The 57,671-nt window shown below is 49.5% G+C and carries 43 protein-coding genes, 3 tRNA genes, 3 rRNA genes and 1 pseudogene (2 of these 50 cut by a window edge); 16 read left to right on the top strand and 34 right to left on the bottom strand.

Translation table 11 applies throughout. From position 1 onward, the window contains the following. Both dnaK and grpE read right to left on the bottom strand, forming a co-directional pair. Nucleotides 1–1,006, bottom strand: partial view of a molecular chaperone DnaK gene (dnaK, locus tag FOC66_RS05650; RefSeq protein ID WP_003747505.1) — the 5' portion only. Its footprint begins 923 nt before the window's first position; the window shows 1,006 of its 1,929 coding nt (coding positions 1–1,006); its start codon is at nucleotides 1,004–1,006; the stop codon falls past the left edge of the window. A gap of 302 nt (nucleotides 1,007–1,308) precedes the next feature. Further along, on the bottom strand, nucleotides 1,309–1,869 hold the full coding sequence (gene grpE, locus FOC66_RS05655) for a nucleotide exchange factor GrpE (protein WP_003747507.1): 561 nt from the start codon (nucleotides 1,867–1,869) through the stop codon (nucleotides 1,309–1,311). A 150-nt stretch (nucleotides 1,870–2,019) separates the two neighbouring features. On the opposite strand from grpE, the gene cysE reads away from it, so the two are divergent. Further along, entirely contained in the window at nucleotides 2,020–2,838 is an 819-nt protein-coding gene (gene cysE, locus FOC66_RS05660; RefSeq protein ID WP_003747509.1) for a serine O-acetyltransferase, read from the top strand. Nucleotides 2,839–2,912: 74 nt separating this feature from the next. Here the strand turns inward: cysE and FOC66_RS05665 are convergent. Beyond that, nucleotides 2,913–3,502: pseudogene (locus FOC66_RS05665) on the bottom strand (tyrosine-protein phosphatase). A gap of 124 nt (nucleotides 3,503–3,626) precedes the next feature. Here FOC66_RS05665 and mnmC point away from each other — a divergent pair. Next, nucleotides 3,627–5,237 (top strand): FAD-dependent 5-carboxymethylaminomethyl-2-thiouridine(34) oxidoreductase MnmC, encoded by a 1,611-nt coding sequence (gene mnmC, locus FOC66_RS05670; RefSeq protein WP_003747515.1) that lies wholly within the window; start codon nucleotides 3,627–3,629, stop codon nucleotides 5,235–5,237. Between the two features lie 77 nt (nucleotides 5,238–5,314). Here mnmC and FOC66_RS05675 read toward each other — a convergent pair whose 3' ends face one another. Then, nucleotides 5,315–7,687, bottom strand: a complete 2,373-nt coding sequence (locus FOC66_RS05675; protein ID WP_003747517.1) for a TonB-dependent hemoglobin/transferrin/lactoferrin family receptor — start codon at nucleotides 7,685–7,687, stop codon at nucleotides 5,315–5,317. 168 nt (nucleotides 7,688–7,855) lie between these two features. Beyond that, nucleotides 7,856–8,479: a biliverdin-producing heme oxygenase gene (locus FOC66_RS05680; protein WP_003747519.1), complete on the bottom strand. Its 624-nt coding sequence runs from the start codon at nucleotides 8,477–8,479 to the stop codon at nucleotides 7,856–7,858. A 393-nt stretch (nucleotides 8,480–8,872) separates the two neighbouring features. On the opposite strand from FOC66_RS05680, the gene FOC66_RS05685 reads away from it, so the two are divergent. Genes FOC66_RS05685 through FOC66_RS05695 form a run of 3 tightly spaced genes read left to right on the top strand, consistent with a single transcriptional unit; the run spans nucleotide 8,873 to nucleotide 12,359 of the window. Further along, a complete protein-coding gene (locus FOC66_RS05685; protein ID WP_003747521.1) occupies nucleotides 8,873–10,183 on the top strand; it encodes a paraquat-inducible protein A in 1,311 nt (436 codons plus the stop codon). Then, nucleotides 10,180–11,841, top strand: a complete 1,662-nt coding sequence (gene pqiB / locus FOC66_RS05690) for an intermembrane transport protein PqiB (RefSeq protein ID WP_003747523.1) — start codon at nucleotides 10,180–10,182, stop codon at nucleotides 11,839–11,841. Before FOC66_RS05685 ends, pqiB begins: the two co-directional genes overlap by 4 nt. Further along, complete coding sequence (locus FOC66_RS05695; RefSeq protein WP_003747525.1) at nucleotides 11,841–12,359, top strand: PqiC family protein; 519 nt, start codon at nucleotides 11,841–11,843, stop codon at nucleotides 12,357–12,359. The genes pqiB and FOC66_RS05695 overlap by 1 nt, the downstream gene beginning before the upstream one ends. Nucleotides 12,360–12,415: 56 nt before the next feature. On the opposite strand, the gene grxB is transcribed toward FOC66_RS05695, so the two are convergent. Next, complete coding sequence (gene grxB / locus FOC66_RS05700) at nucleotides 12,416–13,126, bottom strand: GrxB family glutaredoxin (RefSeq protein ID WP_003747527.1); 711 nt, start codon at nucleotides 13,124–13,126, stop codon at nucleotides 12,416–12,418. Nucleotides 13,127–13,214: 88 nt separating this feature from the next. Here grxB and FOC66_RS05705 point away from each other — a divergent pair, with 88 nt between their 5' ends. The 4 genes from FOC66_RS05705 (at nucleotide 13,215) to putA (ending at nucleotide 22,229) form a co-directional block, all read left to right on the top strand. Continuing rightward, nucleotides 13,215–15,428: a RelA/SpoT family protein gene (locus tag FOC66_RS05705; RefSeq protein ID WP_003747529.1), complete on the top strand. Its 2,214-nt coding sequence runs from the start codon at nucleotides 13,215–13,217 to the stop codon at nucleotides 15,426–15,428. 198 nt (nucleotides 15,429–15,626) lie between these two features. Continuing rightward, on the top strand, nucleotides 15,627–16,421 hold the full coding sequence (locus tag FOC66_RS05710) for a formate/nitrite transporter family protein (protein ID WP_003747533.1): 795 nt from the start codon (nucleotides 15,627–15,629) through the stop codon (nucleotides 16,419–16,421). A 453-nt stretch (nucleotides 16,422–16,874) separates the two neighbouring features. Continuing rightward, nucleotides 16,875–18,401 (top strand): sodium/proline symporter PutP, encoded by a 1,527-nt coding sequence (gene putP, locus FOC66_RS05715; protein WP_003747535.1) that lies wholly within the window; start codon nucleotides 16,875–16,877, stop codon nucleotides 18,399–18,401. Between the two features lie 222 nt (nucleotides 18,402–18,623). Further along, nucleotides 18,624–22,229, top strand: a complete 3,606-nt coding sequence (gene putA / locus FOC66_RS05720; protein WP_003747536.1) for a bifunctional proline dehydrogenase/L-glutamate gamma-semialdehyde dehydrogenase PutA — start codon at nucleotides 18,624–18,626, stop codon at nucleotides 22,227–22,229. 57 nt (nucleotides 22,230–22,286) lie between these two features. On the opposite strand, the gene nth is transcribed toward putA, so the two are convergent. From nth to FOC66_RS05740, 4 genes are all read right to left on the bottom strand, one after another. Then, entirely contained in the window at nucleotides 22,287–22,916 is a 630-nt protein-coding gene (gene nth, locus FOC66_RS05725; protein WP_003747538.1) for an endonuclease III, read from the bottom strand. A 111-nt stretch (nucleotides 22,917–23,027) separates the two neighbouring features. Further along, entirely contained in the window at nucleotides 23,028–24,407 is a 1,380-nt protein-coding gene (nhaC, locus tag FOC66_RS05730) for a Na+/H+ antiporter NhaC (RefSeq protein ID WP_003747540.1), read from the bottom strand. A 180-nt stretch (nucleotides 24,408–24,587) separates the two neighbouring features. Beyond that, the gene (locus tag FOC66_RS05735) at nucleotides 24,588–25,211 is read right to left on the bottom strand and encodes an alpha/beta fold hydrolase (protein WP_003747542.1); all 624 of its coding nucleotides are present in this window, start codon (nucleotides 25,209–25,211) and stop codon (nucleotides 24,588–24,590) included. Between the two features lie 92 nt (nucleotides 25,212–25,303). Further along, entirely contained in the window at nucleotides 25,304–26,527 is a 1,224-nt protein-coding gene (locus tag FOC66_RS05740) for a sugar MFS transporter (RefSeq protein WP_003747544.1), read from the bottom strand. Between the two features lie 274 nt (nucleotides 26,528–26,801). On the opposite strand from FOC66_RS05740, the gene FOC66_RS05745 reads away from it, so the two are divergent. Then, nucleotides 26,802–27,215, top strand: a complete 414-nt coding sequence (locus tag FOC66_RS05745; RefSeq protein WP_003747545.1) for a YqaA family protein — start codon at nucleotides 26,802–26,804, stop codon at nucleotides 27,213–27,215. A gap of 64 nt (nucleotides 27,216–27,279) precedes the next feature. Here the strand turns inward: FOC66_RS05745 and FOC66_RS05750 are convergent, their stop codons facing one another. From FOC66_RS05750 to FOC66_RS05765, 4 genes are all read right to left on the bottom strand, one after another. Beyond that, nucleotides 27,280–28,473 (bottom strand): amino acid aminotransferase, encoded by a 1,194-nt coding sequence (locus tag FOC66_RS05750; RefSeq protein ID WP_003747548.1) that lies wholly within the window; start codon nucleotides 28,471–28,473, stop codon nucleotides 27,280–27,282. A 98-nt stretch (nucleotides 28,474–28,571) separates the two neighbouring features. Further along, complete coding sequence (locus FOC66_RS05755; RefSeq protein ID WP_003747550.1) at nucleotides 28,572–29,222, bottom strand: HAD family hydrolase; 651 nt, start codon at nucleotides 29,220–29,222, stop codon at nucleotides 28,572–28,574. Nucleotides 29,223–29,291: 69 nt separating this feature from the next. Then, nucleotides 29,292–30,236 carry a cation diffusion facilitator family transporter gene (locus FOC66_RS05760; RefSeq protein WP_003747552.1) on the bottom strand — a complete coding sequence of 315 codons (945 nt, stop codon included), beginning with the start codon at nucleotides 30,234–30,236 and terminating at the stop codon, nucleotides 29,292–29,294. 15 nt (nucleotides 30,237–30,251) lie between these two features. After that, complete coding sequence (locus FOC66_RS05765; protein WP_003747554.1) at nucleotides 30,252–31,082, bottom strand: ferritin-like domain-containing protein; 831 nt, start codon at nucleotides 31,080–31,082, stop codon at nucleotides 30,252–30,254. A gap of 289 nt (nucleotides 31,083–31,371) precedes the next feature. On the opposite strand from FOC66_RS05765, the gene lolA reads away from it, so the two are divergent. After that, nucleotides 31,372–31,992: an outer membrane lipoprotein chaperone LolA gene (gene lolA, locus FOC66_RS05770; RefSeq protein ID WP_003747555.1), complete on the top strand. Its 621-nt coding sequence runs from the start codon at nucleotides 31,372–31,374 to the stop codon at nucleotides 31,990–31,992. Nucleotides 31,993–32,068: 76 nt separating this feature from the next. On the opposite strand, the gene glmM is transcribed toward lolA, so the two are convergent. Next, complete coding sequence (gene glmM / locus FOC66_RS05775) at nucleotides 32,069–33,406, bottom strand: phosphoglucosamine mutase (RefSeq protein ID WP_003747557.1); 1,338 nt, start codon at nucleotides 33,404–33,406, stop codon at nucleotides 32,069–32,071. Between the two features lie 216 nt (nucleotides 33,407–33,622). Further along, nucleotides 33,623–34,489: a c-type cytochrome gene (locus FOC66_RS05780; protein ID WP_003747559.1), complete on the bottom strand. Its 867-nt coding sequence runs from the start codon at nucleotides 34,487–34,489 to the stop codon at nucleotides 33,623–33,625. Between the two features lie 285 nt (nucleotides 34,490–34,774). Between FOC66_RS05780 and FOC66_RS05785 the strand changes: the two genes are divergently transcribed. Continuing rightward, nucleotides 34,775–34,850: transfer RNA gene (locus FOC66_RS05785), tRNA-Arg, on the top strand. A gap of 91 nt (nucleotides 34,851–34,941) precedes the next feature. On the opposite strand, the gene FOC66_RS05790 is transcribed toward FOC66_RS05785, so the two are convergent. Further along, nucleotides 34,942–36,135, bottom strand: a complete 1,194-nt coding sequence (locus tag FOC66_RS05790; RefSeq protein ID WP_003747563.1) for an aromatic amino acid transaminase — start codon at nucleotides 36,133–36,135, stop codon at nucleotides 34,942–34,944. Between the two features lie 110 nt (nucleotides 36,136–36,245). After that, nucleotides 36,246–37,019 carry a FadR/GntR family transcriptional regulator gene (locus tag FOC66_RS05795; protein ID WP_003747565.1) on the bottom strand — a complete coding sequence of 258 codons (774 nt, stop codon included), beginning with the start codon at nucleotides 37,017–37,019 and terminating at the stop codon, nucleotides 36,246–36,248. Between the two features lie 339 nt (nucleotides 37,020–37,358). Here FOC66_RS05795 and FOC66_RS05800 point away from each other — a divergent pair, with 339 nt between their 5' ends. Further along, on the top strand, nucleotides 37,359–39,335 hold the full coding sequence (locus tag FOC66_RS05800) for a TonB-dependent copper receptor (RefSeq protein WP_003747567.1): 1,977 nt from the start codon (nucleotides 37,359–37,361) through the stop codon (nucleotides 39,333–39,335). 127 nt (nucleotides 39,336–39,462) lie between these two features. On the opposite strand, the gene FOC66_RS05805 is transcribed toward FOC66_RS05800, so the two are convergent. The 4 genes from FOC66_RS05805 to FOC66_RS05820 form a co-directional block, all read right to left on the bottom strand. Next, on the bottom strand, nucleotides 39,463–40,800 hold the full coding sequence (locus FOC66_RS05805; RefSeq protein ID WP_003747569.1) for a sodium-dependent transporter: 1,338 nt from the start codon (nucleotides 40,798–40,800) through the stop codon (nucleotides 39,463–39,465). Between the two features lie 266 nt (nucleotides 40,801–41,066). After that, nucleotides 41,067–41,972 (bottom strand): metal ABC transporter solute-binding protein, Zn/Mn family, encoded by a 906-nt coding sequence (locus FOC66_RS05810; protein WP_141745645.1) that lies wholly within the window; start codon nucleotides 41,970–41,972, stop codon nucleotides 41,067–41,069. Between the two features lie 79 nt (nucleotides 41,973–42,051). Then, nucleotides 42,052–42,927: a metal ABC transporter permease gene (locus FOC66_RS05815; protein WP_003747573.1), complete on the bottom strand. Its 876-nt coding sequence runs from the start codon at nucleotides 42,925–42,927 to the stop codon at nucleotides 42,052–42,054. Nucleotides 42,928–43,003: 76 nt separating this feature from the next. After that, on the bottom strand, nucleotides 43,004–43,729 hold the full coding sequence (locus FOC66_RS05820) for a metal ABC transporter ATP-binding protein (protein ID WP_172884834.1): 726 nt from the start codon (nucleotides 43,727–43,729) through the stop codon (nucleotides 43,004–43,006). A 269-nt stretch (nucleotides 43,730–43,998) separates the two neighbouring features. Here FOC66_RS05820 and FOC66_RS05830 point away from each other — a divergent pair, with 269 nt between their 5' ends. Further along, nucleotides 43,999–44,295 carry a DUF2288 domain-containing protein gene (locus FOC66_RS05830; RefSeq protein WP_003747577.1) on the top strand — a complete coding sequence of 99 codons (297 nt, stop codon included), beginning with the start codon at nucleotides 43,999–44,001 and terminating at the stop codon, nucleotides 44,293–44,295. A 66-nt stretch (nucleotides 44,296–44,361) separates the two neighbouring features. Here the strand turns inward: FOC66_RS05830 and apaG are convergent, their stop codons facing one another. The 12 genes from apaG to FOC66_RS05890 all read right to left on the bottom strand — a co-directional run bounded on the left by apaG (nucleotide 44,362) and on the right by FOC66_RS05890 (nucleotide 55,834). Continuing rightward, nucleotides 44,362–44,730: a Co2+/Mg2+ efflux protein ApaG gene (gene apaG, locus FOC66_RS05835; RefSeq protein ID WP_003682575.1), complete on the bottom strand. Its 369-nt coding sequence runs from the start codon at nucleotides 44,728–44,730 to the stop codon at nucleotides 44,362–44,364. 92 nt (nucleotides 44,731–44,822) lie between these two features. Next, complete coding sequence (locus FOC66_RS05840) at nucleotides 44,823–45,311, bottom strand: phosphatidylglycerophosphatase A family protein (protein ID WP_003747579.1); 489 nt, start codon at nucleotides 45,309–45,311, stop codon at nucleotides 44,823–44,825. Then, nucleotides 45,304–46,260 (bottom strand): thiamine-phosphate kinase, encoded by a 957-nt coding sequence (gene thiL, locus FOC66_RS05845; protein ID WP_003747582.1) that lies wholly within the window; start codon nucleotides 46,258–46,260, stop codon nucleotides 45,304–45,306. The genes FOC66_RS05840 and thiL overlap by 8 nt, the downstream gene beginning before the upstream one ends. A gap of 187 nt (nucleotides 46,261–46,447) precedes the next feature. After that, a complete protein-coding gene (locus FOC66_RS05850) occupies nucleotides 46,448–47,167 on the bottom strand; it encodes an SDR family oxidoreductase (RefSeq protein ID WP_003747583.1) in 720 nt (239 codons plus the stop codon). A 95-nt stretch (nucleotides 47,168–47,262) separates the two neighbouring features. Next, nucleotides 47,263–48,570 carry a hydroxysqualene dehydroxylase HpnE gene (gene hpnE, locus FOC66_RS05855; RefSeq protein WP_003747585.1) on the bottom strand — a complete coding sequence of 436 codons (1,308 nt, stop codon included), beginning with the start codon at nucleotides 48,568–48,570 and terminating at the stop codon, nucleotides 47,263–47,265. After that, a complete protein-coding gene (gene hpnD, locus FOC66_RS05860) occupies nucleotides 48,567–49,415 on the bottom strand; it encodes a presqualene diphosphate synthase HpnD (RefSeq protein ID WP_003747587.1) in 849 nt (282 codons plus the stop codon). Before hpnD ends, hpnE begins: the two co-directional genes overlap by 4 nt. A 501-nt stretch (nucleotides 49,416–49,916) precedes the next feature. Beyond that, a complete protein-coding gene (locus FOC66_RS05865) occupies nucleotides 49,917–50,204 on the bottom strand; it encodes a ComEA family DNA-binding protein (protein WP_003747589.1) in 288 nt (95 codons plus the stop codon). 381 nt (nucleotides 50,205–50,585) lie between these two features. Beyond that, nucleotides 50,586–50,699 (bottom strand): 5S ribosomal RNA (rrf, locus tag FOC66_RS05870). 96 nt (nucleotides 50,700–50,795) lie between these two features. Then, nucleotides 50,796–53,684, bottom strand: a 23S ribosomal RNA gene (locus FOC66_RS05875). A gap of 347 nt (nucleotides 53,685–54,031) precedes the next feature. Continuing rightward, a tRNA-Ala gene (locus FOC66_RS05880) sits at nucleotides 54,032–54,107 on the bottom strand. Between the two features lie 5 nt (nucleotides 54,108–54,112). Further along, a tRNA-Ile gene (locus tag FOC66_RS05885) sits at nucleotides 54,113–54,189 on the bottom strand. Nucleotides 54,190–54,293: 104 nt separating this feature from the next. Next, nucleotides 54,294–55,834 (bottom strand): 16S ribosomal RNA (locus FOC66_RS05890). The 16S, 23S and 5S rRNA genes sit together here with 2 tRNA genes alongside, the layout of an rRNA operon. A 524-nt stretch (nucleotides 55,835–56,358) precedes the next feature. Between FOC66_RS05890 and FOC66_RS05895 the strand changes: the two genes are divergently transcribed. Further along, a complete protein-coding gene (locus tag FOC66_RS05895) occupies nucleotides 56,359–57,588 on the top strand; it encodes a tetratricopeptide repeat protein (RefSeq protein WP_003748551.1) in 1,230 nt (409 codons plus the stop codon). A 34-nt stretch (nucleotides 57,589–57,622) separates the two neighbouring features. Further along, nucleotides 57,623–57,671 carry the start of a bifunctional phosphopantothenoylcysteine decarboxylase/phosphopantothenate--cysteine ligase CoaBC gene (coaBC, locus tag FOC66_RS05900; protein WP_003748552.1) on the top strand. Its footprint extends 1,130 nt past the window's final position, so 49 of the gene's 1,179 nt are visible here — the first part of the coding sequence; it begins with the start codon at nucleotides 57,623–57,625; the stop codon falls past the right edge of the window.

Genomic DNA, 57,671 nt, shown 5'->3' on the forward strand with positions numbered 1-57,671 from the left:
CGATGTCGCTGGTGCTCAAGCCGGCATCTTTCAATGCGATTTTGCAAGGCTCGATAGAACGTTGAATCAAATCTTCAACCAGGCTTTCGAATTTGGCACGGGTAATTTTCATGGCCAAGTGTTTCGGACCGGTTGCGTCCATAGTAATGTACGGCAGGTTGATTTCGGTTTGCTGACCGCTGGACAATTCAATTTTGGCTTTCTCGGCAGCTTCTTTCAGGCGTTGCAGAGCCATGACGTCTTGTTTCAAATCAATGCCTTGTTCTTTTTTGAACTCGTCAATGATGTAGTCGATCAAGCGTTGGTCGAAGTCTTCGCCGCCCAAGAAGGTGTCGCCGTTGGTTGCCAATACTTCGAATTGTTTGTCGCCGTCGATGTTGGCAATTTCGATGATGGAAATATCGAAAGTACCGCCACCCAAGTCATACACGGCAATTTTACGGTCTTTGCTGTCGCCTTTGTCCATACCGAATGCCAAAGCGGCTGCAGTCGGTTCGTTGATGATGCGTTTTACTTCCAAACCTGCGATGCGGCCTGCGTCTTTAGTTGCTTGACGTTGGCTGTCGTTGAAGTAGGCAGGAACGGTAATCACGGCTTCGGTTACTTTTTCGCCCAAGTAAGCTTCGGCTGCTTCTTTCATTTTACGCAAAACTTCTGCGGAAATTTGAGGAGGAGACAGCTCTTTGCCTTGTGCTTTTACCCATGCGTCGCCGTTGTTGGCTTTGATGATTTCGAAAGGCATGGACTCGATGTCGCGTTGTACTTCTTTGTCTTCAAATTTGTGGCCGATCAAACGTTTGGCCGCGTAAATAGTGTTTTTAGCGTTGGTTACCGCTTGGCGTTTTGCAGGTGCGCCGACGAGGATTTCGCCGCCGTCCAAATAAGCGATAACGGAAGGAGTGGTGCGTGCGCCTTCTGCGTTTTCGATTACTTTGGTTTGACCGTTTTCAGAAATGGCCAAACAAGAGTTGGTTGTACCTAAGTCAATACCGATTACTTTTGCCATATTATGTTGCTCCTAAATAAACTTTTCTTAATTAATAATCCTGTGGAACATTTCGTTCCGATGGCTTGTAAATAAGGTTGCTTCATTTTTTTTCAAGGCCTATTTTGAATTTTTTTTAAGATTAAATTCAAGTGCTTGATTTATTTATCCACAAGCCGTTTATTCTTTTTTCAGACGGCCCGGTTTTCATTTTCCGATTCCGGTTTATCGGAATGATTTTCCAATAGCGGAACATCGGGTTTTGAAACCGGATAAGGCCGTCTGAAGATTTTATGCTTGATAAACTGTATCAAGCGATGCCTTCAATCTTCTTTTTTCGCCACGACAACCATTGCAGGACGCAGCACGCGGTCGGCCAATGTATAGCCTTTTTTCATCACGCTGACGATGGTATTCGGCTCTTGCTCGCTGACGACTGCCTGCATCGCTTGATGTTGGTGCGGATCGAGTTTGTCGCCCGGCTGCGGGTTGATTTCTTTAATATGTGTGGCATCAAATGCTTTTTGCAGCTCGTTCAAAGTCATTTGCACGCCCATTTTCAGCGCATCGAAATTGCCGCTTTGGTCCAGCAGCGCCATTTCGAGATAATCTTTAACCGGCAACATTTCTGCTGCAAATTTTTGTCCGGCGAATTTATGGGTGTCGGCGATTTCCTGCTGATGGCGGCGGCGCAGGTTTTGCTCGTTTGCCAGACCGCGCAATTCGCTGTCTTTGAGCTGGCCTTCCAACTCGGCGACACGCGCCTGAAGCTCTTCGTAAGTCGGTTCGGCCTGTTCGGTTTCAACGGTTTCGGCAGTTTCTACGGCTGCCGCTTCTTCTGCTTCGTGTTGATGTTGTTCGTTATGCTCCGTCATTTCTGACATCCTTTTAGCGTGTTGATATTCGATGTTTCATATATAAGGCCGTCTGAAAAAACTTCAAGCATTTGAATGCCGATTATCAAATGCCTTGTTAAAATACGTTGGAAAACGGTAAGATAACCATCTGATTGTATTCTTCAGACGGCCTCAAACATGAAAAAAGACCATTTGAATTCAACTGATTTTAATCTGTGGCACACCATCCGCGAAGAAACCGAAGCCGCCGCCGCGGCCGAGCCGATGCTGGCGAGCTTCCTGCATCAAACCGTATTGCGCCACCAGTCTCTCGATTCGGTATTGGCCTACCATCTTTCCAGCAAGCTCGGCAGTCCGATTATGGACGTACGTGCACTGTTTGAAATTTATCAGCAGGCTTTAAGTGCGGACACCCGCATCAGCAAATGTGTCGAGGCCGACTTGAAAGCCATTTACGAGCGCGACCCGGCTTGTGATGAATATTCGCTGCCGCTGTTGTATTTCAAAGGTTTTCACGCCGTACAGGCGCACCGCATCAACCACTGGCTTTATCAAAACGGCCGCAAAACGCTGGCGTATTTCCTGCAAAACCGCATGTCGGAAGTGTTCGGCGTCGACATTCACCCGGCTGCGCGTTTCGGTCATGGTTTAATGCTCGACCATGCCACCGGTTTTGTGGCCGGTGAAACCGCCGTCTTGGGCAACAATATTTCCATCCTCCACGGCGTAACGCTGGGCGGCTCGGGCAAAGAAAGCGGCGACCGCCACCCGAAAATCGGCGACGGCGTGATGATTGGTGCGAACGCTTCGATTTTGGGCAACATCCGCATCGGCAAAAATGCCAAAATCGGCGCAGGCAGCGTGGTGGTTGCCGACGTACCGTCTTCGATTACCGTTGTCGGCGTACCGGCCAAACCGGTCGGCCGCTCTTCCAAAACCCCGTCTGCCGATATGGATCAAAGCATTCAATTATCATCTACGGATTTTGTGATTTAAACCGTCTGTCATTAAAAAGGCCGTCTGAAAAAACAAATCTTTCAGACGGCCTTTTTATGTTTTGAATCTTGGCGTCAACCGCGTTTGCGCAAGGCTTCCAAATGCGTTTTAACCTGCTTGACTTTCTCCTCGGTAAACAGCTTGGCAATGTTTTTCCAAATGCTGTGATAACCGTAAGGCCCGTGTTGCATTTCGGCTTTTGCCTCTTCCACCGGCCAGCCTTGATAGATGATGCGGTACATTCCGGCAATCAAACCGGTACGGTCCGCGCCATGATAACAATGGATAAGCACTGCGCCGTTTTGCTGTTGTTTTTCAATCAGGTATAGGATTTCCGCAATCTCTTTCGGCTTAATGCTCCATGACAGCAACGGACGGTTTAGCAATTCAAACCATACGCCTTCAAATGGTCGTCATCGTTGCGGTCGAAAAAGCGCAGGTTGATCACGCTTTGAATGCCCAGCTTGACAATGGCTTCGCCATCTTCGGCAACGGGCTGCTCGCTGCGGTAAAGCTTGTCATCGATGCGATAAAGGTTGGCATCGTGTTTAATGGGTGTTGCCCACCGTTTGGACTGAAAGGCTTTGCCGCCGTTATCCGGCGGCGCGGATAAACAGGCAACGGGCAAGCCGGAAGCGAGAAGGCACAATAAAAGACGGCGCATAAAATTCCTGTATGAAAATCAATGGGAAAACAAATATCGAAAGATTTTATCAAAACCCGTCCGGATATTCTATCCGCGCAAACCGCGTTACAATAAAGCCTCTTTTTTCAGACGGCCTTTCATCATGACCTGCCTTGCTTGGAACACCACACCTTCCCTTGCTACCCTTTGCCGCGCCATCGAACAACATACCGCGCCGCTTTATTTGATTGTCTGCCTGCCTGAAAACCATATTCCCGATTTTCCATTATCGAATCGGCCATCCGAGCTTGAAGGCCGTCTGAACAGCCGCCTCGTTCAAGCCATGAAATGCCTTCAGTTCAACAGCGTCAATGTTTTGGAAAACCTCTTGCCTGACGTGCACCTTTGGCTGGTTCCGCCACACCGCGCCGACTGCTTGCACGAACATTTCCCTCATATCGAATGGCAAACCGAAGCCATACCCCAATCCATCCCAACTCCTCTAAAACCTTGGTTCAGACGGCCTGAACATCAAGCCGCGCCCGAACACGTCCTGATTATCGGCGCAGGCATTGCCGGCGCAGCGACCGCACGCAAACTGGCGGAACACGGCGTACGCGTTACCGTTTTAGAGGCCGGAAAAGCGGCGCAGGCAGGCAGCGGCAACCGCCAAGGCTTGCTCTACGCCAAAATCTCGCCGCACGATACCGAACAAACCGAGCTGCTGCTGACAGGCTACGGCTACACGCGCCGATTACTGGAAAACTTGCTGCCCAACTCCGACGCATGGGGAGGCGACGGCGTATTGCATTTGAATTTTGACGACAGCGAACGCAAACGCAATCAAGCCTTGGGTTTGCAACACCAGCATAAGCACCTTTACCGCAGCGTATCCGCCGAAGAGGCTGCGTCCATCGCAGGCATAGACGTATTTTCAGACGGCCTTTACTGGCCGCAAGGCGTATGGCTGAATCCGCCTGCCGTCGTGCATGCCTTATTGAACCATCCGCTGATCGAGTTACACGAACACTCGCCGCTGACCGCCGTATCACATAACGGCGCACAATGGACGGCACACACGCCAAACGCGCATTTCAACGCCAGCCATATCGTTTACTGCATGGGTGCGCACAGCCCGACTGCTGCCGACACCAATGTCTCCGCCCTGCCTTTCCGCCAAATCCGCGGCCAAACCGGCGTTGTGTCCGCCAGCCCGTTTTCACAAAAGCTGCATTGCGCTATTTCCGGCGAAAGCTACATCAGCCCGAGCTGGCAAGGCAGCCACTGCTACGGCGCAACATTTGTCCTCAACAGCAACGATGAAACTTGGTATCCGCACGAAGAAGCCGACAACCGTGCCGCCCTGCACCAGCTCAATCCGCCATTGGCACAATCCCTGTTTGAGCAAAATTCGTTTTCAGACGGCCTTCAAGACACACAAGGCCATGCCGCCCTGCGTTGCGACAGCTTCGACCACTTGCCCGTTGTCGGCGCACTCGGCGACATCGCCGCCATGCAGTCCGCCTACGCCAAACTGGCATTGGACAAGAACTACCGCCTCGACAATATTCCCTGCCCTTACCTGCCCCATGCCTACATCAATACGGCACACGGCACACGCGGCCTGGCGACAGCCCCCATCTGCGCCGCTGCCATTGCAGCCGAAATACTCGGCTTGCCGCATCCGCTATCACAAAGGCTGAGAACCGCACTACACCCCAACCGCGCCATCATCCGCGCGATTGTTCGGCAGCAACCGTTGTTATCCGATTAAGGATTTCGTTTTAACTAAAAAAGGCCGTCTGAAAGTCATCAAAACTTTCAGACGGCCTTTAGCTATCCGTTAACTGCTTAGAATTTCCATTCCAGCGATACGGCGTAATTGCGGCCGGGTGCGCGGTAGCGGTCTAAGCCTTTGCCATCGCGGTCAACCCCGTTGGTGGTGCTGTAGCTGTACAGACCGCGCAGAGAGTCCCAAGTAGTGTATTTTCGGTTGAACACATTATACACGCCCGCGCGCAGGGTCAGGTTTTTCACTGGTTTGTAGAAGCCGTACATATCAAACACATAAGCCGATTTGTTCAGCCATGGGTAATCTACTACTTTTTCTTGCAAAGGCGTACCCCAACCAGTGTTTTCAAACACGGTATATTGAGCGTCTTTGGCCTTTTTCGCTCCCAGATAGGTCAAGCGGGAGAACACACCCCATTTTTCGCTCGGGCTTTCGTAATCGACACCGGCAATCACTTTCAGAGGCTGGGTGGACAGCAGGCTGTTGTTGCCTGACAGTTTGCTCTTCGCGTAACCGACAGAACCAAACAATTTCCAGCCTTCAGGTACAAAAGAAACCACTTGACCTAAATTCAGACGGCCTGTCAGCTCAAGACCACGGATTCGGGCCTTGTCGATGTTTTGCATCTGCCATTCCAGTTTTTCGGAATAAGGATTGCTACAAATACCATAGTAGTAATTCATCTGAGTACAGCCGACATCGCCACTGGTGGTCAGCTTCTGCTCTTCAGACAAGAAGTTGCGGTAATTGCTTTGATACAGGTTCGCATCCAAAGTGCCTTTTTCGCTGCGGCCTTGCAGAGAAAGGGTATGGGTGGTGCTGCGCTCGGCTTTCAGGTTCGGATTAGGCAACCAGGTACCTGAGCCGTGGTTGTAAGTGAAATACACTTCAGACGCATTCGGCACGCGGAAACCGGAAGTTACATCGTAACCCAAACGCCATGTCTGACTCAGCTGTGCAGCCAAGCCGACAAAACCGCTCCAGCCTTTATAAGTGTTGGCTGCAGGTGGTGTTTTGTCACAAGCATGACACTCGGCATTCAGTTGCTGCGGCGTCATTTTGGTGTAGTCGTAACGGATACCTGCGCGGCTGCTGAACACGTCGTTCCATTGGATTTGGTCAGACAGCGAGAAACCATAGTTGTTGGTTTTCACCGGATGCTGAATCGTGCTGGTCGTGCGTAAAATACGGCCGCTGAAGTAGTAGTCGTCGCGGTTTAAGTTTTCAAAATCACGTTGGCTGGCAAACGTTTTGAGGGACAAACGATGTTGACCGCCGAATTGGAACGGCTGGCTGTCCATACGCAATGTAATGCGTTTGAAGGTTGTATCCATGCTGCGGTTGTAGATTTCGTCCAAATCCTTCTGATTGTAGTTGCGCGTCCAGGTAGAATAATCTATCGGGAACGAGCCTTTGTTGTTAACCGCCGCTACTTTGGTTTTCTGATAATCGAAGTCCGCTTTCAACAACGACAACCAATTCGAATCGGGCGTCCACTCGTAAAACAGGTTGGCATTGCGCCGTCTGTTTACGTCATCGGCTTCTCGCCAAGAAGAAGCGGTCAGGTTATAAGACTCTTCGATCGTGTAATTGTGGCCCTGCTGACCGTTGAGAGATGCGCCGATACGGTGGTTGTCGTTGATTTGGTAAGCAATCTTACCCAAAAAGCTGTGGTATTTATGTTTGGACGGGTCAGGAATACCGCGCGCAGAACCACGGATATTCGCTCCGCTGCCGGCGCCCTCTACCGGATAACCACGCTCGCCCGCGCTTTCAGTCTCATGACCGCGACGTTGCGAATACAGCAAAGCGGCATCCACGCGGTCGTTGTTCAAACCGAACCCAAGTGTATTTGTCCATTCGCGGTTGCGGCTGCTGTAACCGTTTTTCATCATCACGCCGAACTGACGCTCAGGCAACAGCAAATCATGGCCTTGCAGGGTTTGGTAATTCACGCCGCCACCCAATGCGCCGCTGCCGGTATTGAAAGAGTCAGCGCCCTTCACGATTTCGATGTTGCGTACGAGTTCGGGGTCGATGGACAGGCGCGAACTGTTGAAGTTGCCATAACGGGCATACAGTGAGTTTTCTTCCGAATCAGGCAGGCTCACGCCGTCAATACTGACACCGACACGGTTGCCTTCCACACCGCGCACGGCAAAGCCTTTTTGATGGCGGCCGCTGTCGCTCAGGCCGACGTCGGTGGAGTAACGCACCAAGTCTTTGTTGTCGCGTATCATTTCCTGTTGAATGCGGCCGAGGTTGACACGTTCCACGGTTGCAGGCGCATTACGCTGGCCTTTAACGCGGACTTCTTTTATCTCTGCTTTAATGGGTGTGGTTTCGGTTGCAGCTTCATCCGCTGCCAAGACTGGATTGCCGAAAATACTGCCGACCAGCGCGGCAATAGGGAGCATTTGTAATGGTTTCATATTATCAACTCAAGATGTAATGGATTGTTCATCCATCAGTTAATGCATAAAAAATTTCTGATAATCATTAATGATTAATAAGACAGCAACCCGTACAACTAAATCTGTGTCGTGTAATTAAAGGTCTCTGCAAACATCCATGCCGAGACCTTGTTTGTTTCATTATTTTTAATGTCTGTGCGGCGTCATGCCTTCGGGGGCTTCTGTGCCTTCCGGCAAACCGAAAGTTTCACGCAGAATCACTTTATAGAAGGCAAACGCTTCCTGCGCGCCTTGAATGGCTTCTGCTTCGGCTTCCGGAGTTAAGTTCAGGGCATTCAGGTGCTCGACGAAGGCGCGCCAGTGTTTGCCGCGGCCGTTGGGATGCGGGGCCAGGTGGCGTGCGCCGTGTTCGCCGTTGTATTCGAGTTTTTGAGCGTGTTTGAACAAGAAAGCGGCGCCCAAATTTGAACCTTCGGCGCAATAGAGCCAGCCGATGGCTTTATTGCCTGTTTCATGCGGCAATTCTTTGTCGAATTTGTAAGGCTCTTCGCCCAAGTCTTTTAGGTCTTGGGTTACGGCATCGTAACGCGCCATGTATTCGAGTTCGGGAATGGCTTTGTTTAATTCGGCATCTTTATAGATGTGATCGACAGCTTTGTGGAAAACTGATTGGAGTTTCAAAAATTTGATGTAGTTTTCTTTGCTGACGAAAGGCTGGACAAACATAACCAAGTTATCAACGCTGTCGTGTGTAACTGTGGTTTGCTCTTTCAAGCGTTTGGCGAAAGTCAGCTCTTGGGTTTCACTCATGATGTTTCCTTTGAATAGGGGACAAACGGCTCCAGACGGCCTCTATTGTGTTGAAATGCCGTCTTCTTTGAAAAAATCGTTTTAAAAATAAAGAATGTAACTTTTTAAATGCTTCCGGCTCAGTGTTGGCGTGCCTTTTGCAATTCAATAAGTCTCATCTTTTTTAAATATAATATATATCATTTCTATTTCAATGACAATAAATTCAATTGGGTCTTATTAATAAAATCTAACGGCCCATAGCCAGCGTCTTCTGAAACCTTTGCTGCCTTTTCAGACGGCCTTCTTATGAAGCAGCCGCCATTCAACCAAATATCTGCTAAATTTGGGCTATCCTGCTGTTTTCCTTTATAATGCGACACTCTTTGCACCTTCTTTATCCCCTGCCGAACCATGAAACGGATTCCTGCCTACCATCGCTGGTGGCGCTACAAGTCTTATCTTCCTGATGCGACGCTGCCTGCACATACGGTGGAATGCCCCGATTGCGGCTGCCGTATGGATATTCCGCGCCTGCGTCAGGGGCAGGAAGCGCATTGTCCGGTGTGCAACCATGAAATCGTGGAGGTGGAAAACAATCCGTATATCGCGCCGATCGCCTATGCGCTGACAACCTTGATTCTGATGGCGTTTGCGTACAATATGGTGTATATCCGCGTCGATTTGTTCGGCGTGACATCGATTTTGTCGCTACCACAAATGATGCGGCTTTTAATTTCGCTGGATTACGGTTTTCTGGCGGAAGTGATGTTTATCCTTACTTTCGGCGCGCCTTTACTGTTTTTGCTGCTCTGCCTTTATGTTTATACGGCTTTGATACGCGAAAAGGCCTACCCTGCGCTGCGCTTTGCGACGCGTGTATTGGTGCGGCTGCGTCATTGGATTATGGTGGATGTGTTTTTCATTTCCACTTTGGTGGCGTATATCAAACTCTCGTCCGTTGCTACGGTAGAGTTCGGCTCGGCGTTTTATCTGATGTTTCCGCTGTCGGTCATGCTGATTCGGACTTCGGTATCGATTCCGCAGCATTGGGTTTATTATAAGATTCATCGTTTAACCGGCGGCCATGCGGTTCAGACGGCCTCTGAAGACAAAATCTGTTGCAGCCGCTGCCTGTATTTCCGCGATAAAGACGAGCAGCCTTGCGGCGTTTGCGGTGCGGACTTATACCGCCGCCGCCCGAAAAGCCTGAGCATTTCGCTGGCGTTTTTAGTGGCGGCGTTTATCCTGTATTTCCCTGCCAACATCCTGCCGATTATGATTTCGTCCAACCCGACGGCTTTGGAGATCAATACGATTTTCAACGGCATTGTTTATATGTGGGACGACGGCGACCGGTTGATTGCGGTGATTATTTTCAGCGCGAGCATTATGGTGCCGGTATTGAAGATTATCGCGATGGCGGTTTTGATTTATTCCGCATACTTCAAGCCTGTAATGAGCGCGGACAAAATGTCGGTTTTGTATCGGATTACCGAATCCATCGGCCGCTGGTCGATGATTGATATTTTTGTGATTATTATTTTGATGAGTTCGTTCCACACCAATATGGCGCGCGTCGTGCCGGGTGGTGCGGCGGTTTACTTCTGCCTGGTCGTTATTTTGACCATGCTTTCGGCCTATTATTTCGATCCCCGTCTGATTTGGGACAAACAACAGCAGCTTTCAGACGGCCTTGATTCTGACCAGACCTTAAAACAATGAAAAAACACGATTCTTCACCCAATTATCACGCCCCGGCGCGTGTCAAGAAAACCAATGTCTTCACTTCTGTCGTGTGGCTGATTCCGCTGATTGCGCTGATTGCCGGCGGCTGGCTTTTGGTTAAAGACATCCGCAACCGCGGCCCTGTCGTTACGCTGTTGATGGATAGCGCCGAAGGCATCGAAGTCAACAACACCGTTATTAAGGTATTGAACGTCGATGTCGGACGCGTTACCCGCATCAAATTGCGCGACGACCAAAAAGGCGTGGAAGTTACCGCCCAACTCAGCGCCGATGCCAAAGACCTTATCCGCAGCGATACCCAATTTTGGGTGGTCAAACCGCGTATCGACCAAAGCGGCGTTACCGGCTTGGGAACCTTGCTTTCCGGCTCTTATATCGCATTTACACCTGGCAAAAGCCAAGAAACCAAAGATGTATTTGTCGTCCAAGACATTCCGCCGATTGCCGCCATCGGTCAAAGCGGCCTGCGCCTGAATTTGATCGGCAAAAACGACCGCATCCTCAATGCCAGCAGCCCGATTTTGTATGAAAACTTTATGGTCGGCCAAGTAGAAAGCGCGCATTTCGACCCGTCCGACCAAAGTGTGCATTACACCATTTTCATCCAAAGCCCCAACGACAAACTGATTAATTCGGAAAGCCGTTTCTGGTTGGAGAACGGCATCAATATCGAAACCACAGGCAGCGGCGTCAAACTCAACTCCGCTCCTCTGCCTGCCCTGCTGTCGGGCGCGATTTCGTTTGATTCGCCGAAAACCAAAAACAGTAAAAACGTCAAAAGCGAAGACAGCTTCACGCTTTATGACAGCCGCAGCGAAGTGGCCAATCTGCCTGACAACCGCTCGCTGTATTACACCGCATTCTTCAAACAATCCGTACGCGGCCTGACTGCCGGTTCGCCCGTCGAATACAAAGGCCTGAATGTCGGCGTGGTTTCCGACGTTCCCTATTTCGACCGCAACGACAGCCTGCATTTGTTTGAAAACGGCTGGATTCCCGTGCGCATCCGCATTGAGCCTTCCCGTTTGGAAATCAATGCCGACGAGCAAAGCAAAGAGCATTGGAAACAACAATTTCAGACGGCCTTAAACAAAGGTCTGACTGCCACCATCTCCAGCAACAACCTGCTGACCGGCAGCAAAATGATTGAGTTGAACGATCAGCCTTCCGCCTCGCCCAAGCTGCGACCGCATACCGTTTATGCCGGCGATACCGTTATCGCCACACAAGGCGGTGGTTTGGACGATTTGCAGGCAAAAGTGGCCGATTTGTTAGACAAGTTCAACAACCTGCCATTGGATAAAACCGTTGCCGGCTTGAACGGCTCGCTTGCCGAGCTCAAGTCCACACTCAAATCTGCCAATGCCGCCCTAAGCTCTATTGACAAACTGGTCGGTAAACCGCAGACACAAAACATTCCGAACGAGCTGAACCAAACCCTGAAAGAATTGCGTCAAACCCTGCAAGGTGTATCGCCGCAATCGCCTATCTACGGCGACGTGCAAAATACGCTGCAAAGTTTGGACAAAACCTTAAAAGACGTTCAACCCGTGATTAATACTTTGAAAGAAAAACCCAATGCGCTGATTTTCAACAGCAGCAGCAAAGACCCCATCCCGAAAGGAAGCCGATAATGCGCCTCTTCCCGATTGCCGTCGCCCTGACGCTTGCCGCCTGCGGCACCGCGCAAAGCACACAATATTTCGTCCTGCCCGACAGCCAGTACATCCGTCCGGCTGCACAAGGCAACGAAATCGCGGTCAAAGTCAACCTTGCCGAACCGCTTGCCAACGGCGGCCTCGTTTACCAAACCGACGCCTATCATGTGAATCTGGCGAAAAACCACCTTTGGGCGGCGCCACTCGATGGCGCGTTGGCGGCCAACCTCAGCAACAAGCTCAACCGCCTCAATCCGCGCTATACTTTCGTCCCTGCTTCACGCAGCCAAAGCAGCCAAACCCTGAAAGTCTATATCGAAGCCTTCCAAGGCAGCTATCAGGGGCAGACCACCATCAGCGGTTATGCACAATGGCCGGACGGACGCAGCAAACCGTTTAACGCCATCACGCCACAACAAGGCGACGGCTATACCGCCATGCTTGAATCGTTGGAAAACGGTTTGTCACAGGTTGCCGATACGATTGCCTATTAAACCCAAAGGCCGTCTGAAAGATGTTCAGACGGCCTTTTTTATGTTTCAAACATTCATCACAACGCACGGTCAAAATACAGAGCCACGCCGGATCGCTCGCTCATCGCCAGCAAATAATCCATCAATTTTTGCGGCCATTGAATACCGCGCACAACGGTCAGATTGCGCAAAATAGGGAAAGTCAGGATATCTTCCAAACTGATTTCACCGCCCAAACCCTCGCCTTCGCACACCAGCGTTTTCAGTTCGGCCAAGTCTTGATGCAAACGCTCCAGATACTGCGCCGTTTTGTTCAGATTAGTCTCGAAATTGCCGATATTTTTCTCTTTTTTGTCAATATAGTATTGTTTCGCTTCATCGGTCTCAAATTCGGGCAGGCCGATTTTGACCATGCGCGGCTGTACCAATTTGTTATTGTATTCGCCCACTTTGTCCAACCAAGCCTGAACCTCAGGACGAACCTCTTCTTTCAGACGGCCTTGATCGATATAGCGGACAATATCCAAACTCTCGCCCATAAACGAACCGTCTTCTTTTTGCAAAATCGGCACTTGTTTTGAGCCAATCATGCCAATCGGCGTAGCTTCGTCATCGTTCGCCAAAACAACCTCTTCCACCGCCACATCGCGCAAGCCAAAAATCATCCGCGCACGGACGCAAAATGGGCAATGGTCGTAAATATACAGTTTCATGGCAATGCTCCTTAAAATTTCAAAACGGTTAACCATAACACCCAAGGCCGTCTGAAACAAGGCTTCCTGAAACATAGTGCAGCATTCGCATACAAATCTAGGGCTGCCCGCAATAAACTGTTACAATAGCAACGTTTTTATCAAAAAGAAAAAAACGCACGCCATGACCACTATTCGCCAAACGCCCCAAACATCGAGCGTAACGCTGGAAGGCCTCCTCGCATGGTTCGACGGCTATGTTGCCGCGCTGCCTGATCCCGATAAAAACCTGATTCAGACGGCCTTTGACCTGGCTAAAGAACATTATCCCGCCGATGCCCTAACGACTTACGGCGAGCCTTTAATGGAACATTTTCTCGGCTCGATGCAAATCGTCAGCGAACTAGACCTCTTGCCCGATGCCGTAGCCGCTACGATTTTGTCCGACATCGGCAAATACGTTCCCACTTGGCAAGAATTGGTTGCCGAACGCTGCAACAGCACCGTTTGCGAGCTGGTCAAAGGCGTAGACGAAGTACAAAAACTGACCCAATTCGCACGCGTGGACAGCCTTGCCACGCCGGAAGAGCGCGCCCAACAAGCCGAAACCATGCGTAAAATGCTGTTGGCGATGGTTACCGACATCCGCGTCGTCCTGATCAAACTGGCGATGCGCACGCGCACCCTCCAATTCTTAAGCAACGTTCCCGACAATCCTGAAAAACGCGCCGTTGCCAAAGAAACCCTCGACATTTTTGCCCCGCTCGCCAACCGCTTGGGCGTGTGGCAACTCAAATGGCAGCTCGAAGATTTGGGCTTCCGCCATCAAGAGCCGGAAAAATACCGCGAAATCGCCCTGCTTTTGGACGAAAAGCGCACCGAGCGCCTCGAATATATCGAGAATTTCCTCAATATCCTGCGTACGGAACTGAAAAAATACAATATTCATTTTGAAGTTGCCGGAAGACCGAAGCATATCTACTCCATTTATAAAAAAATGGTGAAGAAAAAGCTCACTTTTGACGGCCTGTTCGACATCCGCGCCGTACGGATTTTGGTCGATACCGTTCCCGAGTGTTACACCACGCTGGGTATCGTCCACAGTCTCTGGCAGCCGATTCCGGGCGAGTTCGACGACTACATCGCCAACCCGAAAGGCAACGGCTACAAAAGTTTGCACACCGTTATCGTCGGCCCGGAAGACAAAGGTGTGGAAGTCCAAATCCGCACCTTCGACATGCACCAATTCAACGAATTCGGTGTCGCCGCCCACTGGCGTTATAAAGAAGGCGGCAAGGGCGATTCCGCCTACGAACAGAAAATCGCCTGGTTGCGCCAACTCTTGGACTGGCGCGAAAACATGGCCGAAAGCGGCAAGGAAGACCTCGCCGCCGCCTTCAAAACCGAACTTTTCAACGACACGATTTATGTTTTGACCCCGCACGGCAAAGTCCTCTCCCTGCCTACGGGCGCGACCCCCATCGACTTTGCCTACGCCCTGCACAGCAGCGTGGGCGACCGTTGCCGCGGTGCAAAAGTTGAAGGACAAATCGTACCGCTGTCCACGCCTTTGGAAAACGGACAACGCGTTGAAATCATTACTGCAAAAGAAGGCAATCCTTCCGTCAACTGGCTCTACGAAGGCTGGGTCAAATCCAACCGCGCCATCAGCAAAATCCGTGCCTTCATCCGCCAGCAAAATGCGGATACCGTGCGCGAAACAGGCCGGGCCCAACTGGACAAACAGTTGTCAAAAATCTTCCCCAAACCCAATCTGCAAGCATTGGCGGAAAAACTCGGCTTCAAAAAAACTGACGAACTCTATACGGCCATCGGTCAGGGCGAAATTTCCAACCGCGCCATCAGTAAGGCCTGCGGTGCTTTGATCGAACCGGCTCCGGTACCGGTTGACGAGACCAATATCGTCAAACAGTCTAAAATCAAAAAAGGCGGCAAAAACGGCATTCTGATTGACGGCGAAGACGGCCTGATGACCACGCTTGCCAAATGCTGCAAACCCGCGCCACCCGATGATATTGTGGGCTTTGTTACCCGCGACCGCGGCATTTCCGTCCACCGCTGCACCTGCCCTTCTTTCCGCCACCTTGCCGAACAGGCTCCGGAAAAAGTGTTGAACGCAAGCTGGGCAGCCTTGCAGGAAGGACAAGTATTTGCCGTCGATGTCGAAATCCGCGCCCAAGACCGCTCCGGTTTGCTGCGCGACGTTTCGGATGCGCTGGCGCGGCACAAACTCAACGTTACCGCGGTGCAAACCCAATCACGCGATTTGGAAGCCAGCATGCGCTTTACCCTTGAAGTCCGCCAAGTCAACGACCTGCCGCGTGTATTGGCCAGTCTGGGCGACATCAAAGGCGTTTTAAGCGTAACGCGCTTATAATTCCCATTCCCCCATCTAAAGGCCGTCTGAAAGTATTGCTTTCAGACGGCCTTTCACACATCGGCTGCCAATATATAACCTACGCTTCTATCCTTACAATCAGCCGTTATTTCCTGTCCGCCATATTCTCAGGCAAACTCGCCATCCGCATGATAAAGAAAGATATTTTTATTCTTATATTAACCTTAAGGAAACTTCATGGATACACGAGACCTGTTCCCTCATGAAATTTTGCAGGACGCCATCGGCAAGAGTTGCGCCAAATCTGAATTCAGCATCAAGATGTTGGTGATTTTGAGTTTCTTAGGCGGCGGTTATGTCGGCTTCGGCTATCTTGCCTGCCTGCGCGTCATCAGCGGCATTCCTGCCGAATGGAACGGTCTGGCCGCCCTGTTGGGCGCATCCGTGTTCCCTATCGCACTGATTTGTATCTTAATCGGCGGCGGCGAGTTGGCAACAGGCAATATGATGATTATGGCCTTGGGTAAGCTGACCGGCCGCGTCAGCACCCACAAACTGGTGCGCAACTGGCTGATTGTCAGCTTGGGCAATCTGGCAGGCGCCGTAGCTATGGCCTATTTCCTTGGCCACTACGTCGGCCTTGCCGAAGGGCCGGCCGCAGCGAAAACCATTGCCATTGCCGAAGCCAAAGTCAATATGGACTTCGGCCGCGCATTCGTCTCCGCCATCGCATGTAACTGGATGGTGTGTATGGGCATCTGGTTTTACTTCGGCGCACGCCATACTTCAGGACGAATCTTGGCCATGTGGTTCCCGGTTATGATCTTCGTATTAATCGGCTTTCAACACTTTGTTGCTAATATGTTCATCATTCCGGCCGGCATTTGGGCGGGCGCAAACGTCAGCTGGGGTCAATTTTTCTACAACATGATTCCTGTTTTCTTAGGCAACGTCCTGGGCGGATCATCCTTTGTCGCGGCCTCTTATCTCTTTGCTTACAAACACTTATTAAAAGACGATTTTTCTATTTAATATAGTCTTTTTCTCTAAAAACCCCCGTATCTGCCCGACACAGATACGGGGTTTCTGCACAAGGCCGTCTGAAAGTCCAAGTCGTTTAATTACTTTTTCTCTTTAATCCCCAAAAAACATCAGGAAAGATAGTTTCACACACTTTCCTTCGTCATCATCGGTAAAAATTTATATATTTTTATGTTTTTAAATGACTTAGCCAAAAGACGGCATCAATTTTGAATAAAGGCAGGGTTCTTCGCTTTGCAAAAGCGACTTTTTACGGTATGCTGGTTTAAATTATTTACAATTTAATGCATTAAGATTTCGTATTTTATTGTATTTGAAAATAATTTATCCTGTCTCTCTCGCAAAAAACAGGATTTTTAAGCTGTATTTTTATTAGAAAAAAGTTTGGGTATGAATTGCTTGCAATTTCAAACCCCTTTTAAAAGTTAGATGAGGAATAAGTACATGAATCCCATGTATATCACTTTCGCGATCTATTTGGTCGCCGTACTACTGATCGGCCTTGCCGCCTATTTTTCAACCCGCAACTTCGACGACTACATCCTCGGCGGCCGCAGCTTGGGCCCGTTCGTGACCGCGATGTCTGCCGGTGCTTCCGATATGTCAGGTTGGCTCTTGATGGGTTTGCCCGGTGCCATTTACCTGAGCGGTTTGAATGAAGCTTGGATTGCCATTGGTCTGATTGTAGGCGCATACTTCAACTGGCTTTTGGTTGCAGGCCGCCTGCGCGTGCATACCGAATACGCCAACAACGCACTGACGCTGCCTGACTACTTCTTCCACCGCTTCGGTGCCGGCGGTCACTTGATGAAAGTGGTTTCCGCACTGATTATCTTGTTCTTCTTCACTATTTACTGTGCTTCAGGCATCGTGGCCGGTGCTACCCTGTTCCAAAGCCTGTTCCACGGTATGTCTTACAATCAAGCCATGTGGCTGGGTGCCGGCGCAACCATCGCCTATACCTTCTTGGGTGGTTTCTTGGCCGTAAGCTGGACCGATACCCTGCAGGCTTCTTTGATGATTTTTGCATTGATCCTGACCCCTGTAATGGTGTACTTGGGCTTGGGCGGTGCAGATCAAATGAATGCCGCTATGCAACAAGTTGCCGCTTCTACCGGTAAAGAATACGGCAGCCTGTTTGCCGGAACGACCGTCATCGGCATTATCTCCACCGCGGCTTGGGGCTTGGGCTATTTCGGCCAACCGCACATTTTGGCCCGCTTCATGGCTGCCGAAAGTGCCAAATCCTTGGTTTCTGCACGCCGCATCGGTATGACTTGGATGATTCTGTGTATGGCCGGTGCCGTGGCTGTCGGCTACTTCGGTATCGCTTACTTCGGTGCCAACCCTGCCCACGTTGATGAAATGAACGGCAACCACGAACGCATCTTCATCGCTTTGGCCACCCTGCTCTTCAACCCTTGGGTTGCCGGTATCATCTTGAGCGCGATTCTCGCCGCCGTAATGTCCACCCTGTCTTGCCAATTGTTGGTTTGCTCCAGCGCGATTACCGAAGACTTCTACAAAGGCTTCCTGCGTAAAAAAGCACAACAAGCCGAGTTGGTATGGATTGGCCGTCTGATGGTTTTGGCGATTGCCGTGATTTCCATCCTGATTGCTTCTGATCCTAACAGCAAAGTATTGGGCTTGGTGGCTTACGCATGGGCAGGTTTTGGTGCCGCATTCGGTCCGGTTGTTATCCTGTCTGTACTGTGGAAACGCATTACTGCCTACGGTGCACTCTCCGGCATGATTGCAGGTGCGCTGACTGTAGTGGTTTGGGCCGAATGGATCAAAAAACCTGCTCTGGCTGCACAAGAAACAGGCTTCTCTACCGTCTATGAAATCGTCCCCGGCTTTATCATTTGCACACTCGTGATTGTTTTGGTGTCCCTGATCGACAAAAAACCTTCACGTGAATTGCAAGAACGCTTTGAAAAAGCAGACGCAGAATACCGCGCCTCTAAATAAGGTGTTTTCAGACGGCCTGCATGATTCCGTGCAGGCCGTTTTTACGACATAAACTGTTTCAAAATAATCTGATACTTATCAGAAAAAACAGCAATTTATGCGGATGCATCTTGTATCCGCATCATAAATTTATTACGATATTACTATCCTTCAGAATACCTGTTTTAGCAATCCTATCCAGGCCGTCTGAAATCATGAAAAAACCTCTGGAGAACTTAAATAATGTTTAACTTTGCTTTTCCAACACAAACTCCTCTGCGCCAAGCGATAACCGATGCCTACCGCCGCGATGAAATCGAAGCCGTACAGGATATGTTGCAACGTGCACAGATGACCGACGAAGAGCGCAACGCCGCTTCCGAGCTTGCCCGTCGTTTGGTTACCCAAGTCCGTGCCAGCCGTACCAAAGCCAGCGGTGTAGATGCCTTGATGCATGAGTTTTCCCTCTCCAGTGAAGAAGGTGTTGCACTGATGTGTCTGGCCGAAGCCCTGCTGCGTATTCCGGACAATGCCACCCGTGACCGCCTGATTGCCGACAAAATCTCTGAAGGCAACTGGAAAAGCCACTTGAACAACAGCCCTTCCCTCTTCGTTAACGCGGCCGCATGGGGTCTGCTGATTACCGGCAAACTGACCGCGACAAACGACAAACAGATGAGTTCCGCATTGAGCCGTCTGATCAGCAAAGGCGGCGCGCCTCTGATCCGTCAAGGCGTTAACTACGCTATGCGCCTGCTGGGCAAACAGTTCGTCACCGGTCAAACCATTGAAGAAGCGCTGCAAAACGGTAAAGAGCGCGAGAAAATGGGTTACCGCTTCTCCTTCGATATGTTGGGTGAAGCCGCCTACACCGAAGAAGATGCCAACCGCTACTACAACGACTACGTTCAAGCCATTCATGCCATCGGTAAAGATGCCGCAGGCCAAGGCGTTTACGAAGGCAACGGTATTTCCGTCAAACTTTCCGCCATCCACCCACGCTACTCACGCGCCCAACACGAACGCGTGATGAGCGAACTGCTGCCGCGCCTGAAAGAATTGTTCCTTTTGGGTAAAAAATACGATATCGGTATCAACATCGATGCCGAAGAGGCCAACCGTCTCGAATTGTCTTTGGACTTGATGGAAGCTTTGGTTTCCGATCCTGACTTGGCCGGCTACAAAGGTATCGGTTTCGTTGTTCAAGCCTACCAAAAACGTTGTCCGTTCGTTATCGACTACCTGATCGACCTGGCCCGCCGCAACAACCAAAAACTGATGATCCGTTTGGTTAAAGGCGCATACTGGGACAGCGAAGTAAAATGGGCTCAAGTAGACGGCATGGAAGGCTATCCGACTTACACCCGTAAAGTCCACACCGACATCTCCTACCTTGCCTGTGCACGCAAACTCTTGGATGCGCAAGATGCCGTGTTCCCACAATTTGCCACCCACAACGCCTACACTTTGGGCGCAATCTACCAAATGGGTAAAGGCAAAGACTTCGAACACCAATGTCTGCACGGTATGGGCGAAACCCTGTATGACCAAGTGGTCGGCCCGCAAAACTTAGGCCGCCGCGTACGCGTGTATGCCCCGGTCGGCACACACGAAACCCTGCTTGCCTACTTGGTACGCCGTCTGCTGGAAAACGGTGCGAACTCTTCTTTCGTGAACCAAATTGTTGACGAAAACATCAGCATCGACCGCCTGATTAAGAGCCCGTTCGACACCATCGCCGAACAAGGCATCCACCTGCATCCGGCCTTGCCTCTGCCGCGCGATTTGTATGGCAAAGGCCGTCTGAACTCCCAAGGCGTCGATTTCAGCAACGAAAACGTATTGCAAAACCTGCAAGAAAAACTCAACCAAGCTTCTTCCGAAGACTTCCACGCCGCGTCTATCGTCAATGGCGAAGCGCGTAACGTGGGCGAAGCGCAACCCGTCCGCAACCCTGCAGACCACAACGATGTTGTCGGCACTGTCAGCTTTGCCGATGCAGCCTTGGCTCAAGAAGCTATTGGCGCAGCCATTGCCGCCCTGCCGGAGTGGAGCGCCAAACCTGCGTCAGAACGCGCCGACTGCCTGCGCCGTTTTGCCGATTTGTTGGAACAACACACGCCTGCATTGATGATGCTGGCCGTCCGCGAAGCCGGTAAAACCCTGAACAACGCCGTTGCCGAAGTACGCGAAGCCGTTGACTTCTGCCGCTACTATGCCAACGAAGCTGAGAACACCCTGCCTAAAGATGCCAAAGCCGTCGGCGCAATCGTTGCCATCAGCCCATGGAACTTCCCATTGGCCATCTTTACCGGCGAAGTGGTTTCTGCATTGGCAGCCGGTAATACCGTTATCGCCAAACCTGCCGAACAAACCAGCCTGATTGCTACTTACGCCGTTTCCCTGATGCATCAAGCCGGTATTCCGACTTCTGCGCTGCAACTCGTACTCGGCGCAGGCGATGTCGGCTCCGCCCTGACCGGCGATGCCCGCATCGGCGGCGTGATCTTCACCGGTTCTACCGAAGTAGCGCGCCTGATCAACAAAGCGCTGTCCAAACGCGACGACAGCCCTGTCCTGATTGCCGAGACCGGTGGTCAAAACGCGATGATCGTAGACTCTACCGCCCTGCCGGAACAAGTCTGCCTTGATGTATTGAACTCTGCCTTCGACAGCGCAGGCCAACGTTGTTCCGCTCTGCGTATCTTGTGCGTTCAAGAAGATGTTGCCGATAAAATGGTCAACATCATCAAAGGTGCAATGGACGAATTGGTTGTCGGCAAACCGACCCAACTGACCACAGACATCGGCCCTGTCATCGATGCTGAAGCCCAACAAAACCTGTTGGCCCACATCAACCGAATGAAAGGCGTAGCGAAGGCTTACCACGAAGTCAAAACTGCTGCCGACGTTGATAGCAACAACTCTACTTTTGTTCGTCCAATCCTGTTTGAATTGAACAACTTGAACGAGTTGCAACGCGAAGTATTCGGCCCTGTATTGCACGTTGTCCGCTACCGCGCCAGCGAATTGGATCAACTCATCGACCAAATCAACGCCAAAGGCTATGCTTTGACCAGCGGTGTACACAGCCGTATCGAAGGTACTGTCGACCACATCCGCGACCGCATCGAAGCCGGTAACATCTATGTTAACCGCAACATCGTCGGTGCCGTTGTCGGCGTACAACCTTTCGGCGGTCACGGCTTGTCCGGTACCGGTCCAAAAGCAGGCGGTTCATTCTATCTGCAACGCCTGGTCCGTACTCCTGAATGGGTTGCCCCAACCCTCAGCCGCATCGGCCAAGCAGACGAAGACGCGCTCAAACGTTTGGAAACCCTGGTTCACAAACTGCCGTTTAACGCAGAAGAGAAAAAAGCCGCAGCCGCAGCTTTGGGTCACGCCCGCGTCCGTACCCTGCGCAAAGCCGAAACCGTATTGGTCGGCCCGACCGGCGAACGCAACTCATTGAGCTGGCGCTCTCCAAAACGCGTTTGGGTACATGGCGGCAATCTGCTGCAAGCCTTCTCTGCCCTGACCGAGCTGGCAGCCGCAGGCATCCAAACCGTTGTTGAGCCTAACAGCCCGTTGGCTTCCTACTCAGCCGATTTGGACGGTTTGTTGCAAGTCAACAGCAAACCTGAAAACGCAGGCATCAGCCATGTTGCCGCTATCGAACCTTTGAGCAGCGAGCGCAAACAAGAGTTGGCCGGCCGCGACGGTGCGCTCATCCGCATCCTGACTTCCGAACAAGGTCTGGACATTCTGCAAGTATTTGAAGAAATCTCTTGCAGTATCAATACTACCGCTGCCGGTGGTAACGCCAGCCTGATGGCAGTTGCCGACTAATCACAGCCAAATCAAAGGCCGTCTGAAATTCAGACGGCCTTTTTTATCTGTTTTTATTTACAGTTTTGCCGGATATTCGCACAAATCATTAATCAAACATTTGCTGCATTGCGGTTTCAAAGCCTTACATGTATAGCGACCGTGCAAAATCAACCAATGATGGGCATCCATCAAAAATTCTTTGGGAATAAAGCGCATCAGCTTGTCTTCAACTTCACGCACATCCTTGCCCGGCGCGATTTTGGTGCGGTTGGCCACACGGAAAATGTGGGTATCGACTGCCATAACAGGTTGCCCGAATGCAGTATTCAATACCACGTTGGCAGTTTTTCGGCCGACACCGGGCAAAGATTCCAAAGCCTCGCGGTCGGCAGGCACTTCGCCATTGTATTTTTCCAGCAAAATACGGCAAGTCTGCATGATGTGTTTGGATTTGGTTTTGTAGAGGCCTATGGTTTTGGTGTATTCCATCACGCCATCCAGCCCCAAATCCAACATGGCTTGCGGCGTATTGGCAACGGGAAAGAGTTTGGCAGTCGCTTTGTTCACGCCGACATCAGTCGCCTGAGCAGACAATAAAACAGCGATGAGCAGCTCAAACGGCGAGCTGAAATTCAACTCGGTAGTCGGATGAGGATTGGCAGCGCGGAAACGCTCGAAAATTTCTTGGCGGATTTGTTTGTTCATGGTTGGAATTGTTTTTATATGGCGCGGCAATTATATCCGATGGGGCTGTTTTAAACAAAGCAGGCCGTCTGAAACGCATTCAGACGGCCTGATGATCAAACAGCCTACTGTTTATTTTTTACTCAAAGTCAGCCCTGTCCAGCCAAACACCAGCGTCAGAGCCAAGCTCAAGTAGCAGAAGAAGGCGTAAGGCAGGTATTCCCAAACAGGCACGCCCAAAGCATGGCTGATGAATACGCCGCAGACGCTCCAAGGCACCAACGGGTTGATAACCGTACCCGCATCTTCCAGCGTACGGGCAAGGTTGCGCGAATGCAGGCCGAGTTTGTCATAAACCGGCTTAAAGGTTTCGCCGGAAAGCAGAATACTCAAATATTGCTCGCCAATCAGGAAGTTGACACCGACCGATGTCATGGCCACGCTGAAAGTAGCACGTCCGGCATTGGTCAGGAACGCACGAATGGCTTCCAACAAAGACGGAATCACACCAATACTGAACAACAGGCCGCCCAAGCTCATGCCGAGTATCACGATGGTTTGCGTAAAGAACATGCTTTCCAAGCCGCCGCGCGAAATCAAGCGGGCAATGTCTTTGAATGCTTCGCCTTCGAGTTTGTATCCGCTGTAAAACCACGCGCCCAGCTGTTTCAAATCAGGCGTACTGTGGAAGTAAGTCACAATCAGCGCCACCACAACGGTAAACAACATGGCCACAATGGCATTGACGCGCATCAGGGCAAGGATAACCAATAAAGCAAACGGAATCAATGAATAAGCATGCACCAAACCGGTTGCTTCCAATTGTGCGCGGAAAGCCTCGACGCTGTTCATGTCATGCGCGGCCACATTGGGCAAGAGCCACAACATCAACGCCGCACTGATCAACCACGCAGGCACAGTGGTGTACATCATATTTTTGATGTGCTCGAACAAATCAATGCCGACAATCGAAGCGGAAATACCGGTCGTATCGGAAAGCGGCGACATTTTATCGCCAAAGAACGCGCCCGACACAATCGCACCTGCCGTCATCGCCATATCGGCATGAAACGCAGCCGCCATCCCCATAAATGCCACGCCGACAGTCGCACAAGTCGTCAAACTACTGCCGATGGAAATACCGATGACCGAGCAAAGCGCAAACGCCGAGAAATAAAAATAAGTCGGCGAAATCAATCCGAAACCGTAATACATCAGCGTCGGAATCGCACCGCTCATCATCAGCGCGCTGACCATCAGGCCGATAAAGAAAAACAGATAAATCGCGCCCATGCCCTGCCCGACCGCGCCGATCATACCGTTTTGCATGTCTTGATATTTCAAGCCGCGCATCAAACCGTACAAAAGCAAGACCACAATCGCCGTCACAATCGACATATGCGGCAGCCATTCAAGCGAAATAATCGTATAACCCATTGCCGCCACCAAAGCCAAGGCCACCGCAATGGCTTCGAAACGCGGCATATTGAGTAAGGATTTGAAAGCAAACATTGTTCTTTGCCTTTTTAATAAGTATTTAACAGATTTTAGCATAACAGGCCGTCTGAAAAACCGGTTTCAGACGGCCTGCTGATTATTTTACGAAAACAATGCTCACAAATCCTTGCCATTTTCTTTAAAATAAACAAATTATTTAGAATAAAATATTTTTTAATCAGAATAAATAGTGTTTTATTGCTTTTTAAAATATCCATCATGCAAAAATGCCACCACCTGCCCGGCAGTTTTGCGGTTGAACAGCATACCGCTATGGCTGACCGGCAAAACGACATGATCGCGCATATTCGGACAATGCGTTTCGCTGACCAAGACCGTACCATCATGTGCGCCGTGCAAACCTAAAACACGGCCCAGTCCATATGGTTTGTTACCGGCGATACTGCCCAACTCAATACCGACAGGCAACTCAGGCATACTGCCGTCCAACGCCCCTTTGTAAGAGCCGCCCAATACCGGCTTTTGCAAACCCAAATTGAGCACGCGTTGCGCGGCACGGCTGCCTTGATGCGGCGTACCCATGGTAACGATACGGCCGCTGACTTTTTCCGGATATCCCGCCGCAAAATTGCGTAAAACCAAGCCGCCCAAACTGTGGCCGACAAAGTGCAGCGTTTCATCAGCATGGTTCTCATCAATCCATCGGGCCAAGTCCTCAACATGTCGGTTCATTGAATGCAACACACTGCAATAATTGAACAGCGCAACTTCAAAACCTTCTTGTTCCAGCAAATACGCCAGCGGTCTCATGACCCACGAATGCATATGCAAGCCATGCAGCAAAATGATTTTGGCCATTTTTTCCTCCTGTCATTTAAATCATTATGCCACAAAGTCAAAAGGCCGTCTGAAATCCCATAAGGTTTCAGACGGCCTGTTATCATGATGAATTATTCGTCAGCTTTGTAGCCTTTAATCGCAAAGAAGACGATGTATATATAACAAATCGCTGATACAACGAAAGAAATCATCAAGCCGTAAGTATCCGCAGCCCAACCTTGTACCACAGGCACAACCGCACCGCCGACAATCGCAGTACACAACACGCCGGAAGCGCTGCTGGTAAATCGGCCAAGACCTTTGGTTGCCAAAGAGAAAATCGTTGGGAACATGATGGAGTTGAAGAAGCCGATGGCCAACAATGCCCACATCGCAACATCTGCACTGGCTTTACCTGCCAACATAGCAACGCCCAACAGGGCAACAGCAGCGGTAGCATTGAATGCCAAATAGCGGTTAGGCGCAATTTTCGCCATGATGGCAGAGCCTAAGAAACGGCCGACCATTGCACCGCCCCAGTAGAACGACAGATATTTTGCGGCAGATGCGTGGTCCAAACCTTTCAGATAGCCCAACACGCTGACCAATAAAGAACCGATGGATACTTCCGCACCGACATAACAGAAAATACCGGCCGCACCAAAAACCAAATGACGGTATTGCCAAACACTGTGTTTGCCATCATGGTTATGTTCGCTCTCTTCTTCGGCAATTTTACGCGCATCAGGCAAACGAATCATTTTGACAAACACAGCCAAAATAATCAGTAAACCGGCCAACCCTAAATACGGAATTTGAACAGAAGAAATTTGCTCGGCTTTGCTGACAGTTTGTGTTGCATCAGCCAAAATCATGAATGCGCCGATTTGCGGAGCAATGGTCGTACCCAAAGAGTTAAATGCCTGAACCAAAGTCAGTGTTGCAGATTCTTTACCCGGTTTGGACAGCAAAGTCACATAAGGGTTACCCGCTACTTGCAACAGTGTTACACCTGAAGCCAAAATAAACAGCGCACCCAAGAAAGTAGGATAAGAATGGCTGCCGGCGGCAGGATAGAACAACAGACAGCCGATGGCAGTCAATAAGAAACCGCCGATCACGCCGTTTTTATAGCCGATTTTGCCGACCAAATAACCCATAGGAATCGACATAATCGCGTAAGCGGTAAAGAAACAGAATTGAATCAGCATCGCCTGAACATAAGTCAGGTCGAAAATATCTTTCAAATGCGGAATCAAAATATCGTTCATGCAGGTAATGAAACCCATCATGAAAAAGAGTGTGGTTAGGACAACCAGCGCAGGAGTATGATTTTGTTGTGAATGCGCAGACATGATTTGCCTTTCGTTTTGTTAAGATTCGCTGGGGAAATGAGCTTAAATCAGTTCATTAAACTTAACACCCATTAACAGCCGCCCGTATCATACTGATAATCCGTCACTTTGAAAACTATTTTCTAACAGCCGACTACATTATCCTTCAACCGTTTAATTTTAAAAAATTCAATAATATTGGATTTATCTTTTGATAGATTAAAAAATAAAGGCATAATCCTCTTATTAAGCCTGTTATTTCTTTTTTACAATACTCCTTGATATAACTCAAAATATGCCTCTTCTTTACGCTTACCTTGGCCTGATTGCCTCTGCCTTTACTTCTGCCACACTACTTCCGGGTACATCCGAGGCGGCATACGCCGCATTTGTGTACCAATATCCGCAACATGCCCTCGGCGCATGTTTGTGTGCCGGATTGGCGAATGGCTTGGGCAGTATGGTTTCGTATTACATGGGCAGGATGTTTCCAAATAAAAAAAGGCCGTCTGAAAAAATGTTGGAAAGGCTTAATCATTGGGGAATTTGGCCGCTGTTGTTCGCATGGTTGCCGATTATCGGCGATGCCCTCCCCCTTGCCGCAGGCTGGCTCAGGCTCAATGCCCTGCATTGCGCCATTATTCTGATTGCAGGCAAACTGCTGCGCTATGCTATGATTTATTGGGGGATGAACGCAGTTGCCGGATAAGCTGACAAGTCAAAAATAAAGGCCGTCTGAACGATTCAGACGGCCTTTGCCTTTAATTCGACAATTACAACACTTTTACAATGCTCTCGCACAAATAATCGATATTGTCATCAGTAATGCCGGCAACGTTGATGCGGCCGGAGCGGACGGCATAAATGGCAAACTCGTTTTTCAAACGGTCAACTTGTTCAGGAGTCAAGCCGCTGAAAGAGAACATGCCGTTTTGTTCGATAATGAAATCAAAGTCTTGGCTTGCGCCTTTTGCTTTAAGCAATTCGACAAATTTTTGACGCATGGCTTTGATGCGGCCGCGCATTTCATCGAGTTCAGCAATCCATTGTGCTTTCAAATCATCATTTTTCAACACCAGCGCAATGGTGTTCGCACCGTGTGAAGCCGGGTTGGAATACAAGGTACGGATGATGGTTTTGACTTGGCTGTGGGCGCGGGCTGCAGTTTCTTCATCTTCGGCCACCAAAGTGAACGCGCCGACACGCTCATTGTACATACCGAAGTTTTTGGAATAAGAACTGGCAATCAGCAATTCTTTATTGTATTTCAAGAATACACGCAAGCCGTAGGCATCTTCTTCCAAGCCGTTGCCGAAGCCTTGGTAGGCAAAGTCAAACAGCGGCAACCAGCCTTTTTCAGCAGAAAGTTTAGCCAAAGTTTCCCATTGTTCGGGCGTAGGGTCGATACCGGTAGGATTGTGGCAGCAGCCGTGCAGCAGGACGATGTCGCCTTTTTGCGCTTGGCTCAAGTCTTCAATCATGCCGTCCCAATCCAAACCGTGTTTGGCGGCATCATAGTAGCGATAAGGTTTGTCTTGGATACCGACCGCTTTGGCGATTGCATTGTGGTTTGGCCAAGTCGGATTGGAAATCCAGATGGTTTGCGCGTTCAACTGACGTTTGGCAAACTCGGCCGCAATACGCAATGCGCCTGTACCGCCAAGGCTTTGCGCTGTTTTGGCGCGACGGCTTGCAATGATTTCGTGGTCTTTGCCAAACAGCAGAATTTGGGTTTGTTCGTTGTAGTCGGCAACACCGTCGATGGTCAGGTAGTTTTTGGTTGTTTCACTTTCCAACAGGCGTTTTTCAGCCTCTTTGACGGCTTTGACAATAGGCGTTGCGCCGGATGCGTCTTTGTACACGCCGATGCCGAGATTGACTTTTTCGGGACGGGTTTCGGCTTTAAACGCTTCACCCAAACCTAAAATCGGATCAGCAGGAGCTGCTTCGATATGCTTGAAAAACATGATTTTTCTCTTTACAAGTAGTAAAACGGTTGAAAAAATACAGATTCATGTAATTTTACGCCGTTTCAGGCCGTCTGAAAACGGATTATTACAGGGTTTTAACGCAAGATTGCCAACAAATCCAAAGGCGTGGCAATACGGAAATCGGCAAGCCAGTTTTCGGTTTGGTCTTCGGCAGAAATATAGCCCCAATCGGCAAGCACGGTTGTCATCCCGGCATTCTTGCCTGCCTGCATATCGCGCTCGGCATCGCCGACATAAAAACATCGCTGCGCTTCGACACCCATCTGTTCGCACGCATAAAACATGGGCTTCACGCTGGGCTTGGGTTCATCGCATGTATCGCCGCTGACAATGACGGCAGGATGCACGGTAAACCCGAGCTTAGGCACGAGGACATCGGTAAAGCGCATAGGCTTGTTGGTGATAATGCCCCATTGGATACCGCGTCGAACTAAGGCTTCCAGCATTTCGTTTACGCCGTCGAACAAGATGGTTTGGTCGGCATAGCAGCGGCTGTATTCGTCCAAAAACTCTTTGCGCCATTGCATATAGTCCGGATGCTCGGGCGTAATGCCTGCACCGAGTTTGAGCAAACCGCTCGCACCGTGGCTGGCCTGCGGACGGATTTCATCCATGCTTTTTTCAGGCAAACCGTGTCGGCGCAATACCGTGTTGAGCGCGCCACCCAAATCAAGTGCGGTATCGGCAAGCGTGCCGTCAAGGTCGAATAATACGGCTTGGGTCATAAGTGTTCCTTTGATGATTTTAGAAGGCCGTCTGAACAATCCAACAAGTTTCAGACGGCCTGAATATGGTTAATGGTGATGATGTTCATGCATTTCCTGTGAACACAAGACTTCATCTTTATGCGGGTGCCGTTCGCTTTCAATCTGAATCGTACAATGCCCGATGTTGTGATGCGCCAATTCATGTTCGATGCGGTAGGCGATTTGTTCGGATTCGGCAACCGTCATGCTGCCATCTACGACAATATGGCAGGATAAAACGTGGATATTGCTGGTAATCGTCCAAACATGCAAGTCGTGAACGGATTTTACGCCTTCCGTATTGCGGATCACGCTGAGCAACTCATTGGTATGGATGTTTTCCGGCGCGCCTTCCATCAAAATGTGCAAAGTCTGTTTAAACAGCGTCCAGCCGCTGCGCCCTACCAAAGCCGCCACCAATACGCTGGCAACTGTATCCGCCCATTGCCAGCCATACGCCATTATCAGCACTGCTGCGACAATCGCCCCTATCGAGCCGAACAAATCGCTGATTACATGCAGATACGCGCCGCGCATATTAACGTTTTCTTCGGTATCACTATTTTTCAACATATAAACGGCGACGCCGATGTTGACCAGCAACCCGATAATACTGACCACCAACATGCCGCCCGTCAAAATTTCCGGCGGATAAAACAATCGTTTGACTGCTTCATAAAAAATCATCGCCGCAATCAACACCAGCGACAATCCGTTAAACATTGCCGTCAAAATTTCAAAACGCTTGTAACCGAATGTCTTTTGCAGCGTGGTCTGTTTCTCGCCAAGTTTGAATGCCCACAATGCCATGCCCAACGAAAACGCATCGCTGAACATATGCCCCGCATCGGAAAGCAGGGCCAAAGAATTGGTCAGCCAGCCGCCGACCGCCTCAACCAGCATAAATCCGGCAATGACGAAAAATGAAATGCGCAATACCTGCTTGTTGGCGGTATGCGTATGCGCGTGCGAATGATCGTGATGATGTGCCATGATGGTTTTACCGTTTCAGACGGCCTTTTTATCCTGTTTCAAACTTTTCTCAAAATCTTCCAACATATCCAGCTCGAAACGGCTGAATCCAGCACGTTCCCTCGCTTCGATATTGACGTAACCGCGGAAGATAAACATATCGTAACGCGCAATCAGGCTGCGGAACAGGGCGACCGGTTCCAAACCGCGCTCACGGCAAAGATGCTGATACCAATGATTGCCGATAGCGACATGCCCCACTTCATCGCGGTAAATAATATCCAGCACATCGCAGGTTTCCATATCGCCGCGCTGCGCCACTTTTGCACGAATACCCGGCGTAACATCCAAACCGCGCGCTTCCAACACCCGCGGCACCAAAGCCATGCGTAGCAAAGGATCGTAAGCGGTTTTATACGCCATGTCCCACAAATGCCCGTGCGCTTCAAAATCGCCGTAATCGTAGCCCAAGCTGTTCAGACGGCCACGCATCAAGCCGAAGTGAAACACTTCTTCTTTCGCCACCCTTACCCAATCGCGTACAAACTGAAACGGCATATTGTGGAAACGATACGCCGCATCCAAAGCCAGATTAATCGCGTTAAATTCAATGTGCGCAATCGCATGCAACATCGCCGCATAGCCTTCGACCGTATTCATCTTGCGCGGCGTAACCTCCGAAGGCGCAACCAACCGCGGACGCAACGGATGGCCTGCAAAACGGCAATCCACGGGTTTCGACGCTTCAGCCGTCAAGCCTTCCGCCTCGCCCAACTGCGCAAACAAGGCCTGCGTCAATTTTCCTTTTTCATCCGGATTGTCCGACAGCAAAGCCTGCTCCAATAAAGGATAAGGATTCAGATACATACAAAACCATTGTTTTCAAAAGATAAATATTATAACCGTTTTAAAAAGCAAACAGAAAGACTATAATTTCACGCTTTCCGTAAAATGACATTAAATACCACACCAAGCCCTTATGCGTTTCATTAAAAAAACGTCAAAACCAAATACAGGCCGTCTGAAGAAATAAAATTATTTCAGATACTTGCTTGGATTTTTCATATTTACACAAATTAAACCCGCCCTTCAGCCCCTTGCCTGTTACACCATAACGTCTATACTGAACCCATCTCTCCGAACAAGGAACCAAAACATGAAAACCAACCAACTGTTCACCCTGACCGCTGCCGCGCTGCTTTCTTCAGCCATCGGCTTTGCACAAGCCGGCGCAGTGGACGCCCTGAAAAAATTCAATAATGACGCCGACGGTATCAGCGGCAACTTCAGCCAAACCGTTCACAGCAAAAAGAAAACCCAAACCACATACGGCACATTCAAAATCCTGCGCCCGGGTTTGTTCAAATGGGAATACACCAAACCCTACAAACAAACCATCGTTGGCGACGGCAAAACCATTTGGCTCTATGACGTAGATTTGGCGCAAGTAACCAAGTCCTCACAAGACCAAACCATCGGCGACAGCCCTGCCGCCATTCTCTCCAACAAAACCGCATTGGACAGCAGCTACACGCTGAAAGAAGACGGCTCTGCCAACGGCATCGACTACGTTTTGGCTACGCCTAAGAAAAACAACGCCGGCTACCAATACATCCGCATCGGCTTCAAAGGCGACAACCTTGCCGCCATGCAGCTGAAAGACAGCTTTGGCAACCAAACCAGCATCAGCTTCAGCGGTTTGAACACTAAGCCTAACCTTTCCAGCGGTATGTTCAAATTCACCCCTCCTAAAGGCGTTGATGTCTTGAGCAACTAAGCTTCTAATGAAACACAAAGGCCGTCTGAACAACAGACGGCCTTTTATTTAGTTCAATTCAAAATCAAACACACTGTTACTTTTGACCTTGAATGGCAGCGGCAATTTTTTCTGCGCCTTTTTTCGCCCAGTCCGCCTGTTTGGCTTCCACCATCACACGCACGACAGGCTCGGTACCGGATGCGCGCAAGACCACGCGGCCTTTGCCTTCGAGTTCTTTTTCCACTTCGGCCAAAGCCTCTTTGGAAGCATCCTGCCAGTTTTGGCCTTTTTTGATGCGGACGTTAATCATGGTTTGCGGATACGGCTGCCAATCGGCGCAAACGGTGGCAAGGTCTTGATTCAAGGTTTGCAATGCAGCCAAAACTTGCAGCGCGGAAATGATGCCGTCGCCGGTATTGTGTTTGTCCATGCACAAAATATGACCGCTGGCTTCGCCGCCAATCAGCCAACCGCGTTGATGGAGCTGTTCCAACACATAGCGGTCGCCCACTTTGGCGCGGCAGAAATCAACGCCCTGCTCTTTCAAAGCAACTTCCATCGCCATATTGGTCATTACCGTACCCACAACGCCGCCGATTTCCACGCCTTCGTGCGCGCGTGCTTTGGCAATCACATAAATCAAGCTGTCGCCGTCATACACTTTGCCATTGCGGTCAACCATCATCAAACGGTCGCCGTCGCCATCCAAGGCAATGCCGTAATCAGCTTCATTTTGCAACACAGCGGCTTGCAAAGCTTTCGGATGGGTCGCACCGCATTTTTCATTGATGTTGTAGCCGTTCGGCTCATTACCGATACTGACCACTTGCGCACCCAATTCATGGAATACTTTAGGCGCAACCGCATAGCCCGCACCATTGGCGGTATCGACCACCAATTTCAGACCGCGCAAGTCCAAATGGCTTGGGAAAGTGGATTTACAGAACTCGATATAGCGGTCATCCGCACCATTAATCCGGCGCGCACGGCCAAGACGGCTGGAGGGCTGGGTTTTCATTTCCTCATCGATTTTGGCTTCGATTTCCAACTCGATTTCATCGCTCAGCTTCACACCGCCTTCGGCAAAGAATTTAATGCCGTTGTCGGAATAAACGTTGTGGGAAGCAGAAATCATCACACCGGCAGACAAACGCAAAGCACGGGTCAAATACGCCACGCCCGGAGTCGGCAGAGGGCCGGTTTGAATAACATTAACACCGGCGGCGGTAAAACCGGCAATCAGCGCGGCTTCCAGCATATAGCCTGAAATACGCGTGTCTTTACCGATCAAGACAGTCGGTTTGATTTCGCCTTCGTGCTGCACCAAAACCTGACCTGCCGCATAACCCAATTTCAAGACAAAATCAGGATTGATAGGAAACTGACCGACTTCGCCGCGCACACCGTCAGTACCGAAATATTTTTTTGCCATGAGATAACTCCGTGATTGTTTTGTCGTATGTGAGTATTGTTGAACTTCTTTAAAAGAATCTTGATTGTATTCGAAGGCTGTCTGAATCTTTCAGACGACCCTTGATCATGAGAATAATTTACTACTTCAGTATTATAGCAAGATCCGGATTTCCTGCACGAAAAAAGCGCATCCTTTTGCAGAATGCGCTTTCTATTCGAGATTCAAAATCAAATCTTAGAATTTAGCACCAGACTGATTAGCCATGTAATCAACTGCAGCTTTCACTTCATCATCGCTCAGGCTACCGTTACCGCCTTTGGCAGGCATTGCGTTAAAGCCTTCGAGTGCGTGTTTGTGCAGGGTGTCTTTACCTTGTTTGATACGAGGAGCCCAGTCTTCTTTTTTACCTACATGAGGAACACCTGGAACTGCACCGCCATGACATGCTTGGCAGTTGGCTTCGTAAACTTTTTTACCGTCTGCACCGCCGGCTGCCGGAGCCGCTGCACCTTTGTCATCTGCTTTGGCCGCATCTGCTTTAGGGGCTTCTGCAGGAGCTGCACCTTCAGCCGCCGGAGCTGAAGCGGCTTCGCCGGAAGCGGCTGCATCGGCAGGAGCTGCGGCATCCGGATCAGGGAAGGTACCGCCGCTCTTGTTCGCCATGTAAGTGATGACGCGTTTGAGTTCTTGGTCGGTCAAATCGGCTGCGCCGCCTTTTGCAGGCATGGCGTTAAAGCCGTTCAGAGCGTGTTGGAAAAGGGTATCGAAGCCTTGTGCGATACGGGGAGCCCATTCGCCGTTATTTTCGATTTTCGGCGCGTTGGGGACGGATTTGTCTGCGCCGTGACACTGGATACAGATTTTGTTGAAAATCTGATCGCCTTTGCGTTCGCCTACCGGAATGCCGTCTCCCAAGGTAAGCTGTCCTACGGGTTGGATGCGGGTTTGGGTAGCAGTTTCGGAAGATTGGGCAACGTCTGCATACGAGCCGCTGCCCGCCAATTTGATGAGGAAGTAAATGACTGCAATGGCAATAACGATACCGCTCACAAGGGTAAACAATGCAGAGCCTTGGGCTTTGGAGTCGCGGAGTTGTTTCATTTGGTAGGCCTCGCCGTTAGGTTAGGTTGTGCTGTAAGTTATAGTTTATGTGTTAAACGCAGTTAACAATATTTTGCTGGATTATACTGAATTCGCAAAGGCTTTCCAATCCATCTTGAGAAAAAGATACGCAAAAATCCTCAAAAAGGCCGTCTGATTCTTGTAAACCTTTGTAGTTATTTGAATATTCCACCCATGCAAAAGCGTGACCGCCAATGCCACTTTCTGACACTTTCAAGATAAACTTTGCCAACGGCGCCAATATGCGTTAACCTTACGGCTCTCGCACCCATAGCTCAGTTGGAAGAGTGTCAGTTTCCGAAGCTGGAGGTCACAGGTTCGATCCCTGTTGGGTGCGCCAATTATAAAGAGGCCGTCTGAAAGATGAAAATTTTTCAGACGGCCTTTTGATTTACTTCAAATAAAACTACATTCAATTTCAGATTAAACGGCTATTGCAACACTTTGGCAAATGCTTCGGCCACATAATCGATATTCGATGCATTCAACCCTGCCACACACATCCTGCCCGAATCCAGCAGATAAACGGCAAACTCGTCACGCAGGCAGTATACCTGCTCTACGGTCAGGCCTGTATAGCTGAACATGCCGCGCTGTTTGATAAAATAGCGGAAATCGCGATTGGGGATTTTGGCCGTCAAAACATCATAAAGTTTCTGACGCATGGCACGGATGCGGTCGCGCATGGCGTAAACCTCGTTTTCCCACAAAGCGCGCAAATCATCGCTGTTCATCACATCGGAAGCGATATATGCGCCATGCGCGGCAGGGCTGGAATAAATGCGGCGGACGGTAAATTTCAACTGTCCGAACACCAGCTCTGCTTCTTCCTTATTGGGACACACTGCGCTCAAACCGCCGACGCGCTCGCCGTACAGTGACAGGTTTTTCGAAAAAGAATTGCTGACAAACAAAGGCAGGCCCATTTCAACGGCTTTACGGATTGCATAGGCATCGCTGTCCAAATCCTCGCCGAAACCTTGATAGGCAATATCCATAAACGGAATCAGCTTGTGCGTTTTGATAATATCCAACACTTCATCCCATTGCGCTTGCGACATATCGACGCCGGTTGGGTTTTGACAGCATGGGTGCAAAATCAAGACGCTGTTTTCCGGCAAGGTTTTGAAAAACGCAGTCATTTCTTCAAATTTTACGCCGACGGTTTCAGGGTTGTAATAAGGATACGTCCCCACTTCAAAACCGGCGCCTTCAAAAATACCTTTATGGTTGTCCCAAGTCGGGTCGCTGACATAGGCTTTCGCTTCAGGGAACCAACGGTGCAAAAAGTCGGCACCGACTTTCAACGCCCCTGAGCCGCCCAAAGTCTGTATGGTTGCAACGCGCCCTTCTGCCAGCGCCTGATTATCCTGCCCAAACAGCAAACGCTGAACAGCACTTCGATAAGTGTCCAAACCTTCCATCGGCAGATAAGGCGATGGGCGCGGTACGGCCGCACGCTCTGCTTCTGCCCGGCGGACAGATTCTAAAACCGGCATTTTGCCTTCGTCATCAAAATAAATGCCGATGCTCAAATTGACTTTTTCAGGACGCTCGTCGCGTTTAAAGGTTTCAACCAAACTCAAAATCGGGTCACCCGGATAATACTCGACATGACGGTACATGGTGCTTCCTTTGTTTTTAGACAGAATGGGGAAGATTGTGGCACTAAAAGACCTTATTTGCAAAATCAGGCCGTCTGAAAAAATTCAGACGGCCTGATTATTTTTAAAGGCTACCAATCTACCCGTTTCAAATCGTTTTGCGCCAATACATCCGCATGCTCGCTGCGGCTTTGATATTCCCTGTCCTGCAAAATGCGGCGGGCGACATAATTCAAATGCAGCTTGGCCGCTTCCGCCGCCTCGGCCGGTTTGGCCTGGGCAATGGCTTCAAAAATAGTGCGGTGCTGGGCAATCAGCGTCGGGCGCGGGTCTTCGGTTTGATGGATATAGATAATGCCACTGCGTGTTTGCTGATAAAGCATTTTGAGTAGGCTGCTGGAAAGGTGGCTGAACAGGATATTGTGTGCGGCATCGGCAATGGTTTGATGAAAGCTGACATCCGCCTCTGCTTGATGCTCCAAATTTCCGCTTTCGCAGGCCGCTTCAAATTTCTGCCGCCAAAAATCAATGCGTTTCAAGTCGGCATCAGTCCGTCTTTCAGCGGCCAGCGCCGCCATACAGCCTTCAACGTGACAGCTGAAATCGAATACGTCTGTTTCCCAATTGGTATGTTTGCCGAGCAAATCCTGCCAGCTTTGCAAAAAATCCTGCTGCGGCTTGACGGAAACATAATAGCCATCGCCTTGCCGCGCTTCCAAAACCTGCTTGGCAATTAAAATATTCAACGCCACCCTGACCGACGGACGCGACACGCCGAATTCTTCCGCAAGCGTACGTTCGGGAGGCAATTTACTGCCTTCTTCATAAATGCCGGTCGCGATACGTTCTTCCAAAACGGCTAAAACCTGATCGCTGATTTTTTGCGGACGAACCAATTTCGTCATGTTGTATTCCTGATGATTGAAGGACAGTTTTATTCAGACGGCCATAAATTGGATTGACCAATTGTCCGCCCATTCTAATCAATCCCCTATTTTTTCGTCAAGAAATGCCATTCTCCCCATCGCAAGCAGTTTAATTCAAACACATTCATTTTTATTGACTAACCTCACCAATGCCTTCAAATCAATATTTTGGTATGACCAATCTTAATAAACAACCTATACGCCCAAAACCTAAAAATATTGATTTAGATTAAAATCCCACTGCTTCTATTTTACTAGACTTTATGTATAATACTTAGGTATTAGTTAACATAATTCCTAATAATAGAGAGAAACAATATGAAATACCCACCATTACTTATCTTACCCATTGCCTTAGCCGTATCCCAAGCATGGGCAGAGACTAACCCTACACCTGAAGAAACAGTTACCCTTTCCCCTGTCACCGTCACCGGCACACAACAACAAAAAGCCAATCGCGTTACTTTCAACCCCAAAGCTGCTTTGCAACCCCTCCCTGCCGGAGACGGGGCAGACCTTTTACAATCCGTGCCCAACATGAGCATCATCCGCAAAGGCGGCAGCTCGGGCGATCCGCTGTTCCGTGGTTTGGGCGGCTCGCGCCTCTCCGTCAATGCCGACGACCAGTTTATTTATGGTGGTTGCGGTATGCGCATGGACCCGCCGACTGCCTATATCCACCCCAATTCGTTTGATAAAGTCGTCGTCACCAAAGGCCCGCAAACCGTTACCCAAGGCATGGGCTTGGTCAGCGGCTCGGTGCAATTTATCCGCAAAGACCCTGATTTCACTGAAAAACCTTACAACATCAACGCCACCCTGACAGCAGGCAGCAACGACCGCCGCGACGGCTCGTTGGAAGCCGAGTTCGGCGGCAAATACGGCTACGTCCGTACCAATATTTCCCATAACGAAGCCGACGATTACAAAGACGGCGACGGCAACCGCATTCACTCCAACTTCAAACGCGACAGCCAAATGGTGCAACTGGGCATCACCCCGACCGAAAACACCACCATTGCCGGCACATACGAGCGCAGCAGGGCCAAGGTTGCCTACGCCGACCGCATGATGGACGGCAGCAAATTCGACCGTGATGCGTGGAATATCCGTTTTACCCAACGCAACCTTACCCCATGGTTCAGCGAGTTGGAACTGCGCTACGGTAAAAGCGAAATCGACCACGTGATGGACACATACAGCCTGCGTACCATCTACAATCCTGCCGGCAAGCAGATTAAAAATGCCAACAACCCTAAACGCAATACCGATACAGGCCGTCTGAAAGCCACTTTCGACTGGGACAAGCTCAACCTGCAAACCGGTTTGGATTATTTGGATGACGTCCACGTCGCGCGTCATGAGCGTGGTGGCGACGGTTACAGCCACAAGCCTTACATGCCCAACCAAAGTTTCAAACAATGGGGTATCTTCACCGAAGCCTCTTGGCAGCAAACCGACAATCAACGCTGGGTAGCAGGTTTGCGCCATGATCAAGTCAAAGCGCATTACGATACCGCGCGCGTAACCGACCCCGTTTTGAAACATCAAAAATTCAATTTGAACTCAGGCTTCCTGCGTTGGGAAAGAAATACGGACAACGGCCTGAAATACTATGCCGGCTTCGGTATTGCCGAACGTGCGCCTGACTACTGGGAACGCCTGCGCTCTGAAAACAAAGCCATCCGCGCAGAGCAAAACCGCCAAATCGATGCTGGTGTAATCTGGAAACGTCCTAACCTCCACGCATCCGTATCCGTATTCGGCAGCGACATCAAAGACTTCATCATGATGGAACGCCAAGGCATGAATTTCAACGTGCGCAACATCAACGCTTCACGCTTTGGCGGCGAAGCCGAAGTCAAATGGACATTTGCGCCTAACTGGGAAGTCGGCACCAGCCTCGCCTACACCCACGGCAAAAACCGTACCGACGGCAAACCTTTGGCACAAACGCCGCCGCTCGAGTGGAACAACACCCTTGCCTTTGACAACGGTAAATTCAGCGCAGGCGCATTGTGGCGCATCGTGGCCAAGCAAAACCGTTACAGCAAAGGCCAAGGCAATATCGTCGGCCAAGACATCGGCGCCTCTTCAGGCTTCGGCGTACTCTCGCTCAATGCCGGTTGGAAATTCAGCAAATACGCCACATTGCAAGGCGGCGTGGACAACGTGTTCAACAAAACCTATGCCGAATTCGTCAGCCGCGGCGGCGACCCTTCTGCCGGTACCCAAACCATGCGTGTGAACGAACCCGGCCGCACTGCATGGCTGAGACTGCAAGCGAAGTTCTAACCCAGCATCGCGCATCTATAAAAAGGCCGTCTGAACATTTTTCAGACGGCCTTAATATTTTTCATGATGTTTTAAACAAACAGCCCGAAGTTGCATTGCTTCGCCGGACTGTTTGCTCACTATCGGTTTAAATCAAACCCAAAGAGTTGATGAACACCACAACAATCGCAATCGGCGCAAGATAGCGAAGCGCACCCAGCCACAGGTAAAGCAACTGTTTCGGCACGGTACTGCCCATGCCCGCATCACGCAGGACGGACTGTTTGTCCTGAACCCATGACGTAAACACGGCAACGCTCAATGCGCCAATCGGCATGATGACGGCGGAAATGATGAAATCCCACAAGTCAAAAATGGTTTTGCCGAAAATTTTAAACTCGCTCCATACGCCGAAAGACAGCGCCGAAGGAATACCGACTATGAAAATCGCAATACCGATTATCCAAGTGTGGCTGCTGCGCTTTTTCTCGTCTTGGCGGATGGTTGCCGCAATCACGGTTTCCAGCATAGAGAACGCGGAAGTCAGCGTTGCAAAAACAACCAACAGCATGAATACGGCGAATAAATAAGTCCCCATCGGCATTTTCATGAAAACTGCAGGCAACACGACAAAAATCAGGCCGGGGCCTTGGCCGGGTTCAAAACCGAAAGCAAATACCGCAGGGAAAATCACCAAACCGGCCAGCAATGATACAAACAGGTTCATCCACATAATCGTATGGCCGGAGCGGAACATATCCTGATCCTTACCCAAATACGAAGCATAGGTAATCATCGCAGACACGCCGATACTCAAGGCAAAAAATGCCTGACCCAAAGCAGTCAGCATCGTGCCCGGTTTCAAATACGACCAATCCGGTTTCAACAAGAATGCCACGCCCTCCATTGCGCCGGGCAAGGTCAGCGAACGAACGGCCAGTGCGATAAAGAGGATAAACAAACCCGGCATCAACACGCGGTTTGCCTTTTCAATGCCGTCTGAAATGCCGCCTTTAACCACCCAAATGGTAATCAGCATGAACAAGCCTTGGTAAAACAGCGAACCAAACGGTGAAGAAATCGTGTTGCCGAACAAGGCTTCAAAGTCTGCGCCGGCATGAATTTCACCGGTAAAGCTGTGCACGACGTAGTTCAATACCCAGCCGCCGACCACGCTGTAAAACGACAGCAAAATAAAACACGCGGCCACGCCCATGCGGCCGACCCACGGCCACTGCGAACCCGGGCGCAATACTTTAAAGGAATCAATGGCGTTTTTACCGCCTGTACGGCCGATGTAAAACTCGGCCAGTTGAACCGGCAAAGCCACCAAAATGGTGAAAATCAAAAACAAAAGAAAGAATACGGCGCCGCCGTTGGTACCGGCTGTATAAGGGAATTTCCAAATTGCACCCAAACCGATGGCCGAGCCTGCCGCAGCAAGCACAAAGCCGATTTTGGATGACCAAGACGAATGATTGCTCATGATGTAAGATTAAGAAACGTGAAGATGCCGAATTGTAACAGGGTGAAGTCAAGCCGTGAGTGGCCGGCAGACCGCCGATAAGCAATTCGCACGGATGGTGCGTACTTATCAAGCAAATTGGCATGAATTTTTGATAATTAAGTTTTTAATAGCACAAAACTAATTTTTATATTTTAAATTTGACGATTTGTTTCAAAAATAAGCATATAAAAAGCCGTCTGAAACCTTATTTCCAAGTTTCAGACGGCATTTATCTTTAAACCGCTTTATTTTTTCATGGCATCGGTCAAAACTTTGACATTGTAGCGGTACATGCCGATGTAGCTGTTGGCCGGTGCGCCACCCAGTGCATCGGAATACAAACGTCCGCTGACGTTGACGCCGGTTTCTTTGGCGATACGGTCAATCATGCGCGTGTCTTTGATGTTTTCAGTAAAGACGGCTTTAATGCCCTCGCGTTTGATTTGACGAATGATGGAAGCCACTTGTTTGGCAGACGGCTCGGCTTCGCTGCTCACGCCTTGAGGGGCGATAAATTCAATATTGTAGCGTTTGCCCATGTAAGAGAAGGCATCGTGTCCGGTCAAGACTTTACGCTTAGCGGCAGGTACGGCATTAAAGGCAGCCTGCACATCGCTGTGCAGTTTTTTCAGCTGCATTTGGTAGTTGCCCAAACGTTGCTGATAGTAGGTTTTGCCTTCAGGGTCGGCTTGAATCAAAGCATTGGCAACGTTTTGCGCATAAGTACCCATCAGGACGGGGTCGGTCCAAACGTGCGGGTCAAACTCGCCATGATCGTGATGATGGCCTTCGTGATCGTGGTCATGATGATGACCGCCCTCTTCTGCTTTCAAGGCCTGAATGCCTTTGGTCGCTTCGACGAAAGGCACTTTGCTCTGTTTGACTGCGCGTTGCACATCGGCGGCTTCCAAGCCCAAGCCGTTGAGCAATACCAATTTTGCGCTGCGGATTTTTTTGATGTCGCCGCTGGTCATGTGGTAGGCATGGCTGTCTTGGTTGGCGCCCACCAAGCTTTGAACGGCCACGCGGTCGCCGCCAATCTGTTTGGCCACGTCGCCCAAAATGCTGAAGCTGGTGACAACAGGCAACGGAGCGGCATAAGCGGCACCGGTCAATAATGCGGCAACGATGCCGAGTTTCCAATGTTTCATATTCTCTCCATTGATATAACGTAACATTAACATCATCATAAAACAGACCGCCTGATTATTCAAGCGGCCGTCTGAAAAATCATGCCGTACGGTGTTTCTTGCGGCGCAGCCATTTTGCCAAAATGCCGCCTTCCCAACCGAACACGACGGAAATCAGGTAAAGCGTGCCGCAGCATAAAATAATCGCCGGGCCGGACGGGATTTCGATATGGTAGGAAAACAACAGTCCTGCCAAGCCGCAAAGCAAAGCCAATGCTACAGACAAAATCATCAGCCAACCCATGCTTTTCGCCCACAGTCTGGCGGTAATCGCCGGCAACATCATCAAACCGACCGACATCAGCGTACCCAATGCCTGGAAACCGGCAACCAGATTCATCACGACCAGTACCAAAAACAGCACATGCCAAAAGCCGCCCTTACCACCGACAGCCTTGAGGAACAAAGGGTCTATGCTTTCCAACACCAGCGGGCGGAACATGACCGCCATCAGCAAAATAGTGACGCTCGCAGAAACGGCAATCAGCTGCAAAGCCGGAATATCCACCGCCAACACCGAGCCAAACAGCAAATGCAGCAAATCGACGCTGCTGCCGTTTTTGCTGACCAAAACCACGCCGATGGCGAGGCTGCTCAAATAAAATGCGGCAAAGTTCGCATCTTCTTTCAATGAAGTAAACCGGCTGACCAAACCGGCCAACAAAGCCATCAGCAAACCGGCCGCAAAACCGCCGACACTCATCGCAGGCAAACTCAAGCCGGCAAACATATAGCCAATGGCCGCACCGGGCAAAACCGCATGGCTCAGGGCATCGCCCACCAAACTCATGCGGCGCATCACCAAAAACACACCGACAGGCGCCGCGCTCAATGCTAGGCAGAAAATCGACGCCAGGGCATAGCGCATAAAGTCGAATTCGACGAACGGCGCGACGACCAAATCATATAAATCCATGTTTTATCGCTTTTTTATTAATCTCTGAAAGCCTGAGGCCGTCTGAAAAATACTCACTTTCAGACGGCCTTGTCCATTAAACCGCGCACCAATCGGCCGCTTCCTGCTTCTGCATCATTCGGTTGGCCTGTGCCAAAAATTCATCGGTCAACACATTTTCCGTCGCACCGGCAGCCACTTTTTCACGCGCCAAAAGCAGCGTGTTGGCAAAATATGCCCTGACCTGCTCGTAATCATGCAACACGGCAATCACTGCCTGACCGTCCTGATGGCACTGGCGCAAAACTTCCAACAGCGCATAAGTCGTCCGCGCATCCACTGCGTTAAACGGTTCGTCCAGCAGCAAAAATTTGGCATCCTGCACCAGCATCCGCGCAAACAACACGCGTTGAAACTGGCCATTGGACAAGTGCGCGATTTGGCGCGTGGCAAAATCCTGCATTTCCACGCGTTCCAAAGCCGCCATCACGCGCTTTTTCTGCGCTGCGTTCATACGTCCGAAAAAGCCGATTTCATACCACAGCCCCATCGCCGCCAGTTCAAACACCGTCATCGGCTGGCTGCGGTCAATGTCCGACTGCTGCGGCAGATAGGCAATGTCCTTGCGCGCCATATTTTCATAGCGCACGCTGCCCGTATCCGTCTTCTGCAAACCCATAATGGCTTTGAGCAGGGTCGATTTGCCCGCGCCGTTCGGCCCGAAAATCGTCCACATCTTGCCATCTTCAAACACCATATCGACATGGTGCACCACCGGCCTGCGCTGATAGCTGACCGTCAGATTTTCCACCACGATACTCATGGCGATACCGCCCAAAAATATACAGCCCACAACGCCGCCAATGCGACAAGCGCAATCAGCAGCCTTTGCAGCAATCCGGTCAACAATACAGAATTCATAAGCCTAAAACCGCCCTTGCCCGAATACGGACAACAGGCCGTCTGAAAGAAATTAAAACCCTAAAATGATACTGTATAACGTTAACCCTGTAAATTTCTTTCGTTTTCAGACGGCATCGGGCAAAAGGCCGAATATCGGTTACAATCCGTTTTTTATTTGATGATTGTCCTATGTCTATTCCACTCTTAAACGAAAAACTCAATACCGAAACCGCCCGCATTTCATGGGAAGAGCTGCAACCCCACTTCGCACGCGGTGCCGCCGTCTATGTTGCGCCCGATTTGGATTTGATTGCCGTCGCCCGCCATGTTGCCGAAGATGAAGCCGCGCCATTGAAACAATGGATGGAACAAGGCAAATTCGGTGCCGTCAGCGATGATATGGCGCGTACTTTTCTAGCGGATAATCAGGAAATGTGGGCGGTCGTTGTAGCGCCGTGGGTATTGGTACAGCCTTGCAAAGACTGATAAGGCCGTCTGAAAAAACAAAACCGGAACATTTCCCATGCTCCGGTTTTTCATTTTTCAGACGGCCTATTGCAACGTAAAGCCTGCTTTGAATTCAAGCTTCGGCACCCCGATAACGAAACGTTTGCCGATGCTGTCTTCGAACTCATACGCGCCTTCGATACTGCCCCAAGGCGTGCTGATTTGCGAACCGCTGTTGTACTCATAGGCTTCGCCCGGATACAAAACAGGCTGCTCCTCAATCAGGCCGGCATGACCGACCTGCTCTGTTTCACCGTGTCCGTCGGTGATTTCCCAAAAACGCTGACGCAAAGTAATGATTTCATCGCTGCGGTTGCAGATGGTAATCAGATAATTGAAGGCGTAGCGGTCGCGATAGACGTCGCTTTGGCCGGCCATATAACGCGGCTCCACGTTAATCTCGATTTCGTTCATAATTGTTCACCCGTATATTTATTTTATTTAAAACCGGATAATTCCGGCGTGCCCGCCCTATTTTTGCAAAGGGTCGAAACACTTAAAACACATCACGCAATCCAATGAAACAGCCCCAAGACCAATAAAGTCATCACAGCCGCAATCAAATCATCAAGCATAATGCCCAAACCTCCATGAATCCGCCGGTCAAACCATTTGATCGGCCATGGTTTTAACGCATCAAACAAGCGGAAAATAACAAAAGCCGCCAGCCACCAGCTCCATTTAAACGGAATCAGCGACAGCACCAGCAGCATCGCGACAATTTCATCCCAAACGATACCGCCGTAATCCTGAATGCCCAGTTCCCTCTCGGTATAACCGCAAATGCGGATACCCCAGAAAAACAGGGCGATACACAATAAAAGCAATATCCAGCCGTCTATGCCCAACAGGCACAATACAAAAGCCAAGGGTAATGCGGCCAGCGTTCCTGCCGTACCCGGCGCAACCGGCGATAAGCCGCTGCCAAAACCAAATCCTAAAAAACACAATGGTTTGTGCAACAGCCAAGAAAAAGTAGGTTTACGTTCAGCCAAAATGATCAAATCCTAAAGAAGTCAGTTCCAATACGCCGCCTTCGGCATCCAAAATATTCAGACGGCCTGAGTCAGTCATTTTACCAATTCGGGCGACCGGTACGCCACTTTGTTCCGCCGCCTGACAAACACGTTCCCTGTCTTCTGGAGCAGCAGTAAAAATCAGTTCGTAATCATCGCCGCCGGCCAATACTGCCGACAACCATTGCTCGCGCGACAAAACGTTTTTCAATTCAGGCAACGACGGCACACAATCGGCAAAGATTTCCGCCCCGACAGCAGAGGCTTTTAAAATATGCCCCACATCTTGAGCCAGGCCGTCTGAAACATCTTGCGCAGCATGGGCAAACGGCAGCAATGCCAGCCCCAATGAAACGCGCGGCTCCGGACGGAGCAATTTATCATCGCAAACCGCCATGATTTCAGACGGCAATTGATAATGCCCCAGATATTGGTTCAAAGCAGCGGCAGCCAAACCCAAGCAGCCCGATACCCAAATATCGTCGCCGACTTCGGCCCCATCACGCCTCAGGGCACGCCCTGTCGGAACTTCGCCGACTATCGTTACATTAAAGACCAAATCGCCTTTGGTGGTATCGCCACCAATCAACACTGTATCAAAACGCGCGGCCAAAGCAAAAAAGCTATCGCAAAAGCGTTTGAGCCAATCTTGATTCAATTCAGGCAACGCAGCACTGAGCAACACCCAACGCGGCTTGGCACCCATAGCGGCCATATCAGATAAATTTACTGCAAGCATTTTCCATGCCAAATCTTCGGGCAAAACATCTTCAAAAAAATGTCTACCCTTAACCAACATATCAGCGCTAAAACATAAATCAAATCCGCTACTTGGGCGAATAATAGCGGCATCGTCCCCTATGCCCAAAATCAGACCTTCCGATTTTTGTCGCTGCAAATATTGTCTGATAAAGTCAAATTCCGTCATATTTATCCAATATAACTATAACTTAGATTACTATATCTAATTTTGTGCCAGCCTGATGTTTGCCTACTAACACGTCAAACATCAAACTTCCATATTATTTAGATATAAAACTCAATAAGTTAAAGGCCGTCTAAAAATACAGATTTCAGACGGCCTCATGTTTTCAAACCACTCTGAGCAGGTAGATTTACAGATAGACGATTTCGCCTGTCCGCCCCCTGCTCTCTCGGCTTGCCCACCAAATAAATTGCGGCAGGACATCTTCGTAGTTTTTACGTTCGCTTTTCGATTCGCCCGGATGGGATTTGATGCGTTGCGGCGAATTGATGGCACCCGGCACCAAAACATTGGCACGCAGGTTGTCAAAACGTTCCCACTCGTCCGCAGCCACTTTACACAAATAATTAAGCGCGGCTTTAGAAGCTCCAAAACCGCCCCAATAGGCTTGCGGTTTTTCGCCGTGGCTTTCGCCGACAAAAATCACAGAAGCGTCTTCGGATTGCTTCAACAATGGGAACAGCGCACGGGTCAAACCCATAGGCGCAACGGTATTGATGCGGTATTGGTTGACCCATTCCGATACGGTTTGGAAATCCAACGGCGACAAAGCATAGAAATAGCTGGCGCAATGCACCACGCCATCCAATTTTCCGCCGGTAGCTTCATCAATGGTTTCCGCAAACTGTTTAAATTCTTTTTCCTCAGCGCTCATCAAATCAAAGCAGATGGCAAACGGCTCTGGGCTGCCCGCAGCCACAATGGCATCATATACTTTTTCCAAACGCTTTTGATGACGCGCCACCAAAATGACAGTCGCTCCGGCCGCCGCATAGGCTTTGGCAACCTGCTCGCCCAAGCCTTGGGATGCGCCGGTAACCAAGATGGTTTTGTCCGCTAATGTCGTCATGACTTTTCCTTGAACTTTATGGTTTTAGATATTGTATCGGCTTGGTAAGTTTTGTAAAGTCAAAAAGGCCGTCTGAACATTCAGACGGCCTCAGTTTATTCAAACCGCAAATCCAGCATAAGCTTTTCAGCCGCGGCAAAACCTGACTGAACCGCCGCTTCCAATGTTGCCGGATAGCGAGGATGGAGGTAGTCGCCGGCCGGATAAATACGGCGATGGTGCAGCCATGAGAAATCAGATTGTACAAAATCAACCGTTGCCGCCGTAGTCGCGCGTTTTTCCGTAATAATGCGTATAGCTTCGGGTTTATCCAAATCCGGACAAACCCGCTTAATGTCCGTATGAATTTTCTCGGCTAAATCTTTGTCCTTCCAAGCCTCGACATAATCGGAAACGCTGATAGCGACTGCGACTTCATTATCCGGCAAACCCAACACCCCCCGATGCAGCACCCACTGCGCCGTACCATCGGCAAACCCGGTTAAAGGCGCAGGCAGCTTGACTGCTTGGGCATAACGCAAATAAACCGTAGTAATCGCATGGTAATGCAACGATTGATAGGCCGTCTGAATATAGTCAGGTGTATCTTCAGGCAAAAGCGCGTCAACATGATATGGCGAAACAGCCAAAATCACCGCATCAAATACTTCGCCATTGATTTCAATTCGGCCATCGATATGATGGTTTAAATGCGTAATACGGGTTTCAAGATTTATTTTTGCACCATGTTTGTGTAGAAAATCTAAAGCCGGTTCGGCTACGATCCGCCCTAAATCCTGCTTAGGCAAAAGATAATCGCTGTTCGCCTTTTCAGACCACACGCCATCATTCAATACATTGCATAAAATGCGTAACGATGCCTGTTCTAACGGCGTATTTAAAGCACCCCATACCAAAGGTTGCCAAAACTGGCCAAGCAGGCTGCGGGGAACATTTCGTGTTCTCAACCACTTTGCAACGGTCAAATCAGTTTTATGATGGCCTGCCCAACGTTGCAATGCCGACATATCCGACAGCAATTTGATTTTCAATGAAAAGGAAAGATTTTTCGCACGCAGGATACCGACAAGCAAATGCCACGGTGCAGGCAGAGAGGCCGTCTGAAACTGCAATCCCTCATGGATGTACCATTGCAAAGGCTGGCGTAAAAAGGCTGATTCAGGTTGAACGCCAATATGTCGCATCAAAGTTTGGACACCATGATACGCGCCCAACAAGATATGCTGCCCATTATCCAAAAAGCTGAATCCATCATTTTTCCCGGCTAAGGCACGCGCCCTACCGCCAGCCTGCCTCCCGGCCTCAAACAAGGCAATATCAGCTCGTTGAATCAGGGAAACCGCCGCAGACAAACCTGCCCAACCGGCACCAATCACAGCAATTTTTGGACGCTGAGTATTCATGGTTTAAATCCAAACAGCCAAGTTTTCAAAGCAATCCGTTTTTTACGGGGAGAAGGAATCGCAATTTTGTAAGTCAAAACATTTTGCGCACCATCACGGTCGATTTCATTCAACAACGCATAATAAATGGCCGCCATAATCAGGCCGACTTTTTGCGATTTCTTATCCTCAGCCGGCAAAAGCAACATCGCTTCACGATAAGTTTCACGCGCCCTATTCACTTGAAATTGCATCAATTTTGCAAAATTATCTGTCGGTTTGCACTGCATGATTACATTGGCAGGTACATCAAACTTCTGCATTTCCTCTATCGGCAGATAAATTCTTCCCTGCCGCGCATCTTCGCCCACATCGCGAATAATGTTCGTCAACTGCAAAGCCAAGCCCATTTTGTCCGCATATTCCAAAGTTTTCGGATTGGAAAAACCTAAAATCCGTGCAATAAGACGCCCCACAACTCCGGCAACACGGTGGCAATACAGCTTTAATTCATCAAAACTACCATAACGAGCCTGCTCCAAATCCATCTGCATCCCATCAATCAAAGCTTCAAATTCATTCTTCGGCAAATCAAAACTTGCCCGAATATCTTTTAAAGCTTGATGAACAGGATGCTCAGGCATCTCATTATTAAACACTTTCTCCAAATCACTGCGCCACCAATTCAAGGTAATCTGAGCTACATTCAGATCGGTACAGCCATCAACCACATCATCCAGTTCGCGACAAAAAGCATATAAAACAGTGATCGCATTTCGTTTTTCTACTGATAAAAAACGAAAACCGGATAAAAAACTGGAATGGCTTTCCGCAGCCTTTTGACGACAATAATCTAAAGCAAGCACTGTGTATCCTAAAAATATTGTTATAAATAATTAGCAGGGATTTTATCCGTATTTAAAAAAGTACGCCAATATCAAAACCCATCTTACGACAAGGCCGTCTGAAAGCTGATTTCAGCATCTTTCAGACGGCCTAAGACTCTTACGATAATATAAAGTTACTAAAATTTTCTGATTTTCCAACTTTTGTTCAAGATGAGGAAGATTTTAGTCAATTGAAAATTTATGGCGCATTTTTATGCATTAAATGTCGTTAAAAGACTATTTTTATAAAGGTCTCAACCTGAAACCTATTTTGTAGATTCTATTTCATTTCCCCTACTCATTGTCCTTTCCCAACAACCGTTTTTTAATGCAATATCGTCAAATCCCCCTTGCCTCTTACCTTATTACCCAACGGAAGCCCCCACTGGTTCAAGCTTCATCCCCGCCCCCAAACAAAGCCGCCCCGGGCCCAACCGGCAAACGGTTCGGCCGCAGGGCGGCATATAGGCAGAGTCCGGCTTATTTTTTCACGGCAGGCTGGGCGGCCTTAGGCGCGGCAGAAGAAACCGTCGCCTCCGCCTTCAACTTGTTCAGCACCGCATCACCGATGCCCTTCACGTTTTTCAGCTCCTCCACCGATTTGAACGCACCGTTCTTCTGACGGTATTCCACAATCGCCTTCGCCTTAGCCGGGCCGATACCCGGTAATGCCTCCAGTTCCGCAGAAGAGGCGGTATTGACGTTCACGGCAGCCAAAGAGAACGCCGTACACATGGCGGCAAATACACCAAATAAAAATTTCTTCATCAGGGTTTTCCTATAACGTGTCAGATTGAATCAACCGGGCCGTCTGCAGGACGGTTTTACCCACCCCGCCGACACTGCCACATCGACAGTAGAACACGGCCCCATTCCATATAAATGCATACGACATATTAACGCAAATACCGTTCGATTTCAAACATTCCAAACGGTTAACCGTAACTTTCGGTACTTTTGTGCAAGAATAACAACAGGATAAATATTTCCGATTCCAATACCAAGATGCACAAATACTCCATAAACACCGGTACATCACTATCCCAATGTTTGACCCCAACACCCATTATCCCAATTCTGCCGCCAAACCGACAGAAACGACAGGCATGTAAAAAGCCCCCGACATCAGTCGGGGGCTTCGGAATGGGTGTTTGGCGGTGACCTACTTTCACATGGAAGAACCACACTATCATCGGCGCTGAGTCGTTTCACGGTCCTGTTCGGGATGGGAAGGCGTGGGACCAACTCGCTATGGCCGCCAAACTTAAACTGTTACAAATCGGTAAAGCCTTAATCGGTATAAATGGTGATGACTGAATCAGTCAGTAAGCTTTTATTATTTGAAGTTCTTCAAATGATAGAGTCAAGCCTCACGAGCAATTAGTATGGGTTAGCTTCACGCGTTACCGCGCTTCCACACCCCACCTATCAACGTCCTGGTCTCGAACGACTCTTTAGTGTAGTTAAACCACAAGGGAAGTCTCATCTTCAGGCGAGTTTCGCGCTTAGATGCTTTCAGCGCTTATCTCTTCCGAACTTAGCTACCCGGCTATGCAACTGGCGTTACAACCGGTACACCAGAGGTTCGTCCACTCCGGTCCTCTCGTACTAGGAGCAGCCCCCGTCAAACTTCCAACGCCCACTGCAGATAGGGACCAAACTGTCTCACGACGTTTTAAACCCAGCTCACGTACCACTTTAAATGGCGAACAGCCATACCCTTGGGACCGACTACAGCCCCAGGATGTGATGAGCCGACATCGAGGTGCCAAACTCCGCCGTCGATATGAACTCTTGGGCGGAATCAGCCTGTTATCCCCGGAGTACCTTTTATCCGTTGAGCGATGGCCCTTCCATACAGAACCACCGGATCACTATGTCCTGCTTTCGCACCTGCTCGACTTGTCGGTCTCGCAGTTAAGCTACCTTTTGCCATTGCACTATCAGTCCGATTTCCGACCGGACCTAGGTAACCTTCGAACTCCTCCGTTACTCTTTGGGAGGAGACCGCCCCAGTCAAACTGCCTACCATGCACGGTCCCCGACCCGGATTACGGGTCTGGGTTAGAACCTCAAAGACACCAGGGTGGTATTTCAAGGACGGCTCCACAGAGACTGGCGTCTCTGCTTCAAAGCCTCCCACCTATCCTACACAAGTGACTTCAAAGTCCAATGCAAAGCTACAGTAAAGGTTCACGGGGTCTTTCCGTCTAGCAGCGGGTAGATTGCATCTTCACAACCACTTCAACTTCGCTGAGTCTCGGGAGGAGACAGTGTGGCCATCGTTACGCCATTCGTGCGGGTCGGAACTTACCCGACAAGGAATTTCGCTACCTTAGGACCGTTATAGTTACGGCCGCCGTTTACTGGGGCTTCGATCCGATGCTTGCACATCTTCAATTAACCTTCCAGCACCGGGCAGGCGTCACACCCTATACGTCCACTTTCGTGTTAGCAGAGTGCTGTGTTTTTAATAAACAGTCGCAGCCACCTATTCTCTGCGACCCTCCGGGGCTTACGGAGCAAGTCCTTAACCTTAGAGGGCATACCTTCTCCCGAAGTTACGGTATCAATTTGCCGAGTTCCTTCTCCCGAGTTCTCTCAAGCGCCTTAGAATTCTCATCCTGCCCACCTGTGTCGGTTTGCGGTACGGTTCGATTCAAACTGAAGCTTAGTGGCTTTTCCTGGAAGCGTGGTATCGGTTACTTCATGTCCGTAGACACTCGTCGTCACTTCTCGGTGTTAAGAAGACCCGGATTTGCCTAAGTCTTCCACCTACCGGCTTAAACAAGCTATTCCAACAGCTTGCTAACCTAACCTTCTCCGTCCCCACATCGCATTTGAATCAAGTACAGGAATATTAACCTGTTTCCCATCGACTACGCATTTCTGCCTCGCCTTAGGGGCCGACTCACCCTACGCCGATGAACGTTGCGTAGGAAACCTTGGGCTTTCGGCGAGCGGGCTTTTCACCCGCTTTATCGCTACTCATGTCAACATTCGCACTTCTGATACCTCCAGCACACTTTACAATGCACCTTCATCGGCCTACAGAACGCTCCCCTACCATGCCAGTAAACTGGCATCCGCAGCTTCGGTTATAGATTTGAGCCCCGTTACATCTTCCGCGCAGGACGACTCGACCAGTGAGCTATTACGCTTTCTTTAAATGATGGCTGCTTCTAAGCCAACATCCTGGCTGTCTGGGCCTTCCCACTTCGTTTACCACTTAATCTATCATTTGGGACCTTAGCTGGCGGTCTGGGTTGTTTCCCTCTTGACAACGGACGTTAGCACCCGCTGTCTGTCTCCCGAGGAACCACTTGATGGTATTCTTAGTTTGCCATGGGTTGGTAAGTTGCAATAACCCCCTAGCCATAACAGTGCTTTACCCCCATCAGTGTCTTGCTCGAGGCACTACCTAAATAGTTTTCGGGGAGAACCAGCTATCTCCGAGTTTGTTTAGCCTTTCACCCCTATCCACAGCTCATCCCCGCATTTTGCAACATGCGTGGGTTCGGTCCTCCAGTACCTGTTACGGCACCTTCAACCTGGCCATGGATAGATCACTCGGTTTCGGGTCTACACCCAGCAACTGTTCGCCCTATTAAGACTCGGTTTCCCTACGCCTCCCCTATTCGGTTAAGCTCGCTACTGAATGTAAGTCGTTGACCCATTATACAAAAGGTACGCAGTCACACCACAAGGGTGCTCCCACTGTTTGTATGCATCAGGTTTCAGGTTCTATTTCACTCCCCTCCCGGGGTTCTTTTCGCCTTTCCCTCACGGTACTGGTTCACTATCGGTCGATGATGAGTATTTAGCCTTGGAGGATGGTCCCCCCATATTCAGACAGGATTTCACGTGTCCCGCCCTACTTTTCGTACGCTTAGTACCACCATTGAGATTTCGAATACGGGACTATCACCCACTATGGTCAAGCTTCCCAGCTTGTTCTTCTATCTCGACAGTTATCACGTACAGGCTCCTCCGCGTTCGCTCGCCACTACTTGCGGAATCTCGGTTGATTTCTTTTCCTCCGGGTACTTAGATGGTTCAGTTCTCCGGGTTCGCTTCGCTTATCCTATGTATTCAGATAAGGATACCTCCTAAGAGGTGGGTTTCCCCATTCGGACACCGCGGGATCATAGCTTTATTGCCAGCTCCCCCGCGCTTTTCGCAGGCTTACACGTCCTTCGTCGCCTATCATCGCCAAGGCATCCACCTGATGCACTTATTCACTTGACTCTATCATTTCAAGAACCTCTCTGACTTCGTTTGCCTACCCGTTGACTAGGGAAGCAAACTTGAAATTCCTACTTTGATAAAGCTTACTGCTTGTTGTGTCTTAATCCTGCCTTTTGTGTTTCAGGATTAAGTCGATACAATCATCACCCAAATACTGTGTTTGTTTTCTTTTCTCTTGCGAGAGATTCTTTATCCTTTGCAAAGAATAAAAAATCAAAACAAACGCATTGTCTTTGTTTGTTGATTTCGGCTTTCCAATTTGTTAAAGATCGATGCGTCGATATTTCACTTCGCAAATCAAAATAAGCTGCTAAGTATAGCAGGCTTCCTTTAATTTGTAAAGTGCTTGGTGGAGGCAAACGGGATCGAACCGATGACCCCCTGCTTGCAAAGCAGGTGCTCTACCAACTGAGCTATGCCCCCGTTCTTGGTGGGTCTGGGAGGACTTGAACCTCCGACCCCACGCTTATCAAGCGTGTGCTCTAACCAGCTGAGCTACAAACCCGGATTCTCTTCTTAAGCGAATCTTGTCTTCACTCAAGCTTTCCTCTTCCGCATCTTTACAGTTTACCGATAAGTGTGAATGCATCAGACCTCTTCTTTCTCTAGAAAGGAGGTGATCCAGCCGCAGGTTCCCCTACGGCTACCTTGTTACGACTTCACCCCAGTCATGAAGCATACCGTGGTAAGCGGGCTCCTTGCGGTTACCCTACCTACTTCTGGTATCCCCCACTCCCATGGTGTGACGGGCGGTGTGTACAAGACCCGGGAACGTATTCACCGCAGTATGCTGACCTGCGATTACTAGCGATTCCGACTTCATGCACTCGAGTTGCAGAGTGCAATCCGGACTACGATCGGTTTTGTGAGATTGGCTCCGCCTCGCGGCTTGGCTACCCTCTGTACCGACCATTGTATGACGTGTGAAGCCCTGGTCATAAGGGCCATGAGGACTTGACGTCATCCCCACCTTCCTCCGGCTTGTCACCGGCAGTCTCATTAGAGTGCCCAACTTAATGATGGCAACTAATGACAAGGGTTGCGCTCGTTGCGGGACTTAACCCAACATCTCACGACACGAGCTGACGACAGCCATGCAGCACCTGTGTTACGGCTCCCGAAGGCACTCCTCCGTCTCTGGAGGATTCCGTACATGTCAAGACCAGGTAAGGTTCTTCGCGTTGCATCGAATTAATCCACATCATCCACCGCTTGTGCGGGTCCCCGTCAATTCCTTTGAGTTTTAATCTTGCGACCGTACTCCCCAGGCGGTCAATTTCACGCGTTAGCTACGCTACTAAGCAATCAAGTTGCCCAACAGCTAATTGACATCGTTTAGGGCGTGGACTACCAGGGTATCTAATCCTGTTTGCTACCCACGCTTTCGAGCATGAACGTCAGTGTTATCCCAGGAGGCTGCCTTCGCCATCGGTATTCCTCCACATCTCTACGCATTTCACTGCTACACGTGGAATTCTACCTCCCTCTGACACACTCTAGTCACCCAGTTCAGAACGCAGTTCCCAGGTTGAGCCCGGGGATTTCACATCCTGCTTAAGTAACCGTCTGCGCTCGCTTTACGCCCAGTAATTCCGATTAACGCTCGCACCCTACGTATTACCGCGGCTGCTGGCACGTAGTTAGCCGGTGCTTATTCTTCAGGTACCGTCATCAGCTGTCGGTATTAGCAACAGCCTTTTCTTCCCTGACAAAAGTCCTTTACAACCCGAAGGCCTTCTTCAGACACGCGGCATGGCTGGATCAGGCTTGCGCCCATTGTCCAAAATTCCCCACTGCTGCCTCCCGTAGGAGTCTGGGCCGTGTCTCAGTCCCAGTGTGGCGGATCATCCTCTCAGACCCGCTACTGATCGTCGCCTTGGTAGGCCTTTACCCCACCAACTAGCTAATCAGATATCGGCCGCTCGAATAACGCAAGGCCCGAAGGTCCCCTGCTTTCCTCCTCAGAGAATATGCGGTATTAGCTAATCTTTCGATTAGTTATCCCCCATTACTCGGTACGTTCCGATATGTTACTCACCCGTTCGCCACTCGCCACCCAAGAAGCAAGCTTCTCTGTGCTGCCGTCCGACTTGCATGTGTAAAGCATGCCGCCAGCGTTCAATCTGAGCCAGGATCAAACTCTTATGTTCAATCTCTAACTTATAACTTCTGGTCTGCTTCAAAGAAACCGACAGGACAATGTCTAAAACATCATCTTGTCTGTCTTTCAAACAGTGTGAGGCCTAATGCACTCACACTTATCGGTAATCTGTTTTTTAAAGAGCGAATCGAATTATACAGTACAATTTTCAAAAGTCAACTAAAATTATCGAAAATTTCAACCAACTGTGTTATACTGTCTGCTTCGTTTTCTTCACCGCGTCAGCAGCGAAAAACCGAACTATACGCCTCCCAACAAAACCAGTCAACACCCAATTTCAAAAAAATTGCAGAATTTCCGCAACTGTCTGTATTTAAATAATTTTAAATTTATCAAATTTTATACGTTCACTAGATATACAGAATCTTCAAAGATAATAGCCCTACAACTTTGCTCTTAATTTGCTACATTCAGATGCTATTTCTCTTTATATTACTGGCGCTTTGGTCCTATCTACTCTTACAATCTACACTTTCTTCAATAAAACAATCATAAATTTAAAATTGACCTATTATGAGCAACCAACAAATCCAACAAAAATTTGAACAGGCATATCACTCTTTTATCGAAGAGGAAAATTACGAGGAAGCGCTTAAACGTGCGGAGATTCTTTGCCTTCTCAATCCACAATCTGTCGAATTTCATCACAAAGTTGCTTATGTCTATCTAAAGCAATTGAAATGGGAAAAAGCCATTGAGGCCGAAATGAAAACATTGGAGTTGGATAGCGCCTATATCCCTGCTTTGGATTTACTTGCACATGCATACGGCGGTTTGGGAAATTGGGAAAGAACCGGATTTTATGGCCATCAGGCTTTGGTCTTGAAAGATAAAGCCATACCTGACCTTCAGCATGAAATTATTCCTGCATCGGCGCCAAAAGATGGAAAACGGATTATCTCGTTTTCTTTATTTGGTAATAGTTCCAAATATATTGAGCCTGCCGTTTTAAATACCCAGCTTGCCCCTGTTCTTTTCCCTGGCTGGACATGCCGTTTCTATGTTGATGATTCTGTTCCGGCCGAAGCCATCCAACGGTTTAAGGCCAATGGTGCGGAGGTTATCCATATTGATCCCCAACTGCGCAACTGGCCCGGAACGATGTGGCGTTTTCTTGCGATAAATGATCCTGAAGCTGAATATGTGATATTTCGCGATGCTGATTCTATTATTTGTTATCGAGATGCAGCTTCTGTTTCGGAATGGATAAAAAGTGGCGCCCTATTCCACACCATACGCGATTCGGGCTCGCATACTGCTTTAATTCTTGCAGGTATGTGGGGAGCTAAGGCCGGTGCTGTTCCTAATATGCGGGAAAGAATTCAAAACTTTATTGATAGCGGCTATTCTTCAAGGCATTTCGCGGATCAGGATTTCTTAGAAAAAGAATTGTGGGCCTATATACGCCAAAATCTCTTTGCACATGACCGACTGTTCAACTTCCGTAATCCGCATGACATCCCCGGAGCATTCAACCCAGATTATCAAATTGCTTTCTGCGAAGGTGCAACCAGCTTCAATGCGACAACCGATTATGAAGATAACAGCTTGGCGAGATGGACTTTATATTCGTGTGTATCTCCTTTAGTCAATCGGGATTACTCGCTTAATGTTGTTCCTGAATTTAAGGTGTGCAGTTACGTAACTGAAGTAAAAAACGGAATTGTCTCAGCTTCCTTACCCAGAAGATACGGTAATGCCATTAAAGCAGGATTGGCAAAAATCAATATCGAGAGAATTTGATTTCAAACAATAGCTTAACTAAACATCCAATATCATGAGTAAACACATTCTCCTCGGCATTACCGGCGGTATTGCGGCGTATA

This window comes from Neisseria mucosa, from assembly GCF_013267835.1.
In the GTDB taxonomy this organism is placed as follows: Bacteria; Pseudomonadota; Gammaproteobacteria; order Burkholderiales; family Neisseriaceae; genus Neisseria.

Coding starts and splice junctions, on each gene's coding strand:
- grpE (WP_003747507.1), bottom strand. CDS start 1,869: ATGTCAGAAATGACGGAGCATAACGAACAACATCAACACGAAGCAGAA.
- cysE (WP_003747509.1), top strand. CDS start 2,020: ATGAAAAAAGACCATTTGAATTCAACTGATTTTAATCTGTGGCACACC.
- mnmC (WP_003747515.1), top strand. CDS start 3,627: ATGACCTGCCTTGCTTGGAACACCACACCTTCCCTTGCTACCCTTTGC.
- FOC66_RS05675 (WP_003747517.1), bottom strand. CDS start 7,687: ATGAAACCATTACAAATGCTCCCTATTGCCGCGCTGGTCGGCAGTATT.
- FOC66_RS05680 (WP_003747519.1), bottom strand. CDS start 8,479: ATGAGTGAAACCCAAGAGCTGACTTTCGCCAAACGCTTGAAAGAGCAA.
- FOC66_RS05685 (WP_003747521.1), top strand. CDS start 8,873: ATGAAACGGATTCCTGCCTACCATCGCTGGTGGCGCTACAAGTCTTAT.
- pqiB (WP_003747523.1), top strand. CDS start 10,180: ATGAAAAAACACGATTCTTCACCCAATTATCACGCCCCGGCGCGTGTC.
- FOC66_RS05695 (WP_003747525.1), top strand. CDS start 11,841: ATGCGCCTCTTCCCGATTGCCGTCGCCCTGACGCTTGCCGCCTGCGGC.
- grxB (WP_003747527.1), bottom strand. CDS start 13,126: ATGTTTCAGGAAGCCTTGTTTCAGACGGCCTTGGGTGTTATGGTTAAC.
- FOC66_RS05705 (WP_003747529.1), top strand. CDS start 13,215: ATGACCACTATTCGCCAAACGCCCCAAACATCGAGCGTAACGCTGGAA.
- FOC66_RS05710 (WP_003747533.1), top strand. CDS start 15,627: ATGGATACACGAGACCTGTTCCCTCATGAAATTTTGCAGGACGCCATC.
- putP (WP_003747535.1), top strand. CDS start 16,875: ATGAATCCCATGTATATCACTTTCGCGATCTATTTGGTCGCCGTACTA.
- putA (WP_003747536.1), top strand. CDS start 18,624: ATGTTTAACTTTGCTTTTCCAACACAAACTCCTCTGCGCCAAGCGATA.
- nth (WP_003747538.1), bottom strand. CDS start 22,916: ATGAACAAACAAATCCGCCAAGAAATTTTCGAGCGTTTCCGCGCTGCC.
- nhaC (WP_003747540.1), bottom strand. CDS start 24,407: ATGTTTGCTTTCAAATCCTTACTCAATATGCCGCGTTTCGAAGCCATT.
- FOC66_RS05735 (WP_003747542.1), bottom strand. CDS start 25,211: ATGGCCAAAATCATTTTGCTGCATGGCTTGCATATGCATTCGTGGGTC.
- FOC66_RS05740 (WP_003747544.1), bottom strand. CDS start 26,527: ATGTCTGCGCATTCACAACAAAATCATACTCCTGCGCTGGTTGTCCTA.
- FOC66_RS05745 (WP_003747545.1), top strand. CDS start 26,802: ATGCCTCTTCTTTACGCTTACCTTGGCCTGATTGCCTCTGCCTTTACT.
- FOC66_RS05750 (WP_003747548.1), bottom strand. CDS start 28,473: ATGTTTTTCAAGCATATCGAAGCAGCTCCTGCTGATCCGATTTTAGGT.
- FOC66_RS05755 (WP_003747550.1), bottom strand. CDS start 29,222: ATGACCCAAGCCGTATTATTCGACCTTGACGGCACGCTTGCCGATACC.
- FOC66_RS05760 (WP_003747552.1), bottom strand. CDS start 30,236: ATGGCACATCATCACGATCATTCGCACGCGCATACGCATACCGCCAAC.
- FOC66_RS05765 (WP_003747554.1), bottom strand. CDS start 31,082: ATGTATCTGAATCCTTATCCTTTATTGGAGCAGGCTTTGCTGTCGGAC.
- lolA (WP_003747555.1), top strand. CDS start 31,372: ATGAAAACCAACCAACTGTTCACCCTGACCGCTGCCGCGCTGCTTTCT.
- glmM (WP_003747557.1), bottom strand. CDS start 33,406: ATGGCAAAAAAATATTTCGGTACTGACGGTGTGCGCGGCGAAGTCGGT.
- FOC66_RS05780 (WP_003747559.1), bottom strand. CDS start 34,489: ATGAAACAACTCCGCGACTCCAAAGCCCAAGGCTCTGCATTGTTTACC.
- FOC66_RS05790 (WP_003747563.1), bottom strand. CDS start 36,135: ATGTACCGTCATGTCGAGTATTATCCGGGTGACCCGATTTTGAGTTTG.
- FOC66_RS05795 (WP_003747565.1), bottom strand. CDS start 37,019: ATGACGAAATTGGTTCGTCCGCAAAAAATCAGCGATCAGGTTTTAGCC.
- FOC66_RS05800 (WP_003747567.1), top strand. CDS start 37,359: ATGAAATACCCACCATTACTTATCTTACCCATTGCCTTAGCCGTATCC.
- FOC66_RS05805 (WP_003747569.1), bottom strand. CDS start 40,800: ATGAGCAATCATTCGTCTTGGTCATCCAAAATCGGCTTTGTGCTTGCT.
- FOC66_RS05810 (WP_141745645.1), bottom strand. CDS start 41,972: ATGAAACATTGGAAACTCGGCATCGTTGCCGCATTATTGACCGGTGCC.
- FOC66_RS05815 (WP_003747573.1), bottom strand. CDS start 42,927: ATGGATTTATATGATTTGGTCGTCGCGCCGTTCGTCGAATTCGACTTT.
- FOC66_RS05820 (WP_172884834.1), bottom strand. CDS start 43,729: ATGAGTATCGTGGTGGAAAATCTGACGGTCAGCTATCAGCGCAGGCCG.
- FOC66_RS05830 (WP_003747577.1), top strand. CDS start 43,999: ATGTCTATTCCACTCTTAAACGAAAAACTCAATACCGAAACCGCCCGC.
- apaG (WP_003682575.1), bottom strand. CDS start 44,730: ATGAACGAAATCGAGATTAACGTGGAGCCGCGTTATATGGCCGGCCAA.
- thiL (WP_003747582.1), bottom strand. CDS start 46,260: ATGACGGAATTTGACTTTATCAGACAATATTTGCAGCGACAAAAATCG.
- FOC66_RS05850 (WP_003747583.1), bottom strand. CDS start 47,167: ATGACGACATTAGCGGACAAAACCATCTTGGTTACCGGCGCATCCCAA.
- hpnE (WP_003747585.1), bottom strand. CDS start 48,570: ATGAATACTCAGCGTCCAAAAATTGCTGTGATTGGTGCCGGTTGGGCA.
- FOC66_RS05865 (WP_003747589.1), bottom strand. CDS start 50,204: ATGAAGAAATTTTTATTTGGTGTATTTGCCGCCATGTGTACGGCGTTC.
- FOC66_RS05895 (WP_003748551.1), top strand. CDS start 56,359: ATGAGCAACCAACAAATCCAACAAAAATTTGAACAGGCATATCACTCT.